At 41.0% G+C, this 57,671-nt stretch carries 51 protein-coding genes, 2 tRNA genes and 3 rRNA genes (1 of these 56 running past the window's edge); 27 read left to right on the forward strand and 29 right to left on the reverse strand.

All coding sequences use genetic code 11. From position 1 onward, the window contains the following. The first annotated feature begins 167 nt into the window (after nt 1–167). The 6 genes from J655_RS10755 to J655_RS10780 all read left to right on the forward strand — a co-directional run bounded on the left by J655_RS10755 (nt 168) and on the right by J655_RS10780 (nt 6,272). Nucleotides 168–1,705, forward strand: a 16S ribosomal RNA gene (locus tag J655_RS10755). A gap of 59 nt (nt 1,706–1,764) precedes the next feature. Further along, nucleotides 1,765–1,841 (forward strand) — tRNA-Ile (locus J655_RS10760). 55 nt (nt 1,842–1,896) lie between these two features. After that, nucleotides 1,897–1,972, forward strand: a tRNA-Ala gene (locus tag J655_RS10765). A 352-nt stretch (nt 1,973–2,324) separates the two neighbouring features. Beyond that, nucleotides 2,325–5,215 (forward strand): 23S ribosomal RNA (locus tag J655_RS10770). Nucleotides 5,216–5,400: 185 nt separating this feature from the next. Further along, nucleotides 5,401–5,515, forward strand: a 5S ribosomal RNA gene (gene rrf, locus J655_RS10775). Together the 16S, 23S and 5S rRNA genes with 2 tRNA genes alongside form the textbook arrangement of a ribosomal RNA operon. 160 nt (nt 5,516–5,675) lie before the next feature. Next, nucleotides 5,676–6,272 carry a glutathione S-transferase family protein gene (locus tag J655_RS10780; RefSeq protein WP_032007460.1) on the forward strand — a complete coding sequence of 199 codons (597 nt, stop codon included), beginning with the start codon at nt 5,676–5,678 and terminating at the stop codon, nt 6,270–6,272. Nucleotides 6,273–6,320: 48 nt separating this feature from the next. Here J655_RS10780 and J655_RS10785 read toward each other — a convergent pair whose 3' ends face one another. After that, nucleotides 6,321–7,025, reverse strand: a complete 705-nt coding sequence (locus J655_RS10785) for a TIGR04219 family outer membrane beta-barrel protein (protein WP_079381041.1) — start codon at nt 7,023–7,025, stop codon at nt 6,321–6,323. Between the two features lie 639 nt (nt 7,026–7,664). Between J655_RS10785 and J655_RS10790 the strand changes: the two genes are divergently transcribed. Both J655_RS10790 and J655_RS10795 read left to right on the forward strand, forming a co-directional pair. Then, on the forward strand, nt 7,665–9,143 hold the full coding sequence (locus J655_RS10790) for a sodium-dependent transporter (RefSeq protein WP_017481897.1): 1,479 nt from the start codon (nt 7,665–7,667) through the stop codon (nt 9,141–9,143). A gap of 12 nt (nt 9,144–9,155) precedes the next feature. Further along, nucleotides 9,156–9,299, forward strand: coding sequence for a methionine/alanine import family NSS transporter small subunit (locus J655_RS10795; RefSeq protein ID WP_002119126.1), 144 nt, complete (start codon nt 9,156–9,158; stop codon nt 9,297–9,299). Between the two features lie 40 nt (nt 9,300–9,339). On the opposite strand, the gene rsmB is transcribed toward J655_RS10795, so the two are convergent. Together rsmB and fmt are read right to left on the reverse strand one after the other, a co-directional pair. Next, nucleotides 9,340–10,644 carry a 16S rRNA (cytosine(967)-C(5))-methyltransferase RsmB gene (gene rsmB / locus J655_RS10800; RefSeq protein WP_032007459.1) on the reverse strand — a complete coding sequence of 435 codons (1,305 nt, stop codon included), beginning with the start codon at nt 10,642–10,644 and terminating at the stop codon, nt 9,340–9,342. After that, nucleotides 10,641–11,603: a methionyl-tRNA formyltransferase gene (gene fmt, locus J655_RS10805; protein WP_032007457.1), complete on the reverse strand. Its 963-nt coding sequence runs from the start codon at nt 11,601–11,603 to the stop codon at nt 10,641–10,643. Before fmt ends, rsmB begins: the two co-directional genes overlap by 4 nt. Nucleotides 11,604–11,950: 347 nt before the next feature. On the opposite strand from fmt, the gene ilvD reads away from it, so the two are divergent. From ilvD to J655_RS10820, 3 genes are all read left to right on the forward strand, one after another. Further along, on the forward strand, nt 11,951–13,780 hold the full coding sequence (ilvD, locus tag J655_RS10810) for a dihydroxy-acid dehydratase (protein ID WP_032052351.1): 1,830 nt from the start codon (nt 11,951–11,953) through the stop codon (nt 13,778–13,780). Between the two features lie 313 nt (nt 13,781–14,093). Then, nucleotides 14,094–15,383: a hypothetical protein gene (locus J655_RS10815; protein WP_032007455.1), complete on the forward strand. Its 1,290-nt coding sequence runs from the start codon at nt 14,094–14,096 to the stop codon at nt 15,381–15,383. 77 nt (nt 15,384–15,460) lie between these two features. Beyond that, the gene (locus J655_RS10820; protein ID WP_032007454.1) at nt 15,461–16,192 is read left to right on the forward strand and encodes a sulfite exporter TauE/SafE family protein; all 732 of its coding nucleotides are present in this window, start codon (nt 15,461–15,463) and stop codon (nt 16,190–16,192) included. Nucleotides 16,193–16,200: 8 nt separating this feature from the next. Here the strand turns inward: J655_RS10820 and J655_RS10825 are convergent, their stop codons facing one another. The 4 genes from J655_RS10825 to J655_RS10840 form a co-directional block, all read right to left on the reverse strand. Beyond that, on the reverse strand, nt 16,201–17,091 hold the full coding sequence (locus J655_RS10825) for a LysR family transcriptional regulator (RefSeq protein WP_017386205.1): 891 nt from the start codon (nt 17,089–17,091) through the stop codon (nt 16,201–16,203). An 80-nt stretch (nt 17,092–17,171) separates the two neighbouring features. Then, a complete protein-coding gene (locus tag J655_RS10830) occupies nt 17,172–18,467 on the reverse strand; it encodes a solute carrier family 23 protein (RefSeq protein WP_002119102.1) in 1,296 nt (431 codons plus the stop codon). Nucleotides 18,468–18,764: 297 nt separating this feature from the next. Beyond that, nucleotides 18,765–21,449, reverse strand: a complete 2,685-nt coding sequence (ppc, locus tag J655_RS10835; protein WP_032052352.1) for a phosphoenolpyruvate carboxylase — start codon at nt 21,447–21,449, stop codon at nt 18,765–18,767. Nucleotides 21,450–21,619: 170 nt separating this feature from the next. Continuing rightward, nucleotides 21,620–22,243, reverse strand: coding sequence for a TetR/AcrR family transcriptional regulator (locus J655_RS10840; RefSeq protein ID WP_032052353.1), 624 nt, complete (start codon nt 22,241–22,243; stop codon nt 21,620–21,622). Between the two features lie 148 nt (nt 22,244–22,391). Between J655_RS10840 and J655_RS10845 the strand changes: the two genes are divergently transcribed. The 4 genes from J655_RS10845 to dnaJ all read left to right on the forward strand — a co-directional run bounded on the left by J655_RS10845 (nt 22,392) and on the right by dnaJ (nt 28,353). Continuing rightward, a complete protein-coding gene (locus tag J655_RS10845) occupies nt 22,392–23,498 on the forward strand; it encodes an efflux RND transporter periplasmic adaptor subunit (RefSeq protein WP_032052354.1) in 1,107 nt (368 codons plus the stop codon). After that, nucleotides 23,495–26,620 carry an efflux RND transporter permease subunit gene (locus J655_RS10850; protein WP_032052355.1) on the forward strand — a complete coding sequence of 1,042 codons (3,126 nt, stop codon included), beginning with the start codon at nt 23,495–23,497 and terminating at the stop codon, nt 26,618–26,620. The genes J655_RS10845 and J655_RS10850 overlap by 4 nt, the downstream gene beginning before the upstream one ends. A 139-nt stretch (nt 26,621–26,759) precedes the next feature. Next, the gene (locus J655_RS10855; RefSeq protein WP_002119294.1) at nt 26,760–27,137 is read left to right on the forward strand and encodes a membrane protein; all 378 of its coding nucleotides are present in this window, start codon (nt 26,760–26,762) and stop codon (nt 27,135–27,137) included. A 103-nt stretch (nt 27,138–27,240) separates the two neighbouring features. Beyond that, a complete protein-coding gene (gene dnaJ, locus J655_RS10860; protein ID WP_032052356.1) occupies nt 27,241–28,353 on the forward strand; it encodes a molecular chaperone DnaJ in 1,113 nt (370 codons plus the stop codon). Between the two features lie 113 nt (nt 28,354–28,466). On the opposite strand, the gene J655_RS10865 is transcribed toward dnaJ, so the two are convergent. Further along, nucleotides 28,467–28,820 carry a hypothetical protein gene (locus J655_RS10865; protein ID WP_032052357.1) on the reverse strand — a complete coding sequence of 118 codons (354 nt, stop codon included), beginning with the start codon at nt 28,818–28,820 and terminating at the stop codon, nt 28,467–28,469. Nucleotides 28,821–29,003: 183 nt separating this feature from the next. Here J655_RS10865 and dapB point away from each other — a divergent pair, with 183 nt between their 5' ends. Continuing rightward, the gene (gene dapB, locus J655_RS10870) at nt 29,004–29,825 is read left to right on the forward strand and encodes a 4-hydroxy-tetrahydrodipicolinate reductase (RefSeq protein ID WP_032052358.1); all 822 of its coding nucleotides are present in this window, start codon (nt 29,004–29,006) and stop codon (nt 29,823–29,825) included. Between the two features lie 50 nt (nt 29,826–29,875). Next, entirely contained in the window at nt 29,876–30,529 is a 654-nt protein-coding gene (locus J655_RS10875) for an START domain-containing protein (protein ID WP_002119284.1), read from the forward strand. A gap of 40 nt (nt 30,530–30,569) precedes the next feature. Here J655_RS10875 and J655_RS10880 read toward each other — a convergent pair whose 3' ends face one another. After that, nucleotides 30,570–31,760, reverse strand: a complete 1,191-nt coding sequence (locus J655_RS10880; protein WP_032052359.1) for an MFS transporter — start codon at nt 31,758–31,760, stop codon at nt 30,570–30,572. Between the two features lie 4 nt (nt 31,761–31,764). Further along, a complete protein-coding gene (gene dkgB / locus J655_RS10885; protein ID WP_032052360.1) occupies nt 31,765–32,565 on the reverse strand; it encodes a 2,5-didehydrogluconate reductase DkgB in 801 nt (266 codons plus the stop codon). 124 nt (nt 32,566–32,689) lie between these two features. On the opposite strand from dkgB, the gene J655_RS10890 reads away from it, so the two are divergent. Beyond that, nucleotides 32,690–33,592 carry a LysR family transcriptional regulator gene (locus J655_RS10890; RefSeq protein ID WP_032007448.1) on the forward strand — a complete coding sequence of 301 codons (903 nt, stop codon included), beginning with the start codon at nt 32,690–32,692 and terminating at the stop codon, nt 33,590–33,592. Here the strand turns inward: J655_RS10890 and J655_RS10895 are convergent. Next, on the reverse strand, nt 33,576–33,950 hold the full coding sequence (locus J655_RS10895) for a hypothetical protein (RefSeq protein ID WP_032052361.1): 375 nt from the start codon (nt 33,948–33,950) through the stop codon (nt 33,576–33,578). The genes J655_RS10890 and J655_RS10895 overlap by 17 nt on opposite strands. Nucleotides 33,951–34,040: 90 nt before the next feature. Between J655_RS10895 and J655_RS10900 the strand changes: the two genes are divergently transcribed. Continuing rightward, entirely contained in the window at nt 34,041–35,465 is a 1,425-nt protein-coding gene (locus J655_RS10900; protein ID WP_032007446.1) for a PLP-dependent aminotransferase family protein, read from the forward strand. Between the two features lie 2 nt (nt 35,466–35,467). Here J655_RS10900 and ahr read toward each other — a convergent pair whose 3' ends face one another. The 8 genes from ahr to J655_RS10940 all read right to left on the reverse strand — a co-directional run bounded on the left by ahr (nt 35,468) and on the right by J655_RS10940 (nt 40,754). Continuing rightward, entirely contained in the window at nt 35,468–36,496 is a 1,029-nt protein-coding gene (gene ahr, locus J655_RS10905) for an NADPH-dependent aldehyde reductase Ahr (RefSeq protein WP_032007445.1), read from the reverse strand. 38 nt (nt 36,497–36,534) lie between these two features. Next, on the reverse strand, nt 36,535–37,095 hold the full coding sequence (locus J655_RS10910; protein WP_032007444.1) for a DNA-3-methyladenine glycosylase I: 561 nt from the start codon (nt 37,093–37,095) through the stop codon (nt 36,535–36,537). Nucleotides 37,096–37,125: 30 nt separating this feature from the next. Continuing rightward, complete coding sequence (locus J655_RS10915; RefSeq protein WP_001287364.1) at nt 37,126–37,371, reverse strand: hypothetical protein; 246 nt, start codon at nt 37,369–37,371, stop codon at nt 37,126–37,128. A 9-nt stretch (nt 37,372–37,380) separates the two neighbouring features. Then, complete coding sequence (locus J655_RS10920) at nt 37,381–37,917, reverse strand: M23 family metallopeptidase (protein ID WP_002119177.1); 537 nt, start codon at nt 37,915–37,917, stop codon at nt 37,381–37,383. Nucleotides 37,918–37,964: 47 nt separating this feature from the next. Then, nucleotides 37,965–38,999, reverse strand: coding sequence for an A/G-specific adenine glycosylase (mutY, locus tag J655_RS10925; protein WP_032007443.1), 1,035 nt, complete (start codon nt 38,997–38,999; stop codon nt 37,965–37,967). A gap of 140 nt (nt 39,000–39,139) precedes the next feature. Further along, entirely contained in the window at nt 39,140–39,502 is a 363-nt protein-coding gene (locus J655_RS10930) for an HIT family protein (protein ID WP_032052362.1), read from the reverse strand. Between the two features lie 184 nt (nt 39,503–39,686). Continuing rightward, nucleotides 39,687–40,424 carry a dienelactone hydrolase family protein gene (locus J655_RS10935; protein WP_017481879.1) on the reverse strand — a complete coding sequence of 246 codons (738 nt, stop codon included), beginning with the start codon at nt 40,422–40,424 and terminating at the stop codon, nt 39,687–39,689. A 171-nt stretch (nt 40,425–40,595) separates the two neighbouring features. Continuing rightward, nucleotides 40,596–40,754 carry a DUF1328 domain-containing protein gene (locus J655_RS10940; RefSeq protein WP_002053759.1) on the reverse strand — a complete coding sequence of 53 codons (159 nt, stop codon included), beginning with the start codon at nt 40,752–40,754 and terminating at the stop codon, nt 40,596–40,598. Between the two features lie 193 nt (nt 40,755–40,947). On the opposite strand from J655_RS10940, the gene J655_RS10945 reads away from it, so the two are divergent. The 3 genes from J655_RS10945 to J655_RS10955 all read left to right on the forward strand — a co-directional run bounded on the left by J655_RS10945 (nt 40,948) and on the right by J655_RS10955 (nt 44,059). Further along, nucleotides 40,948–41,406, forward strand: a complete 459-nt coding sequence (locus J655_RS10945) for a YcgN family cysteine cluster protein (RefSeq protein ID WP_032007442.1) — start codon at nt 40,948–40,950, stop codon at nt 41,404–41,406. A 109-nt stretch (nt 41,407–41,515) separates the two neighbouring features. Then, nucleotides 41,516–42,688 (forward strand): PQQ-dependent sugar dehydrogenase, encoded by a 1,173-nt coding sequence (locus J655_RS10950; RefSeq protein WP_032007441.1) that lies wholly within the window; start codon nt 41,516–41,518, stop codon nt 42,686–42,688. A 105-nt stretch (nt 42,689–42,793) separates the two neighbouring features. Beyond that, complete coding sequence (locus J655_RS10955; RefSeq protein WP_017481876.1) at nt 42,794–44,059, forward strand: replication-associated recombination protein A; 1,266 nt, start codon at nt 42,794–42,796, stop codon at nt 44,057–44,059. Between the two features lie 13 nt (nt 44,060–44,072). On the opposite strand, the gene J655_RS10960 is transcribed toward J655_RS10955, so the two are convergent. The 5 genes from J655_RS10960 to dapA form a co-directional block, all read right to left on the reverse strand. After that, nucleotides 44,073–44,909 (reverse strand): formate/nitrite transporter family protein, encoded by an 837-nt coding sequence (locus J655_RS10960; RefSeq protein WP_032052363.1) that lies wholly within the window; start codon nt 44,907–44,909, stop codon nt 44,073–44,075. Nucleotides 44,910–45,058: 149 nt separating this feature from the next. Next, nucleotides 45,059–45,262 carry a hypothetical protein gene (locus J655_RS10965; protein ID WP_005804340.1) on the reverse strand — a complete coding sequence of 68 codons (204 nt, stop codon included), beginning with the start codon at nt 45,260–45,262 and terminating at the stop codon, nt 45,059–45,061. Nucleotides 45,263–45,453: 191 nt separating this feature from the next. Beyond that, entirely contained in the window at nt 45,454–46,173 is a 720-nt protein-coding gene (gene purC / locus J655_RS10970; RefSeq protein WP_002119240.1) for a phosphoribosylaminoimidazolesuccinocarboxamide synthase, read from the reverse strand. Between the two features lie 36 nt (nt 46,174–46,209). Beyond that, nucleotides 46,210–46,812: a hypothetical protein gene (locus tag J655_RS10975; protein ID WP_005804342.1), complete on the reverse strand. Its 603-nt coding sequence runs from the start codon at nt 46,810–46,812 to the stop codon at nt 46,210–46,212. A 15-nt stretch (nt 46,813–46,827) separates the two neighbouring features. Then, the gene (gene dapA / locus J655_RS10980; RefSeq protein ID WP_005804343.1) at nt 46,828–47,721 is read right to left on the reverse strand and encodes a 4-hydroxy-tetrahydrodipicolinate synthase; all 894 of its coding nucleotides are present in this window, start codon (nt 47,719–47,721) and stop codon (nt 46,828–46,830) included. Nucleotides 47,722–48,049: 328 nt separating this feature from the next. On the opposite strand from dapA, the gene pncA reads away from it, so the two are divergent. The 3 genes from pncA to J655_RS10995 all read left to right on the forward strand — a co-directional run bounded on the left by pncA (nt 48,050) and on the right by J655_RS10995 (nt 51,205). Next, on the forward strand, nt 48,050–48,694 hold the full coding sequence (pncA, locus tag J655_RS10985; protein ID WP_032012838.1) for a bifunctional nicotinamidase/pyrazinamidase: 645 nt from the start codon (nt 48,050–48,052) through the stop codon (nt 48,692–48,694). 52 nt (nt 48,695–48,746) lie between these two features. Beyond that, nucleotides 48,747–49,685 (forward strand): bile acid:sodium symporter family protein, encoded by a 939-nt coding sequence (locus J655_RS10990; protein WP_032006642.1) that lies wholly within the window; start codon nt 48,747–48,749, stop codon nt 49,683–49,685. A 176-nt stretch (nt 49,686–49,861) separates the two neighbouring features. Next, complete coding sequence (locus tag J655_RS10995; protein ID WP_032052364.1) at nt 49,862–51,205, forward strand: MATE family efflux transporter; 1,344 nt, start codon at nt 49,862–49,864, stop codon at nt 51,203–51,205. 20 nt (nt 51,206–51,225) lie between these two features. Here the strand turns inward: J655_RS10995 and J655_RS11000 are convergent, their stop codons facing one another. Beyond that, the gene (locus J655_RS11000; protein WP_017481872.1) at nt 51,226–51,696 is read right to left on the reverse strand and encodes a DUF523 domain-containing protein; all 471 of its coding nucleotides are present in this window, start codon (nt 51,694–51,696) and stop codon (nt 51,226–51,228) included. Between the two features lie 528 nt (nt 51,697–52,224). Between J655_RS11000 and hppD the strand changes: the two genes are divergently transcribed. After that, entirely contained in the window at nt 52,225–53,280 is a 1,056-nt protein-coding gene (hppD, locus tag J655_RS11005) for a 4-hydroxyphenylpyruvate dioxygenase (RefSeq protein WP_002119157.1), read from the forward strand. A 70-nt stretch (nt 53,281–53,350) separates the two neighbouring features. Here the strand turns inward: hppD and J655_RS11010 are convergent, their stop codons facing one another. The 4 genes from J655_RS11010 to fahA all read right to left on the reverse strand — a co-directional run bounded on the left by J655_RS11010 (nt 53,351) and on the right by fahA (nt 56,917). After that, nucleotides 53,351–54,130 (reverse strand): IclR family transcriptional regulator, encoded by a 780-nt coding sequence (locus J655_RS11010; protein WP_017481871.1) that lies wholly within the window; start codon nt 54,128–54,130, stop codon nt 53,351–53,353. 294 nt (nt 54,131–54,424) lie between these two features. Continuing rightward, nucleotides 54,425–54,973, reverse strand: coding sequence for a VOC family protein (locus J655_RS11015; RefSeq protein ID WP_005066622.1), 549 nt, complete (start codon nt 54,971–54,973; stop codon nt 54,425–54,427). Between the two features lie 17 nt (nt 54,974–54,990). After that, nucleotides 54,991–55,623, reverse strand: a complete 633-nt coding sequence (maiA, locus tag J655_RS11020; RefSeq protein WP_019767343.1) for a maleylacetoacetate isomerase — start codon at nt 55,621–55,623, stop codon at nt 54,991–54,993. Continuing rightward, nucleotides 55,610–56,917 carry a fumarylacetoacetase gene (gene fahA / locus J655_RS11025; RefSeq protein WP_032052365.1) on the reverse strand — a complete coding sequence of 436 codons (1,308 nt, stop codon included), beginning with the start codon at nt 56,915–56,917 and terminating at the stop codon, nt 55,610–55,612. Before fahA ends, maiA begins: the two co-directional genes overlap by 14 nt. A gap of 356 nt (nt 56,918–57,273) precedes the next feature. Between fahA and J655_RS11030 the strand changes: the two genes are divergently transcribed. Then, a protein-coding gene (locus J655_RS11030) for an amino acid permease (protein WP_002119258.1) crosses the window boundary here: on the forward strand, nt 57,274–57,671 show its beginning. Its footprint extends 991 nt past the window's final position; the window shows 398 of its 1,389 coding nt (coding positions 1–398); the start codon lies at nt 57,274–57,276; the stop codon falls past the right edge of the window.

The following is a 57,671-nucleotide window of genomic DNA, read 5'->3' on the forward strand; positions in this document are numbered from 1 at the left end:
AGAGAATTGAAGAACAACTTGTGTGGATTTTTACTGGTTGATTAATCGAAATAATTTTCATTGATTGATTGGTTTAAATTACTCGAAGTTTATTTGAGCGAAATTTAAGTCAGTAATTGATGAGCCAGAATTGGTACCTTGTCTTTAAATAAGGTACAAAATGATTTTAACTGAAGAGTTTGATCATGGCTCAGATTGAACGCTGGCGGCAGGCTTAACACATGCAAGTCGAGCGGAGAGAGGTAGCTTGCTACTGATCTTAGCGGCGGACGGGTGAGTAATGCTTAGGAATCTGCCTATTAGTGGGGGACAACATTTCGAAAGGAATGCTAATACCGCATACGTCCTACGGGAGAAAGCAGGGGATCTTCGGACCTTGCGCTAATAGATGAGCCTAAGTCGGATTAGCTAGTTGGTGGGGTAAAGGCCTACCAAGGCGACGATCTGTAGCGGGTCTGAGAGGATGATCCGCCACACTGGGACTGAGACACGGCCCAGACTCCTACGGGAGGCAGCAGTGGGGAATATTGGACAATGGGCGCAAGCCTGATCCAGCCATGCCGCGTGTGTGAAGAAGGCCTTATGGTTGTAAAGCACTTTAAGCGAGGAGGAGGCTACTTTAGTTAATACCTAGAGATAGTGGACGTTACTCGCAGAATAAGCACCGGCTAACTCTGTGCCAGCAGCCGCGGTAATACAGAGGGTGCAAGCGTTAATCGGATTTACTGGGCGTAAAGCGCGCGTAGGCGGCTAATTAAGTCAAATGTGAAATCCCCGAGCTTAACTTGGGAATTGCATTCGATACTGGTTAGCTAGAGTGTGGGAGAGGATGGTAGAATTCCAGGTGTAGCGGTGAAATGCGTAGAGATCTGGAGGAATACCGATGGCGAAGGCAGCCATCTGGCCTAACACTGACGCTGAGGTGCGAAAGCATGGGGAGCAAACAGGATTAGATACCCTGGTAGTCCATGCCGTAAACGATGTCTACTAGCCGTTGGGGCCTTTGAGGCTTTAGTGGCGCAGCTAACGCGATAAGTAGACCGCCTGGGGAGTACGGTCGCAAGACTAAAACTCAAATGAATTGACGGGGGCCCGCACAAGCGGTGGAGCATGTGGTTTAATTCGATGCAACGCGAAGAACCTTACCTGGCCTTGACATAGTAAGAACTTTCCAGAGATGGATTGGTGCCTTCGGGAACTTACATACAGGTGCTGCATGGCTGTCGTCAGCTCGTGTCGTGAGATGTTGGGTTAAGTCCCGCAACGAGCGCAACCCTTTTCCTTATTTGCCAGCGAGTAATGTCGGGAACTTTAAGGATACTGCCAGTGACAAACTGGAGGAAGGCGGGGACGACGTCAAGTCATCATGGCCCTTACGGCCAGGGCTACACACGTGCTACAATGGTCGGTACAAAGGGTTGCTACCTAGCGATAGGATGCTAATCTCAAAAAGCCGATCGTAGTCCGGATTGGAGTCTGCAACTCGACTCCATGAAGTCGGAATCGCTAGTAATCGCGGATCAGAATGCCGCGGTGAATACGTTCCCGGGCCTTGTACACACCGCCCGTCACACCATGGGAGTTTGTTGCACCAGAAGTAGCTAGCCTAACTGCAAAGAGGGCGGTTACCACGGTGTGGCCGATGACTGGGGTGAAGTCGTAACAAGGTAGCCGTAGGGGAACCTGCGGCTGGATCACCTCCTTAACGAAAGATTGACGATTGGTAAGAATCCACAACAAGTTGTTCTTCATAGATGTATCTGAGGGTCTGTAGCTCAGTTGGTTAGAGCACACGCTTGATAAGCGTGGGGTCACAAGTTCAAGTCTTGTCAGACCCACCATGACTTTGACTGGTTGAAGTTATAGATAAAAGATACATGACTGATGATGTAAGCTGGGGACTTAGCTTAGTTGGTAGAGCGCCTGCTTTGCACGCAGGAGGTCAGGAGTTCGACTCTCCTAGTCTCCACCAGAACTTAAGAGAAGTTCGGATTACAGAAATTAGTAAATAGAGATTTCGGTCTTGGTTTATTAACTTCTGTGATTTAAGTATCACGGTATTAAGCATGACCTGACGAAGGCGTGTTTATTCATTAACAGATTGGCAAAATTGAGTCTGAAATAAATTGTTCACTCAAGAGTTTAGATTAAGCAATTAATCTAGATGAATTGAGAACTAGCAAATTAACTGAATCAAGCGTTTTGGTATATGAATTTAGATTGAAGCTGTACAGTGTTTAAGTACACAAACAACAGATAGTAGCGATGAAGAATCGCACGGACAACACTCACTTGTAGGTGTTGACGACTGTTTGGGGTTGTATAGTCAAGTAATTAAGTGCATGTGGTGGATGCCTTGGCAGTCAGAGGCGATGAAAGACGTGATAGCCTGCGAAAAGCTCCGGGGAGGCGGCAAATATCCTTTGATCCGGAGATTTCTGAATGGGGGAACCCACCTACTTTAAGGTAGGTATTGCAACATGAATACATAGTGTTGCAAGGCGAACGAGGGGAAGTGAAACATCTCAGTACCCTTAGGAAAAGAAATCAATTGAGATTCCCTCAGTAGCGGCGAGCGAACGGGGATCAGCCCATTAAGTTATGTGTGTTTTAGTGGAACGCTCTGGGAAGTGCGAACGTAGAGGGTGATATTCCCGTACACGAAAGGGCACACATAATGATGACGAGTAGGGCGAGGCACGTGAAACCTTGTCTGAATATGGGGGGACCATCCTCCAAGGCTAAATACTCCTGACTGACCGATAGTGAACCAGTACCGTGAGGGAAAGGCGAAAAGAACCCCTGTGAGGGGAGTGAAATAGATCCTGAAACCGCATGCATACAAGCAGTGGGAGCACCTTCGTGGTGTGACTGCGTACCTTTTGTATAATGGGTCAGCGACTTATATTCAGTAGCGAGGTTAACCGTATAGGGGAGCCGTAGAGAAATCGAGTCTTAATAGGGCGTTTAGTTGCTGGGTATAGACCCGAAACCAGGCGATCTATCCATGAGCAGGTTGAAGGTTGGGTAACACTAACTGGAGGACCGAACCCACTGTCGTTGAAAAGCCAGGGGATGACTTGTGGATAGGGGTGAAAGGCTAATCAAGCCTGGTGATAGCTGGTTCTCCCCGAAAGCTATTTAGGTAGCGCCTCGGACGAATACCATAGGGGGTAGAGCACTGTTTCGGCTAGGGGGTCATCCCGACTTACCAAACCGATGCAAACTCCGAATACCTATGAGTACTATCCGGGAGACAGACTGCGGGTGCTAACGTCCGTAGTCAAGAGGAAAACAATCCAGACCGCCAGCTAAGGCCCCAAAATCATAGTTAAGTGGGAAACGATGTGGGAAGGCATAGACAGCTAGGAGGTTGGCTTAGAAGCAGCCACCCTTTAAAGAAAGCGTAATAGCTCACTAGTCGAGTCGGCCTGCGCGGAAGATGTAACGGGGCTAAAACTATGTGCCGAAGCTGCGGATTTGACATTAGTCAAGTGGTAGGGGAGCGTTCTGTAAGCCGATGAAGGTGTATTGAGAAGTATGCTGGAGGTATCAGAAGTGCGAATGCTGACGTGAGTAACGACAAAACGGGTGAAAAACCCGTTCGCCGAAAGACCAAGGGTTCCAGTCCAACGTTAATCGGGGCTGGGTGAGTCGACCCCTAAGGCGAGGCCGAAAGGCGTAGTCGATGGGAAATTGGTTAATATTCCAATACTTCTGTGTAATGCGATGAGAGGACGGAGAAGGTTAAGTCAGCCTGGCGTTGGTTGTCCAGGTGGAAGGATGTAGGTATGTATCTTAGGCAAATCCGGGGTACTCTATACTGAGATCCGATAGCAAGCTGTACTTGTACAGTGAAGTGGCTGATACCATGCTTCCAGGAAAAGTCTCTAAGCTTCAGTTACACAGGAATCGTACCCGAAACCGACACAGGTGGTCAGGTCGAGTAGACCAAGGCGCTTGAGAGAACTCTGCTGAAGGAACTAGGCAAAATGGTACCGTAACTTCGGGAGAAGGTACGCTGTTGTTGGTGATGGAACTTGCTTCCTGAGCTGACGACAGCCGCAGAAACCAGGCCGCTGCAACTGTTTATTAAAAACATAGCACTCTGCAAACACGAAAGTGGACGTATAGGGTGTGATGCCTGCCCGGTGCTGGAAGGTTAATTGATGGGGTTAGCGTAAGCGAAGCTCTTGATCGAAGCCCCAGTAAACGGCGGCCGTAACTATAACGGTCCTAAGGTAGCGAAATTCCTTGTCGGGTAAGTTCCGACCTGCACGAATGGCATAATGATGGCGGCGCTGTCTCCAGCAGAGGCTCAGTGAAATCGAAATCGCTGTGAAGATGCAGTGTACCCGCGGCTAGACGGAAAGACCCCGTGAACCTTTACTGCAGCTTGACACTGAACTTTGACCTTACTTGTGTAGGATAGGTGGGAGGCTTTGAAGTTGGAACGCTAGTTCCAATGGAGCCGTCCTTGAAATACCACCCTGGTAATGTTGAGGTTCTAACTCTGTCCCGTTATCCGGGACGAGGACCGTGTCTGGTGGGTAGTTTGACTGGGGCGGTCTCCTCCTAAAGAGTAACGGAGGAGTACGAAGGTGCGCTCAGCGTGGTCGGAAATCACGCGTAGAGTATAAAGGCAAAAGCGCGCTTAACTGCGAGACCCACAAGTCGAGCAGGTACGAAAGTAGGTCTTAGTGATCCGGTGGTTCTGTATGGAAGGGCCATCGCTCAACGGATAAAAGGTACTCTGGGGATAACAGGCTGATACCGCCCAAGAGTTCATATCGACGGCGGTGTTTGGCACCTCGATGTCGGCTCATCTCATCCTGGGGCTGAAGCAGGTCCCAAGGGTATGGCTGTTCGCCATTTAAAGAGGTACGCGAGCTGGGTTTAGAACGTCGTGAGACAGTTCGGTCCCTATCTACCGTGGGCGCTGGAAATTTGAGAGGATCTGCTCCTAGTACGAGAGGACCAGAGTGGACGAACCTCTGGTGTACCGGTTGTGACGCCAGTCGCATCGCCGGGTAGCTATGTTCGGAAGGGATAACCGCTGAAAGCATCTAAGCGGGAAGCCTACCTCAAGATAAGATTTCCCTAGGAATTTATTCCTCTAAAGAGCCGTTCGAGACTAGGACGTTGATAGGTTGGATGTGGAAGCATAGTGATATGTGAAGCTGACCAATACTAATTGCTCGTGAGGCTTGACTATACAACACCCAAGCAGTTGTATATGAAGCATCAATCGATTCATAAACATGCAAAGCAACTTGATTTAGTTATACTACTAGCTAAAATGAACAACGAAAAATCAGACCAATCAGCCCATCTGTAAAGATTTGGAAAACGCAACGTATCACACAGTGAATAAAACGAAGCAAGTATCCATACCAGTTGTCTGGCGACCATAGCAAGAGTGAACCACCTGATCCCTTCCCGAACTCAGAAGTGAAACCTCTTAGCGCTGATGGTAGTGTGGGGTTACCCATGTGAGAGTAAGTCATCGCCAGCTCATTATTCTAAACACCCCCGTTCTAACGAATGGGGGTGTTTTTTTATGTGATAAAAAATATATGTGTGGGGGAATAAATATAAAAATACTAAGGAAGAGTTGTGCTATAAATAATAAGAAAATTAATCTTTTAAGTATGCATAATAAGGGAAGAGCATCTATGATAATTTATGGTGATGTCGGTTCGGGTAACTGCTATAAGATAAAACTATTACTTTCCTTATTAAATATTAATCATAGATGGATCCACGTTGATATTTTAAACAAAGAAACTCAATCAGCTGATTTTTTGTCGTTAAATCCTAATGGAAAAATACCTGTATTAGTCCTAGAAGATGGTCGTGTTTTGAGTGAGTCGAATGCTATCTTAGGTTACTTGGCTGAAGGAACAAAATTTATTCCTATAGATCCTTTTATTAAAGCAAAAATGTACCAATGGATGTTCTTTGAGCAGTATAGTCATGAACCATTTATTGCAGTTGCTCGTTTTATTAATAAATATTTAGGGTTACCACCAGAAAGAATAGAGGAATACCATAATTTACAGCCAAAAGGCCATAAAGCACTATCTATTATGGATAACGCTTTAGTTGAGCATGACTATCTTGTTGGAAATGAACTGACCATTGCTGATATTGCCTTATATGCATACACACATGTCGCTGAAGAAGGTGGCTTTAATTTAAAGTTATATCCAAATATTCAAGTATGGTGTCAAAGAATTCGAGAATATTTAGGTTATGTAGATATGATTTAAATAAAAAAGAACTCATATAGAGTTCTTTTTTATTTCTGAAATTCTAATTTAGAAGTGTGCTTCCAAGCCTACATATGGGCCTTTAAACTCAAATTTAAGGTCATTGTTATCGTAGTCATCTAAATCGATATTAAGTACGCGATAACCTGCTGTTAAGCCAAGGTCAATGAGTAGGTTATCTGCAAATTTATATTTTACTTCTGCCAGTGCATCTGTAATTCGTGCATCGTCAAAGTTTGTATAAGTTGCTTCACCTTTAGCACTTAAGCCAGTAAACGGAAGTTTTACTTCACCTGACAAATAAGCAATAGGATATGTTTTATCAATATCCACGCGCTTACCTGTATACGCAGTAATATCACCATTTAATACAGTTGCACCAAGACCAGCATCTACACTTACGATATTATCTAGCAACTCGTAGTAGAGGATAAAATCGCTATGATCTAAATCAACTTTATAGTTGGCTTGACCTAAAGTTTCTGATTTAGTTTCGGTATCTAAATTTACATAACGAATTTTTGCATTTGGAATAAATGGAATTGGGTGTTCTACTGCTAATGAGATTTGAGCACTACCTTTTTGATCTAAATCCTGATCTTCAGGTGATTGAGAAGACATATTCGCTTTACCGTCATAGAACCAGTAACCTACGTCGCCTTTTACTCCTACGAAGTCTGCTTGAGCAAAGCCACTTAAGCCCATCCCGAGCGTTAATAAAGATATTTTTAATATTTTCATTTTTACATCCACATAAAAGAAATCTTTGAGCGCATGATATAGGCATCTTGCTACAGATGCATTGATAAAAAATAAGGATTTGAGGTATGTGATATGAGTAAATTTTTAAACCTTAAAAAAATTAATTTAATTCAAATAATTAATATTTTCTTCCTCATTTAAATGAATTTAATCTTTTAGAAAATTTAGTATAAATTTTGTCAATCGTATCGGACTTATTAAATTTTAATTGATAACTGGAAAGTTAAAAATAAATTAGTGGATAAGTTGAGTAATTAAATAAGTATTTTCAGGGATTGCAATAAAATTGCATTGAATAATAATTTTGATCTACAAGTAGTAGTACGTAAATATTAGCTGAAAAATAACCAATTGTGAAAAAAACTCAGAAAATTCGTAAAATTTCTGACGGAAATTACAGTAAAAAGAAATAAAAACAGGTATTGTTCAGCTATATAGGGGCAAAAAATGGACAAAAATCTTTAAGGAAGAATTTTCTATTTTTGCTTGTTTGTTAAGAGAATAAAAATACTCAAAAGGTGCATTTTATTTTCTACAAACACAAAAGTATTTTTTGGTTCTTTTTTTGCATGCGGAATAACAATCAACAATAGCAGTAAAAATAAGTAATCTTTTAACATTAGGTGTTCTATGACAGATTCTCGTGAAAACTGGACGTCACGATCTGGTTTTATTATTGCAGCCGTTGGTTCGGCTGTAGGCTTAGGTAATATCTGGCGCTTTCCATACGTTGCTTATGAAAATGGTGGTGGTGCGTTTCTTATTCCCTATCTATTGGCACTCATTACTGCTGGTTTACCGTTACTATTTTTAGATTATGCGGTAGGACATCGTAGTACTGGTTCACCTCCTAAAGCGTATCGTGCCCTATTTAAAGGCGGGGAAACATTAGGTTGGTGGCAAGTTTGTGTCTGTATCATCATTGGTTTGTATTATGCAAGTGTACTCACTTGGGCTGGTAGTTATGTTTACTTCTCTATTGGTCAAATGTGGGGAAGTGATCCGGAAGGTTTCTTCTTTAATACCTATTTGCAGACCACAAAAGCAACCGGTTTTGATTTACAGTTTGTAGGTCATTTATTCTGGCCAATTGTTGGGATTTGGGCACTTACTCTAATTATTCTTTATGGTGGTGTGAAAAAAGGGGTTGAATTATCGAATAAGATTTTCATGCCTTTATTATTCATTCTCTTCACTATTTTAGTGATTCAATCATTACGTTTACCGGGCGCAGTTCAAGGATTAAATGCTTTCTTTACGCCGAACTGGTCAGCAATGATGGATTATAAAGTTTGGTTAGCGGCTTATGGCCATACCTTCTTCTCCCTCTCTGTCGGCTTCGGGATCATGGTGACTTATGCATCTTATTTGAAACCAAAAACGAATTTAACAGGTTCTGGTTTAATCGTTGGTTTTGCAAATGCATCAACAGAGATTTTGGCTGGTATTGGTATCTTCGCAGCGCTTGGTTTTATGGCTCATGCGGCAGGGACTGAAGTTAAAGATGTTGTGAGTGGCGGGATTGGGTTAGCATTTATTGCATTCCCTAAAATTATTTCAAGTTTAGGTACAGGTGCCGATTTATTTGGTTTCTTATTCTTCTCTTCACTTTTCGTCGCAGGTATTTCTTCGATGGTGAGTATTTTGGAAGTACCTATTGCAGCAATGCAAGATAAATTGAAATGGGGCCGTAAAAAAGCTGTAACCATTATTGGTGGTGGTAGTGCGCTTGTATCAATTATTTTATTCTCAAGTGTTAACGCAATTAAGCTGGTTGATATTGTTGACCACTTTATCAATAACATCGGTATTATTGGCGGTGCTTTACTTTCTATTATTACTGTAGCTTGGTTTAAACGTTCTGCTCTAATGGAACTTCGTGATCACGTCAATCGCATCTCAACTATTCAATTAGGTAAAGGATGGGATTTCACTTTAACAGTGATTACATCATTAATCTTATTAACTACACTCAGTATGACTGTATTTAATTTGATCAAAAATGGCTATGATACTTATAGTATGAGCTTACAAGGTGTATTCGGCTGGGGCAGTGTGATTTTCTGTGCAGTCGTTGCAATTGTTTTAAGCAAAATGAAAGATCGCTAGGAGGATAGAATAATGAATACTTCAGCAATCGTAATGATGGTAATTTCGATGGTGTTTTTATGGGGTGGCTTGGCTTTGTCCATTATCCATTTATCGAAACATCCTGAAGAGTTAGATGATGTTTTAGAAGAAGTAAAAGATCAGCACACACTTTAATGCTGATCGAGTAAAAAAGCAGGCTTAAAGCCTGCTTTTTTTATGCAATTTTTTGGATTTTACAATAATAAAATCCGTCACCAGACTGCGCTTGCGGCAGTAATTGGCGACCATGGGTTTGCTCGATTCCCCAATCAGCATTAATCTTGATCTCTTTTGCATTTGGATTTTCAGCAAAAAATTTCATCATCTGCTGTTCATTTTCAGCTTTTAAAATTGAACAGGTGATGTAAAGCAATGTGCCGCCAACTTTGAGCTGTTGCCACATGTGGTCCAAGATCTGCTTTTGTAGTTCAATGGTTTGAGCTATATCGGTAGATTGGCGCAATAGGCGTATGTCAGGATGACGACGAATTACACCTGTAGCAGAGCAAGGTGCATCGAGCACAATACAATCTACTGGCTGTGCAGGAGTCCATTGAGTTGCATCGGCTGCCAAAACCTCTGTATGACTTTGATCAAGTGCTAAGCGATTTAAGTTCTCAGTTACACGCACCAAACGGCTTGGGTCCTGATCAATCGCAATGAGCTGAGCAGGTTTAAATTTTTCAAGTAAATGAGCAGTTTTACCGCCTGGGGCAGCACACGCATCAACTACTATTTTATCGTTCAAATCTGGCAATAATGTTGCGCAAAGCTGAGCGTGTTCATCTTGTACAGAAAACCAACCTTGTTCAAAACCAGGTAGTTGAGTAATTTGTACAGATTGTTCAAGAACAATACCTGCTTCAGACAAAGTACATGCACGTGCCTGAATTTCTAAATTTTGTAGTTTTGCTAAATAAGCATCGCGGCCAATATGACGCTGGTTCACCCTTAAGGTTAAAGGCGCGACTTGCTTCAAAGATTGGCAGAGAGATTCCGTTTGTTCACCCCAATCCTTTTTTAAGCGTTTGAAAAGCCAGCTTGGTAAGCCATGCGCCTGCTGTAAGCCTTGCTGAAAGTCATCAGTTTCACGAGTAGCTCGGCGTAAAATTGCATTAACAATACCGCTGAGTGCAGGGAAACCAAGTTGTTTGGTTGCATCTACTGTTTCTGAAATAGCAGCATGTGCTGCAATACGTGTGCATAAAACTTGATAAAGACCAACATAAAGACAGGTTTCTACTGTCTCATTATTTAAAGGCTTGCTGAGTAGAGGCAGGCTAATTGATTTAAGAGCAAACCATTGGCGCAATGTACCTAAAACAAGTTCGTGAAACAAAGCGCGATCGCGCTCTGCTACCTGATTGAGCTGTGTATTTAAAATACTAGCGAGTGATTGGCCTTGCTGAACTTTTAGTAACGTCTGGACGACTTGAGCACGCAGGTTAAAACGTGAGGAATTTGAGGTAACCTGACTCATGGCAAAATTTGTCCTACATGAAGTTTTTGAGTTTGCGCAATTTGTTGAGCGTTTAATGCTTTACCACCCGGCCACTGCACGCTAGTCAGACAAATAAATGTATTTTCACCGCAAGCAACATGCACACCTTGTTTATCGATTGCAATAATTTCACCAGCTTGAGCATTTGCTTTGGTTTGGCTAGAAACTAGAGAGTTCCAGACACGCAGAGCATTATTTTCATCAAGTTGAACAAAAGCGACTGGCCAAGGGTTAAAAGCACGGATATTTCGGTCAACTTGAACAGCATCAATTAACCAATCAATACGAGCTTCTGACTTTACGAGTTTATGAGCATAGACTGTTAAGCTTTCGTCTTGAACTTCGCGTTCTGCCAAATATTTTTGTAGTGTTTCTTCTGACTCAAGTACCGCACAAATTGCTGTTGCACCTTGAGCTGCGAGTTTGTCATGTAATGTCGCTGAGGTATCTTCGGCAGTAATTGGGCAGTATGTTTTATACATCATATCGCCTGTATCTAAACCGGCAGCCATCTGCATGATTGTGATTCCAGTTTTTTCATCACCTGTTGCAATCGCACGCTGAATTGGTGCTGCACCGCGCCAACGAGGTAATAGTGAGCCGTGAATATTTAAACAGCCATATTTCGGTGTATCGAGCACAGTTTGTGGAAGAATTAAACCATAGGCTGCAACCACCATCACATCAGCACCTAAAGCTGCCAGTTCTTGTTGAGCTGCGAGCCCTTCTTCTGTAGATGCTTTGAAGTGAAGAGGTTGATAAACAGGGATATTATGCTCAAGTGCAAGTTGTTTTACGGGAGATGGCGTTAGTTTTTGTCCACGACCCGATTTACGATCTGGCTGAGTATAAACCGCGATAATTTCATGGGAAGTTTTTAATAAAGCCGCCAATGCTGTTGCAGCAAATTCGGGGGTGCCAGCAAAAATAATTTTCACAAATGCAATCCAAAAAGAGTTTAGGCGTAGTATACGTGAAAAACGATTGAAGCCCTAAAATCATGGCGATTGAGCATTTTAGTTTTTAAATAGTGAACAAAAAATTATTGAAAAACTTTTATTGATAAAAAAAGGTTATGAAAAAATAAAAAATTATTCATGTAAGTTTTGCTAAATATTGACTGTCTATTACTGTTCTTGGCTTTCCGAATATTATTTGCTTCTATAGAATGGAGAATGATCAAATTATGATGATGAGTCAATATTCCGACTGATCTAACGCTATATCAGTATCATTCGCCAGAGCGGGAAAAATTCCGCTCAAGCACAACTTGTTGGAAACACTAATGCCTGACTATCGTTCAAAAACATCGACACACGGAAGAAATATGGCTGGGGCACGTGGCTTTTGGCGTGCAACAGGAATGAAAGATGAGGATTTCGGCAAACCGATTATTGCGGTGGTCAACTCATTTACTCAATTTGTGCCGGGCCATGTACATCTTAAAGATCTAGGGCAGCTTGTCGCAGCAGAAATTCAGGCAGCAGGTGGTGTTGCTAAAGAGTTCAATACGATCGCAGTAGATGACGGGATCGCAATGGGGCATGACGGCATGCTTTATTCTTTACCATCACGTGATTTGATTGCTGACTCAGTTGAATATATGGTGAATGCACACTGTGCAGATGCCATGGTGTGTATTTCAAACTGTGACAAGATTACTCCGGGAATGCTCATGGCTGCGATGCGTCTGAATATTCCTGTTGTTTTCGTTTCTGGCGGACCAATGGAAGCTGGTAAGGTTAAGTTCCGCGGTAATGAAAAAGCGATTGACCTTGTTGATGCAATGGTTGTTGCGGCTGATGAAAGTTATACAGACGAAGAAGTTGAAGAATTTGAACGTTCGGCATGTCCAACCTGTGGTTCATGTTCAGGTATGTTCACTGCAAACTCAATGAACTGTTTAACAGAAGCTTTAGGTTTATCTTTACCAGGTAATGGTTCGATTGTTGCGACGCATGCAAACCGTAAAAAATTATTCTTAAAAGCAGGCCAACTTATTGTTGAATTAGCTAAGCGCTATTATGAACAAGAAGATGCAAGCATTTTACCTCGTTCAATTGCAACAAAGGCTGCATTTAAAAATGCGATGACCCTTGATATTGCAATGGGTGGTTCAACCAATACCGTTCTGCATTTATTGGCTGCGGCAAGTGAAGCAGAAGTTGATTTTACAATGGATGATATTGACGAATTATCACGTCGAGTTCCTGTACTGTCTAAAGTAGCGCCTGCAAAACAAGACGTTCATATGGAAGATGTACACCGTGCGGGTGGCATTATGGCGATCTTAGGTGAGCTTAATCGTGCGAATTTACTTGATGTATCTGTACCGACAGTGCACGAGAAAACTTTAAAAGATGCGTTGGATAAGTGGGATATTATTCGTACTGAAGATGCAGACGTTTATGAATTCTATCGTTCATCACCAGGTGGTGTTCCAACTCAAGTTGCATTCTCGCAAAATCGCTATTATTCAACATTAGATGGCGACCGTGAAAAAGGCGTTATCCGTAATGCAGAAAATGCATTCTCTAAAGATGGTGGTTTAGCGGTTCTATACGGCAACATCGCGCTTGATGGTTGTATCGTGAAAACTGCAGGTGTTGATGAATCAATCTTGAAATTTACGGGCACAGCACGTGTATTTGAGAGCCAAGATGCAGCTGTAGATGCAATTTTGGGTCATGATATTAAAGCTGGCGATGTGGTTGTGATTCGTTACGAAGGTCCACGTGGTGGTCCGGGCATGCAAGAAATGCTTTACCCAACCAGCTACCTTAAATCGAAAGGTTTAGGAAAAGACTGTGCATTGGTAACAGATGGTCGTTTCTCTGGTGGTTCATCAGGTCTTTCAATTGGACACGTTTCACCAGAAGCGGCTGAAGGCGGTGCAATTGGTTTGGTTGAAGATGGCGATACCATTGAAATCGATATTCCAAACCGTACGATTCACTTAAACGTTGATGATGCGACTATGGCACATCGTCGTACAGTGCAGGAAGCGAAAGGCTGGCATCCGAAAGAAGAACGTAAACGTAAAGTATCAAAAGCGTTAAAAGTTTATGCAATGCATACAACAAGTGCAGCGAAAGGAGCTGTACGCGTTCTATAAAATATTCAATTTTAATAATTGATTATGAATCATGCACCCTTTGACAAGATGAATTGCTATCATGTTAAGGGTGCATTTTTCATGTCTGGTAAATAAAATCAGCTTGTAGAAAAAGGTGTTTTTAGATCATTCTATGGGTTTGCCATAAAATGGTGATAAAATCTTCACCTACGTAGAAACTTGCTAAAAACATGACTTATTTTCTGCGTAAACTAAGGTAGTTATATTTCAATCTCGACTACTGTTTTACCTTGCACTATGATCAAAACAATCTTTGATCTCGCTTAGGATTTATTTTTTAGAGGCACAACTCATGTCACTGCTACGCCGTTGGTTTGACCCTATTCGATCGAGCTGGTTTTACCAAAAGCCTTCTCGTCAAGCGGTGTTACCCACGGAAAATGGTTTAAGTATTTATTTACGACTTGATGATGTGTATAGCTATTTGGCTGTTCAGCAATTGTCTCAGCTAGATGAAATTTTAAGTGATGAACTTAAGCCTTTAAAAATTATTATTTCGCATACAGCTTCTGAACCTCCAAACAGCATGTCGCATGAAGAGTGGCAAAATTATTGTCTGAATGATGCCAAGATATTAGCCAAACAACATCGTTTCGGTTTTGATGAATTTCCAGAAATCCCAAGCCCAGAATCTTTAAAACAAGCGGCAGTCATATTAAAAAGAACCCCATTACAAGGTCAGAATTTCTTCCATTTATTAGAAGATATTTTCCACATGCTTTGGCAACAACAATATGGAAAGTTGCGTACTTTACATGCCATGGCAGTTAAACATCAGCTTCCTCAACATTTTTCAGAACGCATTTTTACGGATGAGCCTGTACCCGCGGCATACTTTGAATTTGGTGGACGTAAATATCACGCAGTAGATGATTTACTACGTTTAACTCGTCGTCTGAAGCAGCAAAAATTACTGACGGGTAATCCAATTTTTTTAATTAATCATATCGAATGGCGTGAACATTTGATTAATGATGCTGAGGCACTCACCGAGATTCAAACACTTCATCCTGAGCTTGATATTTATATTGCTTTAGAAGACCCAATGAGTTGGCTGTTACTTGCCTATATTAAGGAAGAGCTGGCTGATTATTATGATATTCAACTAAAAGTTTACCCTTTAAGTTATCAAGGTCGAGACTGGTTTGACTGGAGTTTGGCGACACGTGTTTCTAAACGAACAGGTGTGGCCTTTACGCCATTTTGTCGCCCTACTGAGGAAAGCACATTAGAGATGGCAAAGCTTTTCTATAGTGTGCAAGAGAATCAGCAAATCGATACAATTTTTACGATATTGCAGGCAGTTTGGACAAAAGGAAAAGATTTATCTTTCTTAAAACATTTTCAACAGTTACAGCAACAGCTTGGGATTGAGCAGCTAACCGACCAAGATGTGCAATCTGTTTTGGCGCAGAATGATGCACTTTGCAAAGACAAGCATCAGCCTGATTTGCCAGTTTTAGAGCTGCGTATTGATGGTCAGAGCTACGTATTTAATAGCTTGTATCGTGTATGGATGATCGAAAGTATTTTTAGCAATGTATTAGAAGAGAAATATAAAACAGCCTCAACTTTTAATTGAGGCCTACTTCTAAAAACAAGAATAGGGCCATACCTGTTTTTTCCGTAGCATATCCTTTAAGGAATCGGAGATAAACAGTGACTTTTTTAGCAATTATTATAGTGGTCTTTGCCTTCGCTGGCATGATTAAAGGCATGATCGGTTTAGGATTGCCCGCGGTATCGATGGGCTTACTCACCATCGCAATGAGCCCTTTTCAGGCAGCTTCTCTTCTGATAGTTCCTTCAATGGTCACCAATGTCTGGCAACTTTTTGCTGAAGGACATGTATGGGCTTTTATTCGTCGTTTCTGGACTTTGCTTGTGGGCATTGTTGTGGGCTCAATATGGAGCTTTTTACCTACTTTAAGTCAAAGTCATGGGCATAGTAGTAAAATTTTATTAGGCTGTATGTTGGCCTTATATGGACTCTATGGTCTGTGCGTGAAGAAACTTCCACACTTAGGGAAGTATGAACGTTGGCTATCACCGATTATTGGATATATCGGCGGGGCAGTGACTGTAGCAACTGGTGTCATTATTATTCCAATCGTTCCTTATTTGCAGTCTTTACATTTAAAGCGTGATGAGTTGGTTCAGGCTTTAGGACTAACGTTTACTGTTTCTACCATTTGTCTTGCAGTCTTTTTACACCACAACCCTATGTCGGGAATGACATTGGATTATCGTTTATCTTTTGCTGCATTATTGGCGGCGCTCGTTGGAATGTGGTTAGGTAAAAAAATCCGTTATCGGTTAAATGAGCAATTATTTCGCCGTATCTTTTTTATAGGTTTGGTGTCATTAGGGCTTTATATGATTTTGCATTAAGCCAATTTTTAAGGGCGATGTTGCAATAAAAAATCTGAAAATTGTTTATAACTATTAGGTAGCTGATTGAAATTTTGTGTGGCCAAAAGCAGTTTACGATTTGCCCACGCACCTAGTAGTTGAATGGAATGAAAATCATAGTCCGATTGCAAACGCTGGGCAGCACGAGCCGGCATAATCGCAATTCCGACGCCTTTGGCGACTACCTCAGCAATCGCCCCAAAATTAGGTAAGCGCAAACGGTACTGTATGTTAAAGCCCAATAGCTTAGCTTGAGTTTCGATGGACTGTTGTAACGAATGGTGGGGTTTAAGGCCAATAAAACCATAACTTAAAGCCTCTACCAAATTCAGCTGTTGGTGTTGAGCTAAATTGTGAGTAGGAGGACAAATCAGAACTAATGGATCACTAGCAAATTCTTTCGTTTGCAAATGTCTAGTATCAAAAAAACTTGAGACCAGCCCAAGATTTGCAACTCCTTGCGTTAATGCCTCTACAATTTCTGAACTTTCTGCCTCATGTAAATCAATATTCATTTCGGGATGAAGCACCAAATATTGCGGTAATAACGGAGGCAAATATTCGCTTTGAGCAGAAGAGTTACACCAAAGCGTTAATGACTCTGTTGTAGGCGGCCTAAAACGCTGCATTTCTTGTTCAAGCTGCTCTTTTTGTGTCATAAGCTGACGAGCATGCTCTACAAAAGCGTGTCCTGCTGTGGTGAGCTCCACTCCCGTCGTGTGGCGAATAAATAAGGGCGTTTCAAAATATTGTTCGAGTTTTTTAATGCGTTCGCTGGCAGCTTGAAGTGAAATTGCAGAGCGGTCTGCACCTTTGGTTAGGCTACCCGTAGAGACAATATGAAGAACCAGCTGTAAATCAAAAAAATCAAAACGCATGACAGGGAACGTGTTGAAGGCTAAAAAGTCATCATACTAAATCGTAATAAAAAAAGGCAGCTTGCGCTGCCTTTTTGAATTTAGGTTTTATCTTTTAAACTAAACAGCCAGTTTAAAATAATGGCTGCAAAAGTTGCGGTACCAATACCACCTAAATTGAAATTACCAAACAATAATTCAAAGTTACCAGCACCTAAAATAATCGTGACCGAAGCTACAATTAGATTTTTATTGTTAGAAAAATCAACTTTGTTTTCAATCCAGATTTTTGCACCGGCAATGGTAATTAAACCAAACACGACAATAGATGCACCTGTTAAAACTGCGCTTGGGATCGTACTAATTACCGCGCCAAATTTTGGAGATAGACCTAAGAAAATTGCAAAGACACCTGCGATGACGAAAACAATGGTTGAGTACACACGAGTGACTGCCATCACACCAATGTTTTCACCGTAAGTAGTCATCCCTGGAGCGCCGACACTACCAGATAATGTTGTTGCCAAACCATCTGCAACAAATGCTTTACCTAATTGTGGAGTCAGGTTTTCACCAGTCATCGCGCCAACAGCTTTAATATGTCCTAGATTTTCTGCTACTAAGATAAGCGCAACTGGCGCAATAATTAGCATAGCATTCGTGTCAAAAGTAGGATGCGAAAAGCTTGGAATCCCAAACCATGCGGCTTGTGAGATCTGGCTAAAATCGATTGGTTTACCTAAACCTAGCCCATTGGTGGTGATGGCATAAATCACATAAGCCAAGATCAAACCAATCAACAGAAGCAAGCGTTGCAACAGGCCACGAGTAAAGACTGCAATACTACCCATACAAAGTACGGTAATTAAGGCCATCCACATTTCAAATGGTTGGCCTGCAACACCTTTAATCGTAACAGGTGCAAGGTTCAGACCAATAATCATCACAATGGCACCAGTCACCACAGGCGGCATGAGTTTTTCAATCCAGCGTGTACCAGTAAGCATCACGATAAAACCGATGATGGCATAAAAAACACCACATGCTACGATTCCACCTAAAGCCATAGATAGATTTGGATTGGCACCTGAACCTGTAATATGCCCAGTTGCAGCTGCAACCACCCCAATAAAGGCAAAACTTGATCCTAAATAACTTGGAACACGACCACCTGTAATTAAGAAAAACAGAATGGTACAGATTCCAGACATTAAAATAGCAAGGTTAGGATTAAAACCCATGAGTAAGGGTGCTAAAACAGTCGCTCCAAACATGGCAAATGCATGTTGAATACCCAAAACAGCACTTTGAACGGGTGGGAGATATTCATTGGTAGAGACTGGCCGATGGTCAATATCACCTTGGTAAGGCTGCCATTTTGGAAACCAATTGGACATAAAATAAGCTCATTATTCTTTAATTGCTGCCATGATACTCTTTCTTGTGAGTGCATTTAATCTCTAGAGAGAAGTATATGAGTGAAAAGTAATTATTTTTTAACGATTGGTATAATTTTAAAAAAACTAAATGTGCGTATTTAGTTATTTTTTTCTCATAAATATTAATTTTATGATTTTTAAAAAATATTCAAAAAAATAGAATATCGGGGAAAATTTAAGAAAAATAAAGAACTTTGCAAGTAAAAAGCAGCACATCAAGATGCACTGCTTTATAAAACAATTGGTAAAATTAGCTTAGCCTGTATTACGTAAGCCAGCAGCGATACCCGCAATACTCACCATAAGTGCATGGTCGACAGGGGTGTGCTCTGCCTGACGCTGCGCTAGGTAATCGCGACGACGCTTCATGAGTTCAGCCTGTAAAAGATGCAAAGGAAGTAGGTATGGCTTACGAACCTGCATAGATTGATCAAGAACATCATTATTACTCAGAAGCTTTGATTCATCTTTTAATGCAAGCAAGGTTTCAACAGCATCTTTTAGTCGTTGGCGTAATTGGTTGCCGAGCACTTTCAAATCTTCATCTTCAGTCAGATGAGACTCGTAATAGAGTGCAATGTTGGCATCGGCTTTAGACAATACCATTTCCAGCATATCAATCAGCGTCTGGAAATAAGGCCATTGCTGGAGCATTTCATCAAGTGTCGCTTTTTGCTGATCGGCAATCACTTCATTAATTGCTGCGCCAGTACCTAGCCATGCAGGTAACATCAAACGGATTTGTGTCCAAGCAAATACCCATGGAATCGCACGTAAAGACTCGATGCCGCCACTCACTTTTCGTTTTGCAGGACGCGAGCCTAAAGGCAACATTTGTAATTCAAGCTCAGGCGTGACAGTACGTAAATACTTCACAAAATGTGGGTTTTCACGAACTGTTTGACGGTAGACTTTAACAGAATGATCAGTCATGCGGTTCATGAGTTCACGCCATTCGGCCTTAGGTTCTGGTGGTGGTAATAATGTCGCTTCAAGTGTTGCTGCGGTATAGATTTCAAGGTTTTGCATCGCAATACCTTCTAGACCGAATTTGAAGCGAATCATTTCACCTTGTTCTGTGACACGGATTGCCCCAGAAATTGAACCAGGAGGTTGCGAGAACAAAGCCTGTTGGGTTGGTGCCCCACCACGGCTAATTGAACCGCCGCGACCGTGGAATAATGTCAACTGTACGCCGTGTGTTTGAGCAATTGCTGTTAGCTCTTCTTGAGCACGATATTGCGCCCAGTTGGCAGACATGAAACCAGCATCTTTTGCAGAGTCGGAGTAGCCAATCATGACTTCGTGTTTACCCTGAATGTGCTGTTTATACCAATGCATATTGAACAGCGTATTCATGGTAGTTGCAGCGCCATCTAAGTCTTTTAAAGTTTCAAATAGAGGAACTACACGTAAAGGGTGTTGAATACCTGCTTCTTTTTGCAATAACAACACAGCTAAAACATCACTTGGATATTCAGCCATCGAAATAATATATGCCCCTAAAGACTCAGGTGGTTGGTCTGCCAAAGTACGCATGGTTGCAAATACTTCTTGAACATCTGGATGACCAATCAAACTGCCTTCAGGTTCATTAATATATTTCGGTAAAAGCGGGCGTTTACTTTGTAATTCTTGAATGAGGAAGTTTTGGCGCGCTTGTTCAGTCCACGATTCAAAATTACCTAAACCTAAATATTCGGTAATTGCTGAAATCGCTTGGCGATGACGGCCTGATTCTTGGCGAATGTCGAGTTTAAGTAATTCAATACCAAAACAGTTCACACGGTAGATAAAGTCGAGCAGTTGACCATTCGCAATTTCAGGTAGGTTACTGTCGATTAAAGAGCGATAGCACAGCAATAAAGGCTGTAAGAGTTCGTCTTTACTTTTAATGACATTGCTGTCATCTGCTTCTAAGCCTTGTAAACGCTGAGCTAACCAGTGGCGAGTTGCTTTTAAACGCTCTCGTGTAGCACGTAAATATTCACGATAAGGTTCTGCATGTTGGCTGCCAATTGCTTGAATCATTTCTTCAGAACACGTCTGGATTGAAAGTTCCCAACGTAAGTTTTCGATATCTCTTAAATAGAGATCGGCAGCTTGCCAGCGTGATAACCACAGCACTTCTTGGGTAATTTGATGGGTAACATTTGGGTTGCCATCACGGTCTCCGCCCATCCAAGATGCGAAACGTACTGGTGCAATATTAAGTGGTAAATTGAGTTGGCAGTTTTCTTGAACTAATTCATTTAACTCGCGAATGAATTTAGGTACAGCATTCCAAAGTGTTTGCTCAATTGTGGCAAATCCCCATTTTGCTTCATCGACTGGAGTTGGGCGATGCTGTCTGATTTCATCTGTTTGCCAAGCCGAACTAATTTGTTGCTTTAAATTCGCAAGTGCATTTTGGCGTTCGCGTGGGGTAAGTTTTTGCTGATCAAGCTGCGAGAGACATGCGTTAATATCATCATATTTCTGAATCAGGGTACGACGACTCACTTCAGTTGGGTGCGCCGTAAGTACTAACTCAATTTTAAGATCGCAAATTTGCTGGAATAGTTTTTCTGTTGAAATACTTTTATCTTTAAATTTTTGAAATAAGTGAACCAGCGGATTCGGAGAGTTTGCATCCGAATCAAACTCTGCCTGTCTGCGGCTACGGACCACATGATATTGCTCGGCAATATTGGCAAAATTGAGGAAGTGAGAAAAAGCGCGGGTGAGAGGAAGTAACTCTTCATCGGGCAGTTCTAAAAATAATTGTTCTAGTTGCTTTTCGGCTTCAGCTTGACCATCACGTGCACCTTTGGCAAGAGCACGGATTTGCTCGATCTGATTAAACAGTTCTTGTCCTGCATGTTGTTTTAGGGTTTCACCTAACAAATTACCAAGTAAGCGGACATCCTCACGCAGTGGCGCATCGATTTGCTGAACCATGCTATTTTCTCCTGTTCTTATTCTTATCGAATATAGCGCGATTAACAAACATTCCAAGCTTTGAGCGTAAGAAAATGTGAATTTTTGCTTAAAAAATAACATTTAATTCGCTTGTAGTGTCTTAAAAGCTGGCATGCACTCAGCGCAACTTTTGACAATCGGACTTTGGTTTAATTCCGATATTTGAGTAGGAATAAATCAATTGCGTCGCGAATAATTTGCTCTAGCTCCTGTGCATTTGGGGCAGCAGTAATGCCCAGTAAAACCTTGTGATGGCGTACACCAAGCAATAAGGTCAAAAGCAGTTCTGTTTGATAGATTGGATCATCGGCTTGAATGAAACCTAATTGAGCAGCTTTTTTAAAAAACTCAGCTAATTGATTTTCCATTCGTGTATGTGAAGCTTCAAAAAACTGTAGGGCGAGTGGGTTCTGTTCGGCTGCAAGCTCCAACAATACATGATCAAGCTTTAATGCTTCAGGTGAATAAATAATTTGTAAGGCACGTGAACATACAATAAAGAGTGTTTGATAGAAGTCTGCCGATGTATCTAAGTCAAATTGTTTAGTGCACAGTGTCTCTTCACAAGTTTCCGTAATCGCGCAGATAAACAGGTTCACTTTATCTTGAAAGTGGTTATAAACCGTGAGTTTAGTAACGCCTGCTTCCTGTGCAATCTGGTTCATGCTAGTACCGTGATAACCGGATTTTAAAAAAATAGCTTTCGCAGCTTGTAGGATACGAGCACGCTTTTCCAGATCTTTGGGGCGACCACTTTGATTAACTGTTTGCACAAAACCCTCTAATAAAAGTTCAGAAAAATAAATATTTATAAGTTTTTTTTAATTAATGTACTCGTAGGTATATTAATTAAAAAACAAACAAACTATGATGCAAGCATATTGTGCCTTAAAAAATCAGTTTGAATAAGAGCGATAAGATATGAATCTGTTAAAACCTCTCATCATGAGTATGGTGATTGTTTGTACGGTCACATTAATGGGATGCAGTAAAGAAGCACCCAAAACAGAAGAAATACCCTATGTGATGGTGGCGCAGCCATTAACCACACTCAATGAACAAAAAAGCTATGCAGGGGATGTGCAGGCTAGACAACAAACGGCTTTGGCATTTCGGGTTGGTGGACAAGTTACGGCGCGCTATGTGGATGTAGGCGACCGAGTTAAAGTTGGACAAGTATTAGCAAAACTCGATGTGGCAGATGCTCAGTTACAATTAAATGCTGCTAAAGCCCAATTGGATAATGCACAGGCTTCAGCAAAAACAGCAGCAGATGAACTTAAACGTTTTCAACAATTACTCCCGATTAATGCAGTGAGCCGTTCACAATTTGATACGGTAAAAAATCAATACGACGCGGCACAAGCGGCGCTAAAGCAAGCTCGTTCTAACTATGAGGTATCTGCTAACCAGACAGGTTATAACCAACTTGTTTCTAATAAAAACGGGGTGATTACTGCGCGAAACATAGAAATTGGACAAGTGGTTGCAGCAGGGCAAGCGGCTTATCAATTGGCAATTGATGGTGAACGTGAGGTGGTCATCGGCGTACCAGAACAAGCAGTTGCCGAGATTAAAGTTGGTCAAGGCGCTTGGATCACTTTGTGGTCTAAACCGAATGAAAGATTTGCTGGATATGTACGCGAAGTTTCTCCGGCAGCGGATCAGTCTCGTACCTTTACAGTGAAAGTTGCACTCAAAGAAGGGCAGTCTGTTATCCAACTTGGACAAAGTGCACGCGTATTTTTTACCTCAACTCAAACCAATGTGATGAGTGTGCCACTTTCGAGCGTTTCAGCAACAGATAATCAGCCTTATGTCTGGGTTGTTAATGCGAATCAAACTTTACGCAAAGTACCTGTTACGGTTGGTGCATATGGCAGAGACAGTGTACCTGTGCTATCTGGTTTGACACCAAATGATTGGGTGGTGATTGGTGGTGTACATTTGCTACGTGATAAGCAGAAGATTCCCCCGATTGACCGTGAAAACCGTGCGGTGAAAATTCAGGGAGCAATCCAGCCATGAAATTCAATCTCTCGGAATGGGCATTAAATAATAAAGGTATCGTCCTTTATTTTATGCTGTTACTTGGCATTATCGGCGCGATCTCTTATTCAAAACTCTCACAAAGTGAAGATCCACCATTTACCTTTAAAGTCATGGTCGTACAAACCTATTGGCCGGGAGCAACAGCGAAAGAAGTTTCAACGCTGGTGACTGACCGTATCGAAAAGGAACTCATGACAACAGGGCAGTATGACAAGATTATGGCTTACTCCCGCCCAGGTGAGTCTATGGTCACGTTTGTTGCCAAGGACTCGCTGACATCGGCACAGATCCCTGACGTTTGGTATAACGTCCGTAAGAAGGTGAATGATATTCGCCATGAACTGCCAAACGGTGTACAAGGCCCATTTTTTAACGATGAATTTGGGGACACTTTCGGTAATATTTATGTACTGACAGGCAAAGACTTTGACTATGCACTTTTGAAAGAATATGCAGATCGTTTGCAATTACAGCTTCAACGAGTCAAGGATGTCAGTAAGGTCGAATTGATTGGTCTACAAGACCAAAAAATATGGGTTGAGATTTCTAACACTAAAGCGGTGCAGCTCGGAATTCCAGTTACAGCGATTCAAGAAGCCTTACAAAAGCAAAATAGTATGGCAAGTGCTGGCTTTTTTGAAACGGGTACAGACCGTATTCAAATTAGAGTAAGTGGTCATCTACAAAACATTGATGAAATTAAAAAAACACCTTTATTGGTCGGTGATAAAACCATCCAGCTTGGTGACGTTGCTGATGTTTATCGTGGTTTTAGTCAGCCTGCTCAACCACGTATGCGTTTCATGGGTGAAAATGGTATTGGCATTGCCGTTTCGATGCGTAAAGGCGGTGACATTATTGCCCTTGGTAAAAATCTAGAAACAGAATTTGCCCAACTGCAAAAGACCTTGCCACTCGGCATGAAATTGCAAAAAGTTTCTGACCAACCTGTAGCAGTACAACGCAGTATTCATGAGTTTGTAAAGGTACTCGCTGAAGCAGTCATTATTGTCTTGTTAGTGAGTTTTTTCTCTTTAGGCTTCCGTACGGGATTGGTGGTCGCTTTTTCTATTCCTTTAGTTTTAGCAATGACCTTTGCCGGTATGAGTTTATTCGATGTCGGGCTGCATAAGATTTCACTTGGTGCTTTGATCTTGGCGTTAGGCCTGTTAGTTGACGACGCCATTATCGCCGTCGAGATGATGGCCATTAAGATGGAGCAGGGTTATAGCCGAATTAAAGCCGCCGGATTTGCGTGGAAAACCACAGCATTTCCGATGCTCACGGGAACATTGATTACCGCGGCAGGTTTTTTACCGATTGCTACGGCTCAGTCTAGTACAGGTGAATACACACGCTCTATCTTTCAGGTTGTGACCATTGCTTTATTGGTGTCTTGGATCGCGGCAGTTTTATTTGTGCCTTATTTAGGTGAAAAGCTATTACCAGATTTTACCAAGTTAGGACATCAGGCCCCTTGGTATGTCCGTTTTTGGGCAAGATTAACGAAAAAACCGCAACCGCAAACTGTGGCAATTTCACAGGACCATCATTACGATCCTTATCAATCTAGTTTCTATGTACGCTTTAGAAAGATGGTCGAGTTTTGTGTGACCTATCGTAAAACCGTGATTGCAACGACGGTGGGGATTTTTGTGCTCTCTGTGCTGATGTTTAAGATGGTACCTCAGCAGTTTTTCCCGCCTTCAAACCGTGCCGAGATTTTAGTCGATTTAAAGCTTGAAGAAGGTGCTTCTTTAACAGCAACAGAACAAGCTGTGAAAAAGGTTGAAAAATTCTTGTCTAAACAAAAAGGTATTGATAACTATGTGGCCTATGTAGGGACAGGTTCACCACGTTTTTATTTACCTTTAGACCAGCAATTGCCGCAAGCCAGCTTTGCTCAGTTTGTTGTACTCGCATCATCGCTTGATGATCGTGATGACATTCGTCGTTCGTTAGAAACACAAATTAAGCAGTTACTCCCACAAGTCCGTACTCGTGTGTCATTACTCGAAAATGGCCCACCTGTGGGTTATCCATTGCAATATCGTGTGTCAGGTGAAGATTTAAATCTGGTACGTAAAGAAGCGCAGCAAGTCGCTAAAGTAATGAGTGAAAACCCGAATACCACCAATGTGCATTTAGATTGGGGCGAGCCAAGTAAGATCATTTCCATTCAAATTGATCAAGACCGTGCTCGACAAATGGGTGTCTCTAGTCTGGATTTAGCGAATTTCATTAATGCATCAATTACTGGTAGTGCGATTGAGCAATATCGTGAAAAACGTGAACTCATTGAAATTCGCTTACGCGGGGACCAAGCAGAACGCGTTGAAGTGGCTTCACTGGCAAGCTTAGCTGTGCCAACGAACAATGGAACCACTGTACCTTTAGCTCAAATCGCGAAGATTGAGTATAAGTTTGAAGATGGTTTGATCTGGCATCGTAACCGCTTACCGACGATTACTGTTCGCGCAGATATTCGTACCAATTTACAGCCTGCTACCGTTGTGGGTGAGTTAGCTGAATCAATGGATAAGTTACGTGCTGAATTGCCAAGTGGCTATCTCATTGAAGTGGGTGGAACCGTAGAAGAGTCTGCACGTGGGCAAGATTCTGTGAATGCGGGTATGCCACTCTTCTTGGCAGTGGTCATGACATTACTGATGATTCAGCTCAAAAGCTTGTCTCGCTCGACCATCGTGTTGTTAACAGCTCCACTGGGTTTAATTGGTGTTGTTTTATTCTTACTGTTATTTAACAAACCATTTGGCTTTGTGGCCATGTTAGGCACAATTGCGCTCTCTGGCATGATCATGCGTAACTCGCTTATTTTGATTGATCAAATTGAGCAGGACCGACAAGCCGGACATCCAACTTGGGAGGCAATTATTGAAGCGACAGTGCGTCGATTCCGTCCAATTATTTTGACTGCTTTAGCCGCTGTTCTGGCCATGATTCCACTTTCGCGAAGTATTTTCTTTGGTCCGATGGCTGTTGCGATCATGGGTGGATTGATTGTTGCCACCCTACTGACATTATTTTTCCTACCTGCACTCTACGCAGCGTGGTTTAAGGTGAAAAAAACCGCATAAAATACATAAATTTTTTGTGAATAAAGGTGCGAAATATTGAAAACTCCAATATAGTAGCACCTGTCTTTACACAAAAAATACAGGATTATTTCACTGCATAAAAAATAGGCAAAATGCAGTGAATTGAGGTGAAATACAGATGGGGCAAGACCATATCGAACAGCATCGCCGCTATATAGTAATTTCTTATGCGTTCATGTTTCTTGCATTGTTTACGGTTATTTTTGCGGCCTTTGCTTATTTGGTCGCTCGTAAAGTGGCAGTTGTAGATAATGCAGAAGTTTGGATTCATGCGCATGCGCTATGGATTATGCGCAATGCGATTCTATTTCTATTTATGGCAATTTTTGCTGTTGTCTGGTTTATTCCGCTCTTCTTCTTTGCATGGGATAGTAATCTTTGGGTCACAGCCTCTACGGTTGCTGGCGTAGTTTTTAGCGCTATTGCGTGGTTATTTCTATTAAATGCATGGTTAAAAGGCTTGTCTAAATATTTAAAAAATAAGGCAGTTTTTTAATATATCTATTTTTTAAACATTTCCCCCTTGTAAATTCGGCTAAAGTCCCCCATTTAGTCGGCAATAGAGTATTGATAAAATTCCGTGAGGAGCACCGCCAAAAATGGCTAAACGTGATTATTATGAGGTTTTAGGCGTTTCAAAAACCGCAAGTGATGATGAGATCAAAAAAGCCTACCGTAAATTGGCGATGAAATATCATCCTGATAGAAACCCTGACAATGTCGAAGCTGAAGAGAAATTTAAAGAAGCTGCAGAAGCTTATGAAGTTTTATCGGACAGCGAAAAGCGTAGCATGTACGATCGCATGGGACATAATGCGTTCGAAGGTGGCTTTGGCGGGGGCGGTGGTGGCTTCGGCGGATTTAGTGCAGAAGATATTTTTAGCCAGTTCGGTGATATCTTCGGTGGCGCCTTCGGTGGTGGTGGACGTCAACAGCGTCAACGTCGCGGATCAGATTTACGCTATGTAATGGAACTTACCCTTGAAGAAGCTGTAAAAGGGGTTAAAAAAACCATTACCTTTACTGCTCCAGCACCATGTGATGTGTGTGATGGTAAAGGTTCTAAAAATCCAAAAGATGTTGAAACCTGTAAAACTTGTCATGGTTCAGGACAAGTTCGTATGCAGCAAGGTTTCTTCTCTGTACAACAAACATGTGGTACGTGTCGTGGTCAAGGTAAAATTATTAAAAACCCTTGTCAGGCATGTCATGGTTCAGGTGTTGCCGATCGCCAGCAAACGTTGGAAGTTACCATTCCAGCGGGTGTAGATAATGGTGACCGCGTTCGTTTGAGTGGTAAAGGCGAAGCAATTCGTGATGGCCAATCAGGTGACTTGTACGTTGAAGTCGTTGTTCGCGAACACGAAATCTTCCAACGTGATGGCGCAGATCTTTATATGGACGTACCAGTGAGCATTGCTGATGCCGCACTTGGTAAAGAAATTGAAATTCCAACTTTGGAAGGTCGTGTTAGCCTGAAAATTCCTGAGGGAACTCAAACAGGTAAATTATTCCGTTTACGTGGCAAAGGCGTTCGCCCAGTACGTAGTAGCATGGTCGGTGATTTACTCTGCCGTATTGTGGTAGAAACACCAGTCAACTTAAATTCTCGTCAACGTGAATTACTTAAAGAGTTGCAAGCTTCTTTTGATGGTGAAGACAGTGCTTCTTCACCGAAGAAAAAATCATTCTTTGATCGTTTGTTCGATTAATGCTTGATTAGATAAGAATTAAAAAGAAGGCGGATATTGATAAAATATCCGCCTTTTTATTGCGCTGATTCATCTTATTATTTTTATTCTGTTTAAAAGGAAATTAAGTCTGCTTACTCTGTAGGATGAGCAACATCAATATCGTCAACACTTACAGTAGGCTCGCTAGAAGCAAGAGTCGGAGCACTTTCGATCACTGGTGCGGCTACTGCTTTTGCCTGTACAGCTGCTTTAGGTGTTTCTGCTGTAGTTTCACCAATAATCGGGTCAATATCTTCAACTTTAACGTCAGCATTGGCATCATTTGTTTGAGCTGTAGGCGTTGCTGTTTGAGTATTTACGTTTGTTGTAATACGCGCTTTAGATAAGCTTTCTAATGTGTCTCCTGGCTGGATTGCAGGCTCTGCAAATGCCACTGAACTCATAATCCCCATCATTACGGTAAAACCAATAATTCTCGAATGCATGCTGAACTCCTTATAGTCATCTTTTTCTCATTCGTGGCTTCGTAGTCTGCCGATCAATTCTTTAAATTTTGTGAAAACAGATTAAATTTCGTCCCAACTCAAAAAATAATTTTTACTTTTTAAGATGAGCAAAGAGTTTTGATATAGTAGGTAAATTACGTAAAACCGAAGATTGGGAAGATTATGTCAGCAGCTCCACGCATTGGTATTTTAGGTGCAGGCGGTCGTATGGGCCGTATACTTATTCAAGCAGTTCAACAAGCAGGCTATCAATTAGGAGCAGCCGTTGTACGCCCAGAAAGTACTTTAATCGGTGCTGATGCTGGTGAACTTGCAGGGGTAGGTTCAATTGGAGTGAAGCTTACAGGAAGCTTGGCAGAGGTTCTTAAAGACTGTGACGTCGTAATTGACTTTTCTACTCCTGTTGCAACATCTGAGCATCTAAAGCTATGTCGTGAAGCTGGAGTAGCTATAGTAATCGGGACAACGGGCATGTCAGATGAGCAAAAAGCTGAGCTAGACGAAGTTTCCACCCATATACCTGTGGTTTACGCTGCGAACTATTCAGTGGGTGTAAATGTATCAATCAAGTTACTTGAGCTTGCAGCAAAAGTATTTGGCGATACAGTAGATATTGAAGTGATTGAAGCTCACCACCGTCATAAAGTAGATGCGCCGTCAGGTACAGCATTAATGATGGGCGAAGCAATTGCAGATACTTTAGGTCGTAACTTAAAAGAAGTTGCTGTGTATGGCCGTGAAGGGCATACAGGCCCACGTGACCGTCAAACGATTGGCTTTGAAACCATTCGTGGTGGTGACATCGTTGGCGAACACACTGTCATGTTTATTGGTGAAGGTGAGCGAGTTGAAGTGACTCATAAAGCCACTAACCGTATGAACTTTGCTGCTGGTGCAGTGCGAGCTGCTGCGTGGGTTGTGGGCCGTGAAGCGCGTAAATATGACATGAAAGATGTTTTAGGATTGAACGACGTACAGGTTTAAAACCCTGTCCGTATTCCATGTGTAGCGAGAAAAACAAGATAGAGCAGAACATGAATAAAAAACAAATTGCCTTGACCACTCTTCTTTGCTTAAGCAGCCTCTGGACGGGGGCTGCTTCTACAGAAAAAGCTAAACTCAGCTTAGACCGCAATAATATTAAAGTCTGGACCTATCAAAAAACTGATAATCCAGTCTTTCAATATAAAGCAGAAACCACATTTGATGTGCCACTTGAACGCGCTGTTGCTGTGATTTTAGATGTAAATCGTGCTGACCAGTGGGTGCCTTATATGGGCAAAGTTGAAATGTTGTCTCAAGATGAGAAAAAAGGTGAGTTCACACTGTACATGGTGTTGGATTTTCCGTTTCCTTTGAAAGATCGCGATGTGGTTGTAAAAGGAAAAATGAGCAAGGCTGCAAATGGCGTTGTGACAATTAAAAATACTGCAATTAGTGGAAATTATCCGATACAACCTGATGTAGTGCGCTTAACACGCTATGAAGGGGATTGGACATTCCAGAAACTTGCAAATAATAAGGTGAAAGTAACGACCAGTGGTTATGCTGATCCTGCTGGTGCAATTCCGTTGAGCTTTGTAAATATGTTTGTTCAACAGCAACCTTACCAGATGCTGCTCAAAATGAAGCGGGAAGTGACCAGTCCGATTTATGAACACCCTAAATTACCAGATATTTTAAAATAAATAGTTTAAAAAAAAGCGCCTGAGATTAGGCGCTTTTTTATTAATCTGAACACTGCTGTAAAGCTTGTGCAGGGCTACTTTCGCGTTTGATTTGAAATAAAACCAATAGCAAACCTAAGCCAGCCAGTAATGCTCCAGCAAATGATACTGCGCTATAACCCCAACCTAGATCGAGTACTAACGCGCCTGCTGCTGCACCTACGGCATTACCTAAGTTAAACGCACCGATATTTACTGAAGAGGCAAGTCCCGGTGCTTCATGAGCGACTGACATTACACGCATTTGCAAAGGTGGTACTAAAGCAAAGGTTGCTGCAACCCAGATCACTAATGCAATTGCTGCTCCAATCTGGCTTTGTGCAAGGATTGGGAAAGTCACCATCATCACAATTAACAGAACCAAGAAACCAATCAAAGTTTTATTAATGGACAAATCTGCAAAACGTCCGCCTAAATGGTTACCAATTGAGAAACCGACACCAATCAATACCAACATAAATGTAATGAACGTCGGTGAAGCATGGGTAAACTCAGTCAAACTTGGCGCAATATAGGTATAGAGCGTAAACATTGCACCTGCACCGAGTACGGTAGTGAGCAGCGCAAGAACCACAGGAGTACGCGTTAATACCTTCAACTCAGCTTTCACATTTGGTTTTTTGGCAACCATACCTTGTGGGAGCGCTTTCCATAAAGCGAGCATGGTAATTACGCCAAGCAAAGAAATCGCAAGGAAAGACATACGCCAGCCAATGTTTTGCCCAACCCATGTTGCTAACGGTACACCACCAATATTGGCAATGGTTAAACCCATAAACATGGTTGCTACAGCACTGGCCTGTTTATGTGCGGGTACAATGCTTGCCGCTACAACAGAGCCAATCCCGAAGAAGGCACCGTGGTTCAGGCTTGTAATGAGACGAGCACCTAATAAGCTCATATAGCTTGGTGAAAACGCTGCGATTAGGTTACCGACCGTAAAGATCGCCATCAGCAAAATAAGCGCATTACGTCGTGCAAAACCACCAAACCACAAGGTCATAAAAGGCGCACCTAGCATGACGCCAAGTGCATAGCCCGTAATTAACATTCCGGCCGTTGGAATTGAAATCCCTAAATCATTAGCGATATTCGGAAGCAATCCCATTGGTGAGAATTCCGTGGTGCCAATGGCAAAGGCACCTATTGCCAATGCCAATAACGAGAACGCCGTATTTGATTGAGTGTTCATGAGTTTAGTCCCAAACTGGTGCCCATGGTTCTGGGCTAACTTCACGACTGTTACGATCAAGTTCGGCAATCATTTGCATTTCAGCTGAAGTTAACTCGATATCCTGTGCTTTTAAGTTGCTAATCAGGTTTTCACGTTTAGTTGAAGATGGAATGACTGCAAAACCACGTTGCAATGCCCACGCTAGTGCAATTTGCGCTGTCGTTGCTTTATGAGCTGCTGCAATTTCAGCGAGAACAGGATCTTGAAGCACTTTGCCGTAGGCAAGCGTCATATATGAAGTCACATCAATATTCTTCTCTTGTAAGAAATTCACAAGCTTATGGTTTTGAAGATAAGGGCTTAACTCAATCTGGTTTGTTGCAATATGCTCTACACCAATTGTATCAATTGCTTGTTGGGTAAGCTCAATATTGAAGTTTGAAATACCAATTTGTTTAGTTAAGCCCTGTTGTTTCGCTTCAAGTAAAAGCTTCATAACTTCAGGAATCGAAACGCCTAAATCTGGCGCTGGCCAATGGATCAATGTGAGGTCAACATGGTCAGTACGAAGTTTTTGTAGGCTCTCTTTTAAGCTTGGAATGAACTTATCTTGAGCAAAATTATCTACCCAGATTTTTGTGGTTAAAAATAAGTCCTGACGTGATACACCGCTTTCGGCAATGGCTTGACCAATCGCTGCTTCATTATCATAAATTTGAGCAGTATCAATGACACGGTAACCTACGTCTAAAGCAGTTTTCACAGAATCAATGACTGCTTGTTCTTTAAGACGGAAAGTTCCTAGACCAAAACGAGGGGATATTCATGTGTTTACCTAAATTTGAATAATCATTTAACTTGATGTGCATTTTGCTGTTTTTATTGTTGCGAAAAAATAGATGAATAAGCAAAATATCTTTGATCATTAGTCAATAATGGAATAAGACATGAAATCAACAATTGAAGAGCTAGTTGCCTTTATTGCAATCGTTGATACGGGTTCTTTTGTTGCAGCGGCAGAACATTTAAAACAAACGCCTTCGGGGGTCAGTCGATCGTTAACACGCTTGGAAGCGAAGTTAGATGTGACCTTATTGGAGCGCACCACACGTAAATTAAAACTCACACAAGAAGGGCAGCAGTTTCTTGTAAAGGCCCGTAAAATCTTAAATGAGCTGAACGCTGCCGAAGAAGAACTGCAAAAGTCTGATCAGGGCACTGCGGGGCTCATTCGCATTGATTCAGCAACGCCGTTTGTCTTACACGTAATTGCGCCATTAATGCATAAGTTTCGTGAGTGCTATCCAAATATTGAAATTGAGTTAAATAGTAATGATCAGGTGATTGACCTGCTGCAACATAAAACTGATGTCGCATTTCGGTTTGGGGAGCTCAATGATTCAAGTCTTCATGCCAAACTGGTGTGTAAAAGTCGCTTATTTATTGTTGCAAGCCCTGAGTATTTAGCAATTAAGGGTACACCGACACAACCTGAACAGCTTGAACAACATAATTTGATTGGTTTTACCAGACCTACATATATCAATAGTTGGCCGATTAAAGTTGGTGATGAATATTTTTTTGCGCAATCAAAAATTAAAGCATCGAGTGGGGAAACGGTGCGTCAGCTGACGATTAGAGGACATGGTATTGCACGACTATCTGAATTTGAAATTTGGAAAGATATTGAAGAAGGGCGATTGATAGCCTTATTTGAAGACCAAATTGAACATCAATATCAAAGCATCCATGCTGTGTATTATCAACAAGAGCATCTACCAAAAAGAATTCGTTTATTTATTGAGTTTTTGGCAGAACAGTTAAAAGACGGTTTTAAAAACGCTCTCTAAAAGTAGTGTAACTGTCAGTTGGGAAATGAACTTCTAAAAGTGGAGTCGTTTGTCCTTCTGATGAATGTTGAGACAGAAAATAGCTTTTTTGATGTTCTCGGCAGCTAAAATATAAAGTCGAATAAACCGAGTTCACCATTACAACTTCATTTGAGCTATTCCGTTTATATGGATAATGAGAAATCGCATTGGTCTCGTCATCAGTGCGTTGCTCCATTTTATAGTCTTGTTGATTTGTCATTTTTAAATAACCTTCTATGAGGTTTTGGCAAACAGTATGTCTGTACTGCTCATCTTTTGGTTGTTGTTGACAACCAGCTAAAACAATAGTAAATAATAATATAGCTTTTAATTTCATGAGTTTGCTACTTTCTGAGTTGATTTCTATAGCCTAAAGGTGTTCTATAAACCAGTACAGATACAGAAATTTTTAAAAAAGCAGCACAGAATGACTTTCCAATATCAGGTTCTTGCCAATCAATTAGCACATCGTATTTATCAAGATGAGCTTAAACCTCACCAGAAACTTATTTCTTTACGAGATTTTGCTCGTCAGCACAGCATTAGTTTAAGTACAGCAAAAAGTTGTTATGAGTTACTTGAGGCGAGGGGGCTTATTTATGTAAAGCCGAAGTCAGGTTATTTTGTAGTTGCTCGTGCACAATCGGGCCCCATTCCTGAAAGTCCAGATTTCTTGTCTTTACCTCGACAAGTTTCAAATCTGGAATTGCATAATCAAATTCAGGAAGCTGCCTTACAAAGCCATCTTGTACCATTAGGCTCTATTCAGTTAACGCCTCATTTTATTCCTGTGGAAGGTTTACGTCGTTCTATTCAACGGGCTTTAAAAAATTGTCAGCCTCAAGACTTTCTTTATTGTAATAAACAAGGGCATGAGCAATTAAGAAAAGCGTTATCTGATCATTGGCGTGAAGATGGGATTTTTATCGCGGTAGAAGATATTTTTATTACCAATGGCTGCATGCCTGCTTTATCTTTGGTGATTCAACATCTAACAGAAGTAGGCGATAGTATTTTAATCCCGACGCCTACTTTTAATGGACAACTACAGCTTATAGCCAGTTTAAAACGGCAGATTATTGAAATTCCAGCGCATCATCGTGGTATCGATCTTGAGCGCTTAGAATCATTTATGAAGCAAGGTTTGGCTAAAGTTTGCTTAATGACAGCCAACTATCAGAACCCATTGGGATACTGTTTAAGTAATACAGAAAAACAAAAGATTGCCGAATTAGCAGCAAAGTATCAGTGCTTTATTATCGAAGATGATATTTATGGAGAGTGTGGCTACAGTGGTGAGCGACCATTACCTATACGCTATTGGGACCGTGAAGGCTATGTGATTTGGTGTGGATCGGTTTCTAAGTCGTTATCGAGTGCGTATCGCGTAGGATGGTTCTGTTTAACAACAAAGTTAGAACATTTAAGGCTTGAGCTGTTAGCCAGTAATATTGGGGTCAATACACCGCTACAATTAGGTCTAGCTGATTTTATTTATAGTCGTGGTTATAGGGAGCATTTAGAGCAGTTAAGACCGAATTTGATGCGGCAAGTCGAGGAGTATCGTAGTTGTATTTTAAATGCATTTGAAGGTATTCCAATTGCACTGAGTCAACCAGAAGGTGGTTATGCTTTATGGATGCAGTTACCTAAAACTGTAGATAGTTTGGCGCTCTATTACACTGCAAAATCTCACGGAATTACTGTAGTTCCCGGTCATGTTTTTGGTGAGGATGAACGCTATCGGCATTTTATTCGTTTAAATGCAGGTCATGAGCTAACAGCAGATGTCCGCCAAGCAATTAAAGACTTAGCGGACTGGTCACGGCAACAGATTAAAACAGCGAGTTAGTTTTATTCTGCAAAGTCTGCTTTAAGCACAATGCGGTAGCGTGCCTGCCCTGAGTGTAGACGCTCAATTGCTTCATTGAGCTGTGACATCGGAAATAGCTCAATTTGAGGCGCAATTTTTTTACGTGCAGCAAACTTTAAAAGCTGACGTAGTGCAGCAGGTGAGCCCGTAGGTGAACCAGTCACTGACTTAGCACCACCAATAAGAGAGCCAACAGATACAGGAACAGGCTCAAGTGTAAGGCCTAAGAAATGTAAGGTTCCGTTTGGTGCCAGTGTTGCAATAAAAGCAGACCAATTTAGAGTCACATTCACGGTACTCAGCAATAAATCGAATTTATCTTTTTGAGCTTTTACTGCTGCTGTATCGCGACTATTTACCACATGGTCGGCTCCCATTGCTTTGAGTTCTTCCGTTTTATCTGGGTTAGAACTAAAAGCAGTGATTTCACAGCCCCATGCTTTAAGTAGCTTAATGGCTATATGGCCTAAACCACCAATGCCAATTACACCGACATGATGCGTTGCCTGAATTTTGTGTTTGAGTAGCGGATCAAAAACGGTAATTCCGCCGCAAAGTAAAGGGCCTGCACTTTCAGCGTCTAAATCGTCAGGGAGGGGAATAGCCCACTGCCAACCTGCGCGAACCTTATCGGCAAAGCCACCCGCATGTCCTACGATTGTTGCAACATTTCCACCTGTACACAGTACTTGCTGACCACCAATACATTCATCACAGGCTTGGCAACTTTCAGCTGTCCAACCAATACCGACACGCTGTCCAATTTGTAGACCTTTGGCTTCTGAGCCCAAAGCAACAATTCGTCCAATAATTTCATGACCTGCAACCACAGGATACACGGTTGAACGCCATTCATTGTTTAAAACAGAAATATCAGAATGACATAAACCACAATATTCAACTTTTACCTCAACCTGATGCGGTTGTAATTCACCTGCGTCAAATTGATAGGGAACTAGTTTTTCACCTGCCTGCATTGCAGCATAAGCTTGAATCGTATTATTGCTCATCGGAAACTCCTTAAGCGGCTTTGAACCGTTCTGGTGGGTTATGAAGCTTTAAATTGACAATCGTTTTCATGATCATCGACCATGCCTACTGCCTGCATAAAAGCATAGCAGGTGGTTGGGCCAACAAATTTGAAACCATTCTTTTTAAGAGTTTTGGAAAGTTTTATGCTCAGTTCGGTTTGAGCAGGGGCCTTACGATAATCTACAACATCATTGTTTTGTGGCGCTGCATCTACAAACTGCCAAAGCCATGTAGGAACATCACCGACTTGTGCTTTGAGCGCTTGCCAAGCAATAGCATTATCACGAATAGCTTTGAGTTTCCCCAAGTGACGAATTAAGCCTGCATCAGATAATTTTAGTTCTAGAAAATCATCTGTAAATGAAGCAATGTCTGCAATCGGATGATTAAAAAAGTGTTGACGGTAGCTTTCTCTTTTTTTTAGTACGGTAATCCATGAGAGGCCGGCTTGCTGACCTTCGAGACAAAGCATTTCAAATAATCGTGCCTCGTCGTGTTCGGGTTTACCCCATTCCTCATCATGGTAGGCAATATAGAGTGGATCGTCGGAACACCATCCGCAACGTTGAGTTTTCATGATAATGCTCCTTATATTTATCTTAGAATTTTAAAGTTTAAATAAGACCCATTCATTTGGGCGAGTATCCCAATAATACAGTTCTGCTTGTGTTAAGTCTTCAAACTTCAGCCAAAAGTCTTTGCCGACTTTGTCTGAAAAACCAGTACTGATTAGTAGGGCATCATCGCTGATTTCCATGATCCAGCCTTGATAGCTATTGCCATTTAAAATGATCTTTTGCTGGTTACCAGACTCGGCAAACTCTACTAAGCGATTGATCAGCGCTTCCGACATAAAATGTTCCTAGCGTAAATATGAATAAGGATTAACAGCACCACGACCTTTACCATCTAGATAAAGACCATAATGAAGATGAGGTGAAGTATAACGTGCATTGCCCGTATTGCCGACATAACCAATGAGGTCGCCCTTTTTGACATAGTCACCCACATTTAAGCCACGTTTGTGACCATCAAGATGAGCATAATAATGCCATGTCCCGGCTGGACCTAAAATCCAGATGACTTTGCCACCTAAGTTGTTATTGCGAAGATCTGCAACGAGACCTTCGGTTGCACTGTACACTTTGGTTCCACGTGGAGCCAAAATATCAATTCCTTCGTGACTACGGCCCTGACTCCGAGCAGCTCCCCATGTGTCTTTTAATTCATCACGGTCAATACCTTTTACAGGTACAGGTAGTCGACTTGGAAGCTGCATACTTTTGAGTTTGATGACTTGAGCAGGTGGAAGTGGGGCAGGTTTTTTAGGTGCACTGGCACAGGCCGCCAATAGAATAATCAGAAAACCAAGTGAGAAATGAGAAACAAAACGTCGCACAAAATACTCCCTGTCACAGCCATATCAAAATTATTTTACTCACTATGTCATGAACGGCTTGTTGAGATCAATTTTTTCATAGCGGTTGGAACACCTTTGGCAATGGCTTGTTCCGGACTCAACCATTGACCTTCAAGTTCAATAGCCAGATGTTCTTTTTGATCAGGTTCCACGTGGAACACATGAGCATTAAGTAACCATGTGAAATGAGTGAAGCTATGGCTGATCTGAAAAGTTTGTGCTTGAGGCTGTAATTTATATTGCTGGCTTATGCTCAGTCGTTCATGTTCATTTTCTAAAATAGGTAAACAGAATAAACCGCCCCATAGACCATGAGCTTGACGTTGTTGCCAGAACCATTCACCTTCGCACTGAATAATAAGAACATCTGCTGTTTTAACAGGCGGTGTTTTTTTCGGTTTTTTAAAAGGTAATTCTTGTTCTAACCCTTGCTGATAAGCCTGACAATGAGCTTGCATTGGACAATATAAACATAGCGGTTTTTTAGGCGTACAAATGGTTGCGCCGAGATCCATAATCGCTTGAGTGTAGTCATGATTGCGATGTGTAGGGCAAAGCTCTTCAGCCAGTTTCCACATTTCACGCTCGTGCTGTGGTTTGCTTAAGTCATCTTCAATGGCAAAGAAACGAGCTAAGACGCGTTTCACGTTGCCATCCATAATGACGCCGTACTGACGTAAACCTAAAGACATGAGCGCGCCTGCGGTAGAGCGACCAATGCCAGGTAACGCAATCCATTCTTCTAGCGTTTCAGGAAATTTACCTTGCTGCGTGACAAGCCCAGCCGCTTTATGCAAATTGCGTGCACGAGCGTAATAGCCAAGACCTGCCCAAAAAGGTGCTACTTCATCCCAAGTTGCATGACCTAAAGCTTCTACCGTTGGAAAGCGCTCCATAAAGCGGTCAAAATATTGCAGAACCGTTTTCACCTGAGTTTGCTGCAACATAATTTCAGAAACCCAAACTTTGTATGGATCATTGGCAACTTGCCAAGGCAAATCGTGACGACCATGTTGATCGAACCAGTTTAAGAGGGCATCAGAAAAAGAAAATTCAGGCATGAACAGCTATAGAAGAGAAGTAAGGGCTAAATTATAGCTGAAATTTAGATGAAATTTTGTTTAAAGCAAACGAAGAAAATGGACATATAAAAACAGGGACTACATCAAAAATGTAGTCCCTGTTCTATGGGTAAAAAGGATTAATTCTTTTGTACACCCCAACGTTGATCAAGTTTCAACGGTTGGTTTTTATAGTAAGGAATGACATGAATGTGGAAATGATCTGAAGTTTTTCCAAAAACTTCACCATCATTAAAACCAATATGAAAGCCATCTGGCTGATGGCGAAGCTGTGTCTCATGACGGGCAATTTCAAGAAGTGTCAGTAAGCCTTGATGTTCTTTAGACGTAATGTCAAAAAAAGAACTAACATGGCGCAGTGGTGTTACTACACAGTGGCCTTTAGATAACGGATTAGAATCAGGCAAAATTACGGCAAATTCATTCTTATCAATGATGTCATATTCATCAAATTCGCAATACGGACATTTCTTGTCAGTCATTGTTGTATCCTCTCATGTTATTCCATTAAACCCCGAGTGCGGGAAATAAGACTAGGCTTTGCTCTAGCTCAACGGGAGTATAGTTATTGAAGTATGGTTTAAAAAATACAGTAAAAATATTGCAAAGTCATAAACATTTAAGGGAGCAAATGCAAAAAAATCATTTGCTCCAAATTTGCTTCTTTTATTTTAGAGTACGATCTAGTAAAGCGTACATTTTAGCAAGGCCTTGTTTTTCCGCTTCGCTATTGTAGCCAAGGTCCACACCGTTCGCTTTAGCTCTTTCATCGGCAAGCGGGTTACTAAAGCCATGTTTAGCACCTTCTAAAACCACTACTTCATGTTTAACCTCAGCAGCTTGCATCTCTTTTTCAAAATTAGCAACATCTTCTAAGGTGACCATACTGTCTAATTCACCATGTAGAACTAAAACTTCACCTTGAATGTCGCCTTTTTGAGCAGGAGCTTTAGGCGTTAATGTGCCATGGAAAGTTGCAGTCGCTTTTAGTGGAGCACCTGAACGCGCAAGATCTAATACGACTTTACCACCATAGCAGTAACCGACAGCGGCAATTTTTTCACTGTTTACTTCCGGCTGAGCAGCTAAAGTTTGAAGCCCAGCATTGGCACGATCAGCCACCGTGTCTAACTCTTCAAATGTCTGCATCATCCATTCATAGGCTTGAGCTGCGGTCGTTGTAACTTTTTTATCACCATACATATCAATTGCAAGCGCAGCATAGCCGTGTTCAGCAAGTTCACGTGCGCGTTGCTCTGTATATTCGTTACGTCCCCACCACTCAGGAGCAACAATCACACCCGCAACAGGTGTTTCGCTATCTGGAGCCGCAAAGTAACCAATTAAATGGCTACCATCTGGTGCAGTATATTGAATTTCACGGGTTTTAATTGCAGTACTCATGACATTAATCCTGAAATTTAAATCGATTTAAATACGCTTGATTAAAGCATAAAAATTAAGAACTAAAATAAATAACTATGTAAAAATCTACATCAAAAGAAAAAGATACAAAGCTATAAGCAATAAAAAAGAAGGAAACCAGTTCCTTCTTTTTATGTGATCATGATTAAATTAAGTTCGGCCTCGAGAAATGAACCCAATTACAGCTAGAATTACAGCTACAACTAATAAAATCACGGCAAAGTCTTTAGATAGCCCTGCAACACCACCAAACCCTAATAGACTGGCAATGAGTGCAATTACTGCAAAAATTATCGCCCAACGGAACATAATGCTGTCCTCCTTATTTTTCATTGTCATTTAACTATATAGCGTGTTTTTTACTCGGAATGTGTCGTTTATGTGGTTGAAATGTATATTAAACAATCATTTTGTGATGTCATAAATACAGCTTCTTTTTTAGTACAGACCACTTCAATGCTATACTGATACATCGTTTTATCTCATCAGCTGTTAAAAGATTATGTCTACCGAGACCTCACTTCGACCACTCTTTTGGAAAAACTATCCTTTAGAGCAACTGACTCAACTTGAGTGGGAAGCTTTATGTGATGGCTGTGGTTTATGCTGTCTGGTCAAACTAGAAGATGAAGATACGCATGAGGTGGCTTATACCAAAGTGGCTTGTAAGTTACTTGATTGTGGTACAGGGCGTTGCACGGACTATCTGAATCGTCAGCAGCAAGTACCTGACTGCCTGCAATTAACGGTAGAGTCTTTAAAAACAATCCACTGGTTGCCTTCAAGCTGTGCTTATAAGCGCTTGAATGAAGGCAAGAATTTACCTTCTTGGCATTATTTAAATACGGGTTCGAGACAAAGCGTGGTTAAGGCGAAAAAGTCAGTTGCAGGACGTTGCCTTTCTGAAGTTGATGTCCATGAAGATGATCTTGAAGATTATATTGTGCGATGGGTGCGCTAATTTAGTCTTAAAAGAGAATGTTTGATTACAGCGTATAATAAAGTAACACTTTTATCGTAATTTTTTTGCTCATCTCCGTAATATAACAATAAAAACAAAGGAGATAAAAATGATGAGACGATTAGCAGCCCCCTTATTATGTAGTAGCTTTTTTTTGTTAATGGCCTGTGGGTCTAATAATACCAATTCAAAAAATCCTGAACAAAATACGACTGCAAAAGCAGATCAGTCTGTTGCCATCAAACAAACTTATCAGGTTGAAGCAGTCTCACATTTTAATGAGCCTTGGGCTGTGACCAGTCTGCCTGATCAGCGTTTATTAGTGACTGAACGGCAAGGTAAATTAAAAATTTTTAACCCTAAAAATAAGCAAATGTTGGATGTGCAAGGTGTTCCAGCGGTGAACTATGGAGGACAAGGTGGTTTAGGAGATGTCATTTTACACCCTGACTTTGCCAAGAATCATTGGGTTTATCTCAGCTATGCTACAAAAGGGCAAGGTGGATCTGGCGCAGTGATTTCACGTGCGAAACTAGATTTATCTCATCCTCATCAGCCAAAACTTAAAGATATAAAGCAGATTTGGCAGCAAGTACCTAAAGTCTCGGGACAAGGCCATTATGGACATCGCATGCTTTTTGGTACAGATGGTAAGCTGTGGGTCAGTTCAGGTGAGCGACAAAAGTTTGATCCTGCCCAAAACATGAAAAGTAATTTGGGTAAAATCTTGCGTTTAAATGAGGATGGCACCGCGGCTGTAGGTAACCCTTTTTATAAGCAAGGCGGGGTCACTGCTGAAATATGGTCACTTGGACACCGTAACCCTTTAGGTATGGCTTTTGACCGCCAAGGACAGCTGTGGGTGGTTGAGATGGGGCCTAAAGGTGGTGATGAGCTTAATATTATTACTAAAGGTGAAAATTATGGTTATCCAATCGTTTCAAATGGAGACCATTATTCGGGCCAAGCTATTCCAGACCATCACACTCGCCCAGAATTTAAAGCACCAGAAATTGACTGGACTCCTGTTATCTCTCCATCGAGTATGATCATTTATCGTGGTCAGCAATTTCCTGCATGGCAAAATAAAGCCTTAATTGGCGGTTTATCTTCCGAAGCGATTATTGTGGTGGATTTAGAGCATAAGCCCGTGAAAGAAGTGCAAAGATTGGATATGAAAAAACGTATTCGTGGGTTGCATGAAGCACAAGATGGTTCGATTTGGGTCATTGAAGACGGCCCAAATGCGCGTTTACTCAAGCTGAGTAAGAAACCCTCTTAATGCTAAGCAAGAGCCTGTAAATAAAGAACGTGTCTCATAGATTCAAATTGTAGATTTCTGTGAGACACAATAGACTATAGTGAAAAGACGATAAAGCCATTTGAGATGTCAGACACCCATATTCCACTTCCCGAACGCCTGCGCCCAAGAGACTTGTCTGAAATTATTGGGCAAGACCATTTATTAGGTGAACATGCGCCCTTACGTCAAATGATTGATCAGGGTCATTTGCCTTCTATTATTTTTTGGGGACCACCAGGCGTTGGTAAAACAACAATTGCTTTGCTTTTGGCTCAGGCAATAGACCGTCCATTTGTGAGCTTATCTGCGCTGAATACGGGCGTAAAAGAATTACGTGAAGTGATTGCAGAAAGTGGTGATTTACTGACACCTGTAGTTTTTATTGACGAAATCCATCGTTTTAATAAATCACAGCAAGATGCTTTATTGGGTGCAGTTGAAAAAGGCAAAATTACTTTAATTGGTGCGACCACTGAAAACCCATCTTTTGAAGTCAATAGTGCGCTTTTATCACGTTGTCAGGTCTATACCTTAAATAGTTTAGACAGTGAGGCAATTCAAACACTACTCAACAATGCACTTCAAAGCGATAAATTCTTAAAAGAACGTTATATCCATATTGAAGAATATGATGCGCTGATTCAGTTTGCAGCAGGTGATGCTCGAAAAGCGCTTAATTTACTGGACTTGATTGCAAGCACCTTTGAACCAGAAATTGAAAACACGATTACCAATGCGGTAGTAGTGAAAGTCGCTCAGCAAAATATTGCGCGTTATGACAAATCGGGCGAGCAGCATTACGACCTTGTTTCTGCCTTTATTAAATCAATTCGTGGCAGTGATCCAGATGCAACTCTATATTGGATGGCTCGTATGCTTAAAGGCGGAGAAGATCCGGTTTTTATTGCACGACGTATGCTGATTGCGGCCTCAGAAGACATCGGAAACTCCAACCCAAATGCGCTATTGCTTGCAGGTGAGTGTTTCCGCTCTGTACAAGCAGTGGGTATGCCTGAGGCTCGAATTATTCTAGGTCAAACAGCAGTTTACTTAGCAACGAGTGCAAAAAGTAATAGTACTTATTTAGCGATTAATAAGGCTCTGGAACTTGCTGAAAAAACGGCAAATTTACCTGTGCCTTTGCATTTGAGAAATGCGCCAACCAAGCTTATGAAACAGCAAGGCTATGGTATTAATTATCTCTATCCTCATGATTACCCTGAGCACTTTGTGCTGCAAGACTATTTGCCGCCTGAGTTGAAGGGAACCAAACTCTATGAGTCTGCAAGAAATAAGCGTGAGGTTGAAGGTGAGCGTTTACAGCAACGCAGATGGCAGCAGGAACAATAGTTCCTGCTTTATGCTATTCCAGCTCTTCAGTGACCTGACCATAAATCAGTAGAGTAAACACGCCTGTACCGCCAATAATATTGCCGATAGTGGTAGGGATGAGGAAAGTAAACAGATACTTGCTAATAGAAGCTTCTCCTTGCCAGACCAGATAGGACATTTCTGTAGAACCAACCACTACATGGGTAAAGTCACCCAGTCCTATCAGATACGTCATGAAAAAGATGAGCAGAAACTTATTACTGACTGAAGGCAACATCCAGACCAATGCAGCAATTAACAGCCCTGACATAATGCCTTTGAGCAGATTCTGAGTGGCAGAAAAGGAGCCCACATGATGTGCGAGTTCATCCAGTGCTTTATCAATATCTGGCGTAAACAGGTGAGTAGTTAGGAAAAATAAACTCGCCAAAGCTGTTCCAATGATGTTGCATAGAATCACAATGCCCCATAAGCGGCCCACTGCTCGTAATTTATCGAAAGTAAAGGGATTAAATAAAGGCACAACTGTGGTGATAGTATTCTCGGTAAAGAGCTGCATGTGACTCAAAATAGCGATCAAGAACCCAATGGTATAACCAACATTAGTGATTAAATCGGTCCAGACTGCATCAGCTGGGAGATAAGCAGCAATAATCGCTTTAAATACAAATGAAAAACTGATGACTAAACCCGCGGCAATCCCTGAAAAGATCAATGCAGTTGTTGGACGATCAAGCTCTTCGGCACCATCACGGCGGATAATTTCATAAACCAGACGGGGTGACAGTTTCTCATGTTCTTCGACTGCCATTTTTTCACGCCAGCTTAAAGTTTTCTCGATTTTCTTTTCCTCTATTTCATGGTCCATCAGGTTTACTCCTCACTGAATAAATATCTTATATTTATTGTTTTATTTATTGTTAAGGCAGTGTTCAGGATAAATCTAGTCTATTCATAACAGCTTTATGTGTCTTTTTATAAATCGAATGCACAATGGTCAGATCATCAATCACAAAATCAAAGAAAAGTATAAGCTCTTAAAGTACGGATGAGTGCCATATAGTCGCCTTGAGAGGCTTTAGCAATAACAGATTCAACCTCTGCCTGACTCCAGCCTTGTTTTAAGGCAGAAGTACTAAAGTTGTTTAATAAGACCAAAGGATTTTCACCAAAATGGATTGGATGATTCATTAATCTCTTTTCAAGCTTAGATAATTCCATAGGTTCACCCGAGTTTTTAAATTTAATTATTGTGAAGTACTTTGTGTTTTTTTAGATTTTAGTGTTTTAAATTAAGCTTATGCAAGTGTTAATTTATAGAAATAGACAAATCTGTCTACATTGTTTGGGGCGCATGGCGCTGAATATAAAAAAACCGGGCTTTAGCCCGGTTTTTTATGAAGTTTTACTGATTAGATGTCAGATAAATCTACGCCTAAACGAGCAGCAACTTCTTCATAAGCTTCAACAACACCGCCTAAACCTTGACGGAAACGGTCTTTGTCGAGTTTCTTCTTAGAGTCTTTATCCCATAAACGGCAGCCGTCTGGAGAGAACTCATCACCAAGCACGATGCGGTCATGGAAAACACCGAATTCAAGCTTGAAGTCCACCAAAATCATGTTGCCTTCAGCAAATAAAGCTTTTAATACATCGTTTACTTTATAAGTTAAAACTTTCATTTGTTCTAACTGTTCAGCAGTTGCCCAACCTAAAGCAATCGCTTGAGATTCGTTAACCATTGGGTCGCCTAGACCGTCATCTTTATAGAACAATTCAAATGTAGGAGGAGTTAACTCTTTACCTTCTTCTACACCTAAGCGACGGCATAGAGAACCAGCTGCGTAGTTACGAATTACACATTCAACTGGAATCATTTGAAGTTTTTTAACAAGCACTTCAGTTGGAGAAAGCAATTTTTCAAAATGCGTTTCAATACCCGCAGCAGCAAGTTTTTCCATGATGAAGGCGTTAAAACGGTTGTTCACCTTGCCTTTACGATCTAGTTGTTCGATTTTTTCGCCGTTGAACGCAGAGGCATCATCACGAAAGACTAAAATCAGATGGTCGGCATTGTCTGTTTCATATACAGATTTTGCTTTACCAGTATAGAGCAAGGTTTGTTTTAACATGAGGGAACCTTTTTAAAAAAAATGCCTAGTAAACGACTAGGCTGGCCAATTTTGGTAAATCTGGTTTAGCACTTCAGTAGCCACATCTGGGCTTGCAAAAGTGTTATCTACATTAAATAGAGCAAGAGTATGACTAGAACCTACACCAGTAAGTTTAAGCACATAAGTATTGTCATTTACTTTAATCGTCGCTTGATTACTGCCTTGAGCGATGATGTTGAAATTTAAAGTACTTAAAGTTGCTTTGGTGTATTGCCAGATCTCGGCTGTATTTCCATCAACTTTTAACAACGGGTTTTTATTACCGTCAGTCACAAGCTGAGGACGTCCAAGCGCAGTCGTCGTTTGAGCAGAGGCATCTAGTGTCGCATTACCTTGCGTTTGTTCAGGGCGTGGCAGTGCATAGCGGTTGCCACGCTTATTTTCAAACTTCGGTGCGTTATCGATAGCGCGCTGTTCTACAGTTGGTGCAGGATACAAAGGTGTCGCTGGTCGTACAGTTGCATCGGCAGGATACTCAAGCGGGGCAAGTTGCTTGGCATTTTTATAATCTAAAGAGTGATTATTAATTGCGAAGCGACCACAACCAGCTAAACTTAAGGCTGAAACTGCAAGGACTAAACCAAGACGTAATTGCATCATAAATTGCTCTTATTAAATAATTCCCGCATCTTTTAGGGCATTGCGGAGAGGTTCGCGATATTGCTCAGCGAGAGGAGTGAGTGGTAAGCGAATACCAGTATCAATCAGTCCCATCTCATGTAGTGCCCATTTCACAGGAATTGGGTTTGATTCGCAAAATAGAATATTGTGTAAATTTGCAATCTTATTGTTAAGCGTCTTCGCTTGTTGTTCATCTTTGGCAATCGCAACAGCACATACTTCACTCATTGCTTTAGGTGCAATATTTGCAGTAACCGAGATATTACCATCAGCGCCAAGAAGCATAAGTTCCCATGCTGTCTCATCATCACCTGAGTACACAGCCATCTTGCCGTTTAATGCCTCAATTAAAGCTTTACCACGAGGTACATCACCTGTTGCATCTTTAATGCCAACAATATTCGAGATCTCTGCTAAACGTACAGCTGTGTCGTTTGAAAGGTCTACGCCAGTACGACCAGGTACGTTATAGAGAATAAGCGGTAATTCAACAGCTTCAGCAATCGCTTTATAGTGTTGGTAAAGGCCCTCTTGGGTTGGCTTGTTATAATATGGTGTTACAAGTAAAGCTGCATCAGCACCGAGGTCTTTAGCAGCTTTAGTTAATTCGATTGCTTCACGGGTTGAGTTTGCACCAGTACCGGCAATAATTGGAATACGTTTATTGGCTACACGAATAATTTCTTTAATAACCTGTGTGTGCTCTTCCATGCTCAATGTTGAGGCTTCGCCGGTTGTACCGACGGCTACAATACTGTTTGTACCTTGTTCTATGTGCCACTCAACCAGCTTCTCAAGACCCTTCCAATCTACACCGCCGTCTTTCAACATGGGTGTGACGATTGCGACGATTGAGCCTTGAATGGTCTGTGCTTGCTGAGTCATTTTTAAAAATATCCTATTTATCCATCCGAATCTGAGGTAAGAAAAACAAAATGTGGGATGGTTGCAGTATTTTGATTGTCCAGTTCTAACAATAACAGATTGTTGAATGACAATTATGCAAATTATGACTGATCAGACGCATAAGAACAATACGCCTAACGGATAATCGCGATGTAAACTTGAGGAAAAGATAGGATGTTTTCATTATTGCGCGCTAAGAATACCTAGTAAACATAACAATACGGCTTGATTCGACTGAGCCTTACTTAATATGGGCTTTTTTTGTGGCAAGATAGAATGCAATTTCCCAGTTGGGATTGAAGATGACATGAAAATGAATAAACAACTACAAAATGCGGTTTTAATCGTAGTTGATGTACAAAATGGTTTTACACCGGGTGGAAATTTAGCAGTTGCCGACGCCGATACAATTATTCCAACCATTAACCAACTTGCTGGTTGTTTTGAAAATGTCGTCCTGACTCAGGACTGGCACCCGGATAATCATATCTCTTTTGCAGCCAATCATTTTGGCAAGCAGCCATTTGAAACAATTGAACTCGACTATGGACTACAGGTGCTTTGGCCTAAGCATTGTGTACAAGGTACTCAAGATGCCGAGTTTCATCCTGATTTAAATATTCCGACAGCTCAACTGATTATTCGAAAAGGCTTTCATGCTCATATTGATAGCTACTCGGCTTTTATAGAAGCTGATCACTCTACAACGACGGGTTTAACGGGTTATCTAAAAGAGCGCGGTATTGATACGGTTTATGTGGTCGGAATTGCTACGGACTTTTGTGTAGCATGGACTGCTTTAGACGCAGTTAAGCAAGGTTTTAAAACTTTAGTGGTTGAAGATGCTTGTAAAGGGATTGATCTGAATGGTTCGTTAGAACAAGCATGGCAAACCATGCAGCAGCAAGGTGTTGTCCGTATTCAGTCGATTGATCTGTTGAGTGAGCGCTAATTATATTGCTCTGATTTTTAACTTTCATATTTTAATTTTAGGGATAGAAAGTATGGCTGCATTCCTACGCTTTACCCAATTTATTCAAAAAACTTTTGCCCTATGGGTGATTGTTTTTGCAGCGCTAGCGCTATGGCAACCTGAACTTTTTGTCTGGCTCAAAGCGTACATTCCATGGATTTTGGGCATTATTATGCTTGGTATGGGAATGACCATGACCGTCGATGACTTTAAAGGGGTATTACAAAGCCCTAAAGCGGTATTGATTGGGGTGGTTGCGCAGTTTGTGGTGATGCCGGGCTTAGCATATGTTCTATGTAAATTATTTAATTTACCGCCTGAAATTGCGGTTGGAGTCATTTTGGTGGGTTGTTGCCCAGGGGGAACGGCTTCAAATGTGATTACCTATATGGCTAAAGGCAATGTGGCGTTATCGGTAGCTTGTACATCGGTATCAACACTTTTGGCACCAGTGTTAACACCAGCGATTTTCTATCTGCTTGCCAGCCAATGGCTAAAGATTGATGCAGCTTCGATGTTTATTTCGATTTTGCAGGTGGTGCTACTACCTATTATCGTTGGTTTGATTTTAAGAACATGGCTTAAACGTCAGGTCGAATCTTATATTCAAGTCATGCCTTTAGTTTCGGTCATTGCAATTGTAGCGATTGTGGCAGCTATTATTGGTGGAAGCAAAGCAGCAATTTTACAGTCGGGTTTGCTTATTTTGGCTGTGGTGATCTTACATAATGGGCTTGGATATTTATTAGGTTTTACCGCAGCGCGTTTCTTTAAATTACCTTATGCGGACAGTAAGGCGATTGCTATTGAGGTGGGGATGCAAAACTCAGGCTTAGGTGTTGCACTTGCAGCAGTCCATTTTGCTGCTTCTCCGATTACAGCTGTACCAAGCGCGATTTTCAGTCTTTGGCATAATATTTCTGGGCCTGCACTTGCGACTTATTGGGCAAGTAAACACAAACAAGAATAACTGTATAAACAACATACATGACAAAAGAAGGCCAAACGAATAGTTTGGCCTTTTCATTTAAAGCACATTTTATGGGAGCTAAAGGTAGAACTGGTATGTCTTTTGCTTTGAATTGATGCACTAAAAATAACGTGAATATGAGTATAAATCGTAAAGAAAAATAAGGCATTTCCTTGATGAACCAGATTTTTAAATTATTTATTCCCATGCTCTCAAGCAATTTAATTCTAGTTTTAAGTGGATTGATTGATATTGCTTATGTAGGGCATTTTAGTAACGATCATGTAGCAGCATTATCGGTGACCTTATCTTTATATACAGTGGTTTATGTCATTGGTATGGGGATTCTGCAAGGTGTGATGCTCAAGCTTTCAGAAGCTTATGGTTGCCATGACATACCACGCATTCGTCAAATTTTTATTCAAGGCATCTGGCTGATGTTATGTTCGGCATTGCTGAGTATTGGCTTGCTTTACTTGTTCCGTGATTTACCAAAATTGTTTGGAGCATCTGAACATGTCATTTCAATTACTAAAAACTGTATTTGGGCTTTGGTATTTATTTTACCTGCCCATTTATTGATGCGCTTATTTACAGCTTTGTCTCAGGTCACTGAAAATGCACATAAGGTTTTACTATCAGATAGCATTTTCTTCATTCTTAAAATTATTTTGTCCTATCTTTTGATTTATGGTGTCGCTTCATTTTCAATTCCGCCACTTGGTGCAATAGGGGCTTTGTTAGCCACTCTCATTGTACGGTGGTTTATGTTGGCTGTTTACTACCTGTTTTTTCTGGAGAAAAGATACATCTTTATTGAGCATCCCGAACAGTCAGTTGAAGATAGCCGCCAAAGTCTGCGTATGATTTTAAAAATAGGTATCCCGACTGCGATCATGGCGTTGATGGACGTCGTTGCATTTTGTTCGGTTGCTATTCTGATTTTGCCTTTTGGGAGTGTGGTGTCAGCGGCACATCAAATTGTCGCGAGTACTGGCGGCTTCATGTTTATTTTTCCTTCGTCAATTGCCTCGGCTTATAGCATTTTGGTGTCACGATCTATGGGCAGCGGGAACATGCAAGAAGCGAACAAAATTGCCAGACAAAGTATATGGGTGATTATGGCAGTGAGTGGCAGTTTGTCCCTGTGTTTATGGTTGGAACGGGATTTAATTGTCACGTTCTATTCAGATGATTTGGCTGTGCAGATTTTGGCAGCATCACTGCTGTTGATTGTCTGTATGTCTCACTTTCTAGATGGCTTAATGACGTTATTGACCTCTTTGCTGCGTTGTTGGGATGTGTCGATTTTACCAATGCTGATTTTCTTGGTCGTGGTGTTATGTTTCGGATTAGGCGGTGGTTGGTGGATGGCCTACAAAGGACTGCATTGGCAGGATATCTCGATTTCTGCGATGGGAATTTATGGCTTCTGGTGGATGGCTGCCATAAGTTATTTAGTGGCTTGTCTAATGAGTGCCATCTGTTTCCATTTTAGAAAACAATTAAGAGGTTTTTGATTAGGTAGATCAACACACTCTTAAAGAGGATGTTCTACTAACCAATCTTCAATCTCATTTTCAGAAATTACTTCAAAGCCATGGCGCTGCAAAAGCGCCGTGGTGATTCCAACTCCCGTAATTTTCTCACCTTGAAAAGTACCGTTATAAATTTTTTGGCTACCACAAGATGGGCTATTCTCTTTTAAAACCACACAAGTCGCTTTTATTTGCTGTGCAACTTCTAGGGTGCGGTAAGCACCTTTTAAATATAACTCTGTCACATCTAAACCAGATAAATCAGTAATTCTTGCTTTGCCATCAAGCACATCTTGACCTGTTCCGCCCACAATTTCTGCAGGTAAACGGGGAGTGGTAAAACCACCTAATAGCTCTGGGCATAATGCTTGGGCTTTTTTATTGATTAATAGCTGCTTAAGTCGGGTATTTGGACAGGATTTACCATCATATCGAACAGGTTCACCAATTAAACATGCGCTGACTAAAAGCATAGTTTTCCAAACTCAAAGCAAGAGAGATTTTTGAAGATAAAGAATCATAAACAGAATATCGAATATGACAATTGATTTTAAAAACAGGCAAACTAAAAGATTACTAAAATTATGCAATTCATAATTAAGTTATGTATTGCATAATTTAATTGTTTTTAGTAGCATCTAATTCAAGGTAAATGGCCATTGGAGATCCAACAAGGATGTTGGTCTCCATAAATCTATAAATGATTTTTAGGAAAAGACGATTTTTAAAGGTTTATTGAAAAATCTCAATCGTACTTTTAGATAACAAAGGACAGTGTGTATGGAAAATAAACACCACATGGAACGGAAATTAATCATTAAAAGCTCTACGCTCATCATATCTTCATTTTAATGACTCGTTTTTTTCTCATAGGATGCGTTGGGTTAAGCCAATTTGACGGTTCAAATACTCACCCAATAGCAACGTATTCTATAGAGAAAGGAGCTGAGTTCATCAGCAATAGAGATAAACGGAACAGGTAATCACCAGAGGGAAACTAGATGGATATTTTAGAGAACCCATTAGAATTATGCGGTTTTGCATTTATTGAGTTTGTTTCAAAAGAAAATGAATTAGATCCAGTTTTTGAAACAATCGGCTTTTCAAAAGTAGCCAAGCATAAATCGAAAGAAGCGTACTTATGGCGTCAAGGAAATATCAATATTATCCTGAATTATCAGCCAGAATCTTATGCTTCATTCTTCTTTAATGAACATGGTCCATCTGCTTGTGCGATGGGTTTTAAAACACGTGATGCAGCAAAAGCTTTCCAAAAAGCAGTAGAGCTTGGTGCTGAACCAATGTATTCAAAAGTTGGGCCAATGGAGCTCAACATCCCGGCAATCAAAGGTATTGGTGGTATGCCAATCTTTTTAGTTGACCGTGATATTTATGAAAATGACTTTGTTTTCTTTGATGATGCTGAGAAACGTCCAGTAGGGGCAGGTTTAAACGAGATTGACCACTTAACTCATAACGTCTACAAAGGCCGTATGGAGTATTGGGCAAACTTCTATGAGAAAATCTTTAACTTCCAAGAAATTCGCTACTTTGATATTAAAGGCGAATATACAGGTTTAACGTCTAAAGCATTAACAGCACCAGACGGTAAGATCCGTATTCCGCTAAACGAAGATTCAGACAAAGGAAACGGCCAAATTGCAGAGTTCCTCTCTGACTTTAATGGCGAAGGTATTCAGCATATCGCGTTTATTTGTGATGACTTAATCTCGACTTGGGATAAGTTAAAAGGCCTTGGTCTGAAATTCATGACTCCGCCGCCAAATACGTATTATGAAATGCTAGAAGATCGTTTACCTGAGCATGGTGAACCGACTGATGAATTAAAACAGCGCGGTATTTTGCTTGATGGTAATACTAAAGACGGTCAGAAAAAGCTGTTATTGCAAATTTTCTCTGAAAACATGATTGGTCCAGTTTTCTTTGAATTTATTCAACGTAAAGATGATGACGGCTTTGGTGAAGGTAACTTCAAGGCGTTATTTGAGTCGATTGAACGTGACCAGATTCGCCGTGGTGTATTAGAAACTAAATAAATAAGCTGAGCTTTATTCCTGATCTAAAAAAACCAAGAGTTTGATCTCTTGGTTTTTTTATCGCTATTGATTAGCGGCTTTTAATATATTGATTGATGAGCTGCACTTCATTTTTCAAGATTTCAATCGTTTTACTGTGAGGGTCGACTGGTAAAAACATTTCACTGTCTAGTGCGACAATACAAAACTCAATGCTTTGGTTTGAATTAAACACAGGTAAACCCACCGCATTAATTCCTGTCAGTAAATCACCTTTCGCTGCCGACATTTGTTGCTGGCGAATGGTGTCTTTAAGCTCTGTAAATGCGTGCCAGTTTTGCGGTGCGATGTGCAGACCAAGTTCCTGATGCTTTTGCCATTCTGCTTCCATTAAGGGACGAACAAAATGTTCTGGAAGATAAGAAGCAAATAAACGTCCAGCAGCAGAATTGACTAAAGGCATAATCGAGCCGACTTTAGTGACAATCGAAATAGGGTGGTTTGATTCAATCGACTGAACCACGACAGGGCCTTTTGGTGACCATTTACTAATTTGTATACCGCAACCAATTTTGTTTTGTAGGTCGTAAATTAAATGCTGTACCAGCTGTAGTGTGTCGCTATGCTGGACACAGTTGAGACCTAAGCGCCATGCCTGATCACCTAAAGCATATTGCCCATCATCAAGCTGTTTTGCATATTCCATGCGAATAAGGCTGACCAGATAGCGGTGAACCTTGGCAGGATGCATTTCTAGCTTGCTAGACAGATCTTTGAGAATAATAGGTTGATTGTGTTCCAAAAGGGCGTTTAGTACAGATAAACCGACTTCAAGTGATTGAACCCCCCCAGATACTTTTTCTTCAATCATTTAAATACCCTTAATAAATTTACTTCAGCTGTTAAACAGTGACGATCAAAACATAAATTGAAATTGGCGCGTTTTACATCATGCCTGAGCCTAGTGAAAAATAGAAATCACCTTTTTCTATTAGCGAAATTGACATGTTTAATAACCAACAATTTTTTTAAATCACTATGCTCTTATTTATAGCGCAATTTTCTAGAAATTTAGCGGTTTTAAATAATATAAATCGGCATTGATATAGAACTGCTCTTAAAACAATTCTAATCAATGCCGATTTTTTATTACGCTCTTTAAAAATTAGGTTCCTAACTCTTCTTCATGCAAGAAATGAGTATGGTGCGGAGCGCGTTTGGTTTTGCTCCATTCCTCTAGCATTTCAGCTTTCATTTCTTCTGTAATTTTTGCAATTTTTTCTTCAGCATGAGCATCGTTATAAGTCAGTTCTAAACGATGGCCATTTGGATCGAAGAAGTAAATTGAGTGGAAAATACCATGGTTGGTTACGCCTAAAACTTTCACACCATTTTCTTCTAAATGTTGCTTGGCAGCCATCAACGCATTTAAGTCTTCAACTTCAAAAGCAATATGTTGTACCCATTGCGGAGTATTTTCATCTCGACCCATTTCTGGTTGAGTTGGCAATTCAAAAAATGCTAAAACGTTGCCTTGACCAGCATCTAAGAATAAATGCATGTATGGGTCAAAGGCTTTAGTTGACGGCACATGGTCTTCAGCAAAAGCTAAAATAAAGTCCATATTGAGCATTTTTTTATACCACTCAACAGTTTCTTTCGCATCCTTACAACGATATGCAACGTGATGTATTTTTTTAATAGCAAATGTCATATTAAAACTCCTTTTTACTATTCCCAATCTGGTTGTTGTTCTGGCGCCGCGTTATAAAAGGCTGGGATAGACAAACAATGGTGATAAATCGATTCAATTTTTGGAAACGCAGATAAATCAATCTTGAAGCGTTTCGCGTTGTAGACCTGTGGAATCAGGCAGCAATCGGCAATAGTTGCTTGTTGTCCAAAGCAAAATTGTCCATTTGAATCTTGAAGTTGCTGTTCGAGATTTTGAAAGCCTTCAATAATCCAGTGCTGATACCAATAATTTTTCTGCTCATCTGAAACATTTAAGTCATTTTTTAAATATTTCAGTACGCGTAAGTTATTTAATGGATGAATATCGCAAGCGATTGCTTGAGCAAAAGCGCGAACTTTTGCTCTCTCTTGCACATCACTTGGAAGTAGTTTGGTTTCTGGATATTGCTCATCTAGATATTCCAAAATACTTAACGATTGAGACAAGGTTAAATCGCCGTCAATTAAAGTCGGAACTAGAGCACTACTGTTTAACTTTAAATAGTCTTCGCTTTGCTGTTCATTTTTTACCAGATGAACTGGAACAGTCTCATAAGCTAAACCTTTAATGTTTAGACCAATCCGTACTCTGTAGGCTGCAGAGCTACGAAAGTAACTATACAGCTTCATAGTCAGGCTCCGAAGTTTCTGCAAAATCGAAATTTAATGCAGGAAGGACTGTATTTCGAACTTCACCGAAGCCAATGCGAATACCATTTTTCTCACAGTGACCTTTCATAATGAGTGTATCGCCGTCTTGCAAGAAACCACGAGTTTCACCATTGGCAAGTGTTAAAGGCTTGGTGGTGTTCCATGTAAGCTCAAGCAAGCTGCCATACGAATCTGGTGTAGAACCTGAAATAGTACCTGAACCCATTAAATCACCAACCTGAACGTTACAGCCGCCAATGGTGTGGTGAGTGAGCTGCTGAGCCATAGACCAGTACATATATTTGAAATTAGTTTGGCAAATCACGTCAGCTTGTGCCGATTTCGGGCTTTGAATTTCAACACTCAAATTAATGTCATAACTATTCGCGATATTTTCTTGTAAATACGTTAAAGGTTTAGGCTCTTGTTTTGGGCCTTCCACTTTAAATGGCTCAAGTGCTTCAAGTGTGACTACCCAAGGTGAGATGGCACTAGCAAATGATTTTGAATTGAAAGGGCCTAAAGGCACATATTCCCATTGCTGGATATCGCGTGCTGACCAGTCATTGAGTAATACCACTCCAAAAATATGATCCCAAGCATTTTCAATAGAGATCGGCTGGCCAAGCTCTGTTGGGTTACCAATAACAAATGCTGTTTCAAGTTCGAAATCGAGTTTACGCGTAGCTGAGAAAACTGGGCGCTCTTCATTTGGAAGTTTAATTTGACCAGATGGACGCACGACTTGAGTGCCACTGACGACAACAGAGCTAGCACGGCCGTTATAACCAACAGGCAATTCAGTCCAGTTTGGCAGTAAAGCATTTTTAGGGTCGCGGAACATACAGCCTACATTGGTGGCATGTTCTTTAGAAGAATAGAAATCGGTATAACCAGATACTTGAAGTGGTAAATGCAAAGTAACGCTGTCTTGCTTAACCAAAACTTCCTGACGCAATGCTTCATTTTCTTGAAGCGTTAAATTTTCAACCGAGAGAAGAGACTGTAGTGTCTTACGAACTTTTGACCAGTTGGCTTTTCCAGACTCGATAAATTTATTCAGAGTAGGCTGGTTAAAGTATGTGTCTTGTTCTGAAAGTTTTAAAAGACCATGCTTTTCAAGAGCAGCGAGATCAATCACCCAATCACCAATAGCTACACCAACTTGACGCTCACTTTCGTTAGCTCTGCTAAAAACACCGTAAGGCAAATTATGAATAGTGAAATCTGATTGAGGTGAAACTTCAATAAAAGAGTTTAGTTTTTGTTCCATTTTCGCTTCCTTGTCTTTATCTCGGGTCTTATACAAATAAAAGTTCGGTCTAGGACTGAGCTACTCAATAAGTTTTAACCTTTGCTTAGATCATCTTTTGTCTTATGAGTTTGATATAGACCGAGCACAACCAATTGCTTCATGTCTCTATAATACTGAATTCATCAAATTACGCAATACATAATTTAATTACACATTTCATAATAATTGTCATTTCTTGTATTTTCTGTTTTCATTCGCGGTCATGAGAAAAGTCACGCAATTATTTTTTCATGAATCTCTATGAAAGTTTGATCAATTTATGATATACGTAATTTATTGGAAAAAAATTACGTGACACGGATGAGAATAATCATATGTCAGCACAAGAGCAAGGAAACCTGAAACATGGTTTGAGTAATCGGCACATCCAGCTTATTGCATTGGGTGGGGCGATTGGCACAGGGCTTTTTCTTGGTATATCACAATCGATTAAATTAGCAGGTCCATCGGTCATCCTCGGTTATGCCATTGCAGGATTTATTGCTTTTTTAATGATGCGTCAGCTTGGTGAAATGGTGGTAGAAGAGCCAGTTAGTGGATCTTTTAGTCATTTTGCCTACAAATATTGGGGACCATTTGCAGGGTTCATGTCAGGATGGAACTATTGGGTACTCAATGTACTCGTCTGTATGGCAGAACTAAGCGCAATTGGTCTTTACATTCAATATTGGTGGCCGCAAATCCCGACGTGGGCATCTGCTTTAGCCTTCTT

Origin of the sequence: Acinetobacter sp. 1294243 (assembly GCF_000588015.1) — a bacterium.
In the GTDB taxonomy this organism is placed as follows: Bacteria; Pseudomonadota; Gammaproteobacteria; order Pseudomonadales; family Moraxellaceae; genus Acinetobacter; species Acinetobacter pittii.

What these genes read in the sequence shown, in the direction of transcription:
- J655_RS10780 (WP_032007460.1), top strand. Translation starts at nt 5,676, where the DNA reads ATGATAATTTATGGTGATGTCGGTTCGGGTAACTGCTATAAGATAAAA.
- J655_RS10790 (WP_017481897.1), top strand. Translation starts at nt 7,665, where the DNA reads ATGACAGATTCTCGTGAAAACTGGACGTCACGATCTGGTTTTATTATT.
- J655_RS10795 (WP_002119126.1), top strand. Translation starts at nt 9,156, where the DNA reads ATGAATACTTCAGCAATCGTAATGATGGTAATTTCGATGGTGTTTTTA.
- rsmB (WP_032007459.1), bottom strand. Translation starts at nt 10,644, where the DNA reads ATGAGTCAGGTTACCTCAAATTCCTCACGTTTTAACCTGCGTGCTCAA.
- ilvD (WP_032052351.1), top strand. Translation starts at nt 11,951, where the DNA reads ATGCCTGACTATCGTTCAAAAACATCGACACACGGAAGAAATATGGCT.
- J655_RS10815 (WP_032007455.1), top strand. Translation starts at nt 14,094, where the DNA reads ATGTCACTGCTACGCCGTTGGTTTGACCCTATTCGATCGAGCTGGTTT.
- J655_RS10825 (WP_017386205.1), bottom strand. Translation starts at nt 17,091, where the DNA reads ATGCGTTTTGATTTTTTTGATTTACAGCTGGTTCTTCATATTGTCTCT.
- J655_RS10830 (WP_002119102.1), bottom strand. Translation starts at nt 18,467, where the DNA reads ATGTCCAATTGGTTTCCAAAATGGCAGCCTTACCAAGGTGATATTGAC.
- ppc (WP_032052352.1), bottom strand. Translation starts at nt 21,449, where the DNA reads ATGGTTCAGCAAATCGATGCGCCACTGCGTGAGGATGTCCGCTTACTT.
- J655_RS10845 (WP_032052354.1), top strand. Translation starts at nt 22,392, where the DNA reads ATGAATCTGTTAAAACCTCTCATCATGAGTATGGTGATTGTTTGTACG.
- J655_RS10850 (WP_032052355.1), top strand. Translation starts at nt 23,495, where the DNA reads ATGAAATTCAATCTCTCGGAATGGGCATTAAATAATAAAGGTATCGTC.
- J655_RS10855 (WP_002119294.1), top strand. Translation starts at nt 26,760, where the DNA reads ATGGGGCAAGACCATATCGAACAGCATCGCCGCTATATAGTAATTTCT.
- dnaJ (WP_032052356.1), top strand. Translation starts at nt 27,241, where the DNA reads ATGGCTAAACGTGATTATTATGAGGTTTTAGGCGTTTCAAAAACCGCA.
- J655_RS10865 (WP_032052357.1), bottom strand. Translation starts at nt 28,820, where the DNA reads ATGCATTCGAGAATTATTGGTTTTACCGTAATGATGGGGATTATGAGT.
- dapB (WP_032052358.1), top strand. Translation starts at nt 29,004, where the DNA reads ATGTCAGCAGCTCCACGCATTGGTATTTTAGGTGCAGGCGGTCGTATG.
- J655_RS10875 (WP_002119284.1), top strand. Translation starts at nt 29,876, where the DNA reads ATGAATAAAAAACAAATTGCCTTGACCACTCTTCTTTGCTTAAGCAGC.
- J655_RS10880 (WP_032052359.1), bottom strand. Translation starts at nt 31,760, where the DNA reads ATGAACACTCAATCAAATACGGCGTTCTCGTTATTGGCATTGGCAATA.
- J655_RS10890 (WP_032007448.1), top strand. Translation starts at nt 32,690, where the DNA reads ATGAAATCAACAATTGAAGAGCTAGTTGCCTTTATTGCAATCGTTGAT.
- J655_RS10895 (WP_032052361.1), bottom strand. Translation starts at nt 33,950, where the DNA reads ATGAAATTAAAAGCTATATTATTATTTACTATTGTTTTAGCTGGTTGT.
- J655_RS10900 (WP_032007446.1), top strand. Translation starts at nt 34,041, where the DNA reads ATGACTTTCCAATATCAGGTTCTTGCCAATCAATTAGCACATCGTATT.
- ahr (WP_032007445.1), bottom strand. Translation starts at nt 36,496, where the DNA reads ATGAGCAATAATACGATTCAAGCTTATGCTGCAATGCAGGCAGGTGAA.
- J655_RS10910 (WP_032007444.1), bottom strand. Translation starts at nt 37,095, where the DNA reads ATGAAAACTCAACGTTGCGGATGGTGTTCCGACGATCCACTCTATATT.
- J655_RS10915 (WP_001287364.1), bottom strand. Translation starts at nt 37,371, where the DNA reads ATGTCGGAAGCGCTGATCAATCGCTTAGTAGAGTTTGCCGAGTCTGGT.
- mutY (WP_032007443.1), bottom strand. Translation starts at nt 38,999, where the DNA reads ATGCCTGAATTTTCTTTTTCTGATGCCCTCTTAAACTGGTTCGATCAA.
- J655_RS10930 (WP_032052362.1), bottom strand. Translation starts at nt 39,502, where the DNA reads ATGACTGACAAGAAATGTCCGTATTGCGAATTTGATGAATATGACATC.
- J655_RS10935 (WP_017481879.1), bottom strand. Translation starts at nt 40,424, where the DNA reads ATGAGTACTGCAATTAAAACCCGTGAAATTCAATATACTGCACCAGAT.
- J655_RS10940 (WP_002053759.1), bottom strand. Translation starts at nt 40,754, where the DNA reads ATGTTCCGTTGGGCGATAATTTTTGCAGTAATTGCACTCATTGCCAGT.
- J655_RS10945 (WP_032007442.1), top strand. Translation starts at nt 40,948, where the DNA reads ATGTCTACCGAGACCTCACTTCGACCACTCTTTTGGAAAAACTATCCT.
- J655_RS10950 (WP_032007441.1), top strand. Translation starts at nt 41,516, where the DNA reads ATGATGAGACGATTAGCAGCCCCCTTATTATGTAGTAGCTTTTTTTTG.
- J655_RS10955 (WP_017481876.1), top strand. Translation starts at nt 42,794, where the DNA reads ATGTCAGACACCCATATTCCACTTCCCGAACGCCTGCGCCCAAGAGAC.
- J655_RS10960 (WP_032052363.1), bottom strand. Translation starts at nt 44,909, where the DNA reads ATGGACCATGAAATAGAGGAAAAGAAAATCGAGAAAACTTTAAGCTGG.
- J655_RS10965 (WP_005804340.1), bottom strand. Translation starts at nt 45,262, where the DNA reads ATGGAATTATCTAAGCTTGAAAAGAGATTAATGAATCATCCAATCCAT.
- purC (WP_002119240.1), bottom strand. Translation starts at nt 46,173, where the DNA reads ATGTTAAAACAAACCTTGCTCTATACTGGTAAAGCAAAATCTGTATAT.
- J655_RS10975 (WP_005804342.1), bottom strand. Translation starts at nt 46,812, where the DNA reads ATGCAATTACGTCTTGGTTTAGTCCTTGCAGTTTCAGCCTTAAGTTTA.
- dapA (WP_005804343.1), bottom strand. Translation starts at nt 47,721, where the DNA reads ATGACTCAGCAAGCACAGACCATTCAAGGCTCAATCGTCGCAATCGTC.
- pncA (WP_032012838.1), top strand. Translation starts at nt 48,050, where the DNA reads ATGAAAATGAATAAACAACTACAAAATGCGGTTTTAATCGTAGTTGAT.
- J655_RS10990 (WP_032006642.1), top strand. Translation starts at nt 48,747, where the DNA reads ATGGCTGCATTCCTACGCTTTACCCAATTTATTCAAAAAACTTTTGCC.
- J655_RS10995 (WP_032052364.1), top strand. Translation starts at nt 49,862, where the DNA reads ATGAACCAGATTTTTAAATTATTTATTCCCATGCTCTCAAGCAATTTA.
- J655_RS11000 (WP_017481872.1), bottom strand. Translation starts at nt 51,696, where the DNA reads ATGCTTTTAGTCAGCGCATGTTTAATTGGTGAACCTGTTCGATATGAT.
- hppD (WP_002119157.1), top strand. Translation starts at nt 52,225, where the DNA reads ATGGATATTTTAGAGAACCCATTAGAATTATGCGGTTTTGCATTTATT.
- J655_RS11010 (WP_017481871.1), bottom strand. Translation starts at nt 54,130, where the DNA reads ATGATTGAAGAAAAAGTATCTGGGGGGGTTCAATCACTTGAAGTCGGT.
- J655_RS11015 (WP_005066622.1), bottom strand. Translation starts at nt 54,973, where the DNA reads ATGACATTTGCTATTAAAAAAATACATCACGTTGCATATCGTTGTAAG.
- maiA (WP_019767343.1), bottom strand. Translation starts at nt 55,623, where the DNA reads ATGAAGCTGTATAGTTACTTTCGTAGCTCTGCAGCCTACAGAGTACGG.
- fahA (WP_032052365.1), bottom strand. Translation starts at nt 56,917, where the DNA reads ATGGAACAAAAACTAAACTCTTTTATTGAAGTTTCACCTCAATCAGAT.